Origin of the sequence: Kitasatospora sp. NPDC056184 (assembly GCF_042268405.1) — a bacterium.
GTDB lineage: Bacteria > Actinomycetota > Actinomycetes > Streptomycetales > Streptomycetaceae > Kitasatospora.
Genome location: NZ_JBHJUI010000003.1, coordinates 61,146 through 117,863, shown reverse-complemented (window position 1 = coordinate 117,863; position 56,718 = coordinate 61,146). Strand labels below are relative to the sequence as shown.

The 56,718-nt window shown below is 74.3% G+C and carries 46 protein-coding genes (1 of these 46 cut by a window edge); 18 read left to right on the top strand and 28 right to left on the bottom strand.

Annotated elements, in window-relative coordinates:
* The 7 genes from ACFC0B_RS08215 to ACFC0B_RS08185 all read right to left on the bottom strand — a co-directional run.
* Positions 1 to 885, bottom strand: the 5' portion of a protein-coding gene (locus tag ACFC0B_RS08215) for a sulfate adenylyltransferase subunit 1 (RefSeq protein ID WP_376083774.1). Its footprint begins 441 nt before the window's first position; 885 of the gene's 1,326 nt are visible here — the first part of the coding sequence; it begins with the start codon at positions 883 to 885; its stop codon lies beyond the left edge, outside the window.
* Positions 885 to 1,841: a sulfate adenylyltransferase subunit CysD gene (gene cysD, locus ACFC0B_RS08210; protein ID WP_376083772.1), complete on the bottom strand. Its 957-nt coding sequence runs from the start codon at positions 1,839 to 1,841 to the stop codon at positions 885 to 887. The genes ACFC0B_RS08215 and cysD overlap by 1 nt, the downstream gene beginning before the upstream one ends.
* On the bottom strand, positions 1,838 to 2,419 hold the full coding sequence (gene cysC / locus ACFC0B_RS08205) for an adenylyl-sulfate kinase (RefSeq protein ID WP_376084367.1): 582 nt from the start codon (positions 2,417 to 2,419) through the stop codon (positions 1,838 to 1,840). Before cysC ends, cysD begins: the two co-directional genes overlap by 4 nt.
* Positions 2,420 to 2,476: 57 nt before the next feature.
* On the bottom strand, positions 2,477 to 3,178 hold the full coding sequence (locus tag ACFC0B_RS08200) for a phosphoadenylyl-sulfate reductase (RefSeq protein WP_376083770.1): 702 nt from the start codon (positions 3,176 to 3,178) through the stop codon (positions 2,477 to 2,479).
* Positions 3,159 to 3,338, bottom strand: a complete 180-nt coding sequence (locus ACFC0B_RS08195) for a hypothetical protein (protein ID WP_350543785.1) — start codon at positions 3,336 to 3,338, stop codon at positions 3,159 to 3,161. Before ACFC0B_RS08195 ends, ACFC0B_RS08200 begins: the two co-directional genes overlap by 20 nt.
* A gap of 73 nt (positions 3,339 to 3,411) precedes the next feature.
* Complete coding sequence (locus ACFC0B_RS08190) at positions 3,412 to 5,136, bottom strand: nitrite/sulfite reductase (protein WP_376083767.1); 1,725 nt, start codon at positions 5,134 to 5,136, stop codon at positions 3,412 to 3,414.
* A 198-nt stretch (positions 5,137 to 5,334) separates the two neighbouring features.
* On the bottom strand, positions 5,335 to 5,418 hold the full coding sequence (locus ACFC0B_RS08185) for a putative leader peptide (RefSeq protein WP_310593185.1): 84 nt from the start codon (positions 5,416 to 5,418) through the stop codon (positions 5,335 to 5,337).
* A gap of 234 nt (positions 5,419 to 5,652) precedes the next feature.
* On the opposite strand from ACFC0B_RS08185, the gene ACFC0B_RS08180 reads away from it, so the two are divergent.
* Positions 5,653 to 6,954 carry a YihY/virulence factor BrkB family protein gene (locus ACFC0B_RS08180; protein ID WP_376083765.1) on the top strand — a complete coding sequence of 434 codons (1,302 nt, stop codon included), beginning with the start codon at positions 5,653 to 5,655 and terminating at the stop codon, positions 6,952 to 6,954.
* A gap of 122 nt (positions 6,955 to 7,076) precedes the next feature.
* On the opposite strand, the gene ACFC0B_RS08175 is transcribed toward ACFC0B_RS08180, so the two are convergent.
* Positions 7,077 to 8,147 (bottom strand): DUF6081 family protein, encoded by a 1,071-nt coding sequence (locus ACFC0B_RS08175; protein ID WP_376083763.1) that lies wholly within the window; start codon positions 8,145 to 8,147, stop codon positions 7,077 to 7,079.
* Between the two features lie 398 nt (positions 8,148 to 8,545).
* Between ACFC0B_RS08175 and ACFC0B_RS08170 the strand changes: the two genes are divergently transcribed.
* From ACFC0B_RS08170 to rsgA, 7 genes are all read left to right on the top strand, one after another.
* Entirely contained in the window at positions 8,546 to 9,466 is a 921-nt protein-coding gene (locus tag ACFC0B_RS08170; protein ID WP_376083761.1) for an LLM class flavin-dependent oxidoreductase, read from the top strand.
* Positions 9,467 to 9,488: 22 nt separating this feature from the next.
* Positions 9,489 to 10,910: an FAD-binding oxidoreductase gene (locus ACFC0B_RS08165; RefSeq protein WP_376083759.1), complete on the top strand. Its 1,422-nt coding sequence runs from the start codon at positions 9,489 to 9,491 to the stop codon at positions 10,908 to 10,910.
* Entirely contained in the window at positions 10,907 to 11,914 is a 1,008-nt protein-coding gene (locus ACFC0B_RS08160) for a glutathione S-transferase family protein (protein ID WP_376083757.1), read from the top strand. Before ACFC0B_RS08165 ends, ACFC0B_RS08160 begins: the two co-directional genes overlap by 4 nt.
* An 80-nt stretch (positions 11,915 to 11,994) precedes the next feature.
* Positions 11,995 to 13,494 (top strand): FAD-binding oxidoreductase, encoded by a 1,500-nt coding sequence (locus ACFC0B_RS08155; RefSeq protein ID WP_376083755.1) that lies wholly within the window; start codon positions 11,995 to 11,997, stop codon positions 13,492 to 13,494.
* Between the two features lie 62 nt (positions 13,495 to 13,556).
* Positions 13,557 to 14,594 (top strand): methyltransferase, encoded by a 1,038-nt coding sequence (locus ACFC0B_RS08150; RefSeq protein WP_376083753.1) that lies wholly within the window; start codon positions 13,557 to 13,559, stop codon positions 14,592 to 14,594.
* An 88-nt stretch (positions 14,595 to 14,682) separates the two neighbouring features.
* Complete coding sequence (locus ACFC0B_RS08145; RefSeq protein WP_376083751.1) at positions 14,683 to 15,453, top strand: helix-turn-helix domain-containing protein; 771 nt, start codon at positions 14,683 to 14,685, stop codon at positions 15,451 to 15,453.
* Positions 15,454 to 15,771: 318 nt separating this feature from the next.
* On the top strand, positions 15,772 to 16,908 hold the full coding sequence (gene rsgA, locus ACFC0B_RS08140) for a ribosome small subunit-dependent GTPase A (RefSeq protein ID WP_376083749.1): 1,137 nt from the start codon (positions 15,772 to 15,774) through the stop codon (positions 16,906 to 16,908).
* Positions 16,909 to 16,972: 64 nt separating this feature from the next.
* Here rsgA and ACFC0B_RS08135 read toward each other — a convergent pair whose 3' ends face one another.
* On the bottom strand, positions 16,973 to 17,428 hold the full coding sequence (locus ACFC0B_RS08135) for an ASCH domain-containing protein (protein WP_376083747.1): 456 nt from the start codon (positions 17,426 to 17,428) through the stop codon (positions 16,973 to 16,975).
* Positions 17,429 to 17,527: 99 nt separating this feature from the next.
* On the opposite strand from ACFC0B_RS08135, the gene ACFC0B_RS08130 reads away from it, so the two are divergent.
* Together ACFC0B_RS08130 and ACFC0B_RS08125 are read left to right on the top strand one after the other, a co-directional pair.
* Positions 17,528 to 19,099, top strand: coding sequence for a DNA-3-methyladenine glycosylase 2 family protein (locus tag ACFC0B_RS08130; protein WP_376083745.1), 1,572 nt, complete (start codon positions 17,528 to 17,530; stop codon positions 19,097 to 19,099).
* The gene (locus tag ACFC0B_RS08125) at positions 19,096 to 19,608 is read left to right on the top strand and encodes a methylated-DNA--[protein]-cysteine S-methyltransferase (protein ID WP_376083743.1); all 513 of its coding nucleotides are present in this window, start codon (positions 19,096 to 19,098) and stop codon (positions 19,606 to 19,608) included. The genes ACFC0B_RS08130 and ACFC0B_RS08125 overlap by 4 nt, the downstream gene beginning before the upstream one ends.
* 30 nt (positions 19,609 to 19,638) lie before the next feature.
* Here ACFC0B_RS08125 and ACFC0B_RS08120 read toward each other — a convergent pair whose 3' ends face one another.
* Both ACFC0B_RS08120 and ACFC0B_RS08115 read right to left on the bottom strand, forming a co-directional pair.
* Positions 19,639 to 20,160 (bottom strand): GNAT family N-acetyltransferase, encoded by a 522-nt coding sequence (locus ACFC0B_RS08120; protein ID WP_376083741.1) that lies wholly within the window; start codon positions 20,158 to 20,160, stop codon positions 19,639 to 19,641.
* Positions 20,161 to 20,232: 72 nt separating this feature from the next.
* Positions 20,233 to 20,736, bottom strand: coding sequence for a MarR family winged helix-turn-helix transcriptional regulator (locus tag ACFC0B_RS08115; RefSeq protein WP_376083739.1), 504 nt, complete (start codon positions 20,734 to 20,736; stop codon positions 20,233 to 20,235).
* A gap of 142 nt (positions 20,737 to 20,878) precedes the next feature.
* On the opposite strand from ACFC0B_RS08115, the gene ACFC0B_RS08110 reads away from it, so the two are divergent.
* Positions 20,879 to 22,369: an MFS transporter gene (locus tag ACFC0B_RS08110; protein WP_376083737.1), complete on the top strand. Its 1,491-nt coding sequence runs from the start codon at positions 20,879 to 20,881 to the stop codon at positions 22,367 to 22,369.
* Between the two features lie 103 nt (positions 22,370 to 22,472).
* On the opposite strand, the gene ACFC0B_RS08105 is transcribed toward ACFC0B_RS08110, so the two are convergent.
* The 3 genes from ACFC0B_RS08105 to ACFC0B_RS08095 form a co-directional block, all read right to left on the bottom strand.
* Complete coding sequence (locus ACFC0B_RS08105; RefSeq protein ID WP_376084365.1) at positions 22,473 to 23,120, bottom strand: DUF305 domain-containing protein; 648 nt, start codon at positions 23,118 to 23,120, stop codon at positions 22,473 to 22,475.
* Between the two features lie 86 nt (positions 23,121 to 23,206).
* Positions 23,207 to 23,893, bottom strand: a complete 687-nt coding sequence (locus ACFC0B_RS08100) for a DUF3105 domain-containing protein (protein WP_376083735.1) — start codon at positions 23,891 to 23,893, stop codon at positions 23,207 to 23,209.
* 134 nt (positions 23,894 to 24,027) lie between these two features.
* Complete coding sequence (locus tag ACFC0B_RS08095; protein ID WP_376083733.1) at positions 24,028 to 24,588, bottom strand: hypothetical protein; 561 nt, start codon at positions 24,586 to 24,588, stop codon at positions 24,028 to 24,030.
* A 253-nt stretch (positions 24,589 to 24,841) separates the two neighbouring features.
* On the opposite strand from ACFC0B_RS08095, the gene ACFC0B_RS08090 reads away from it, so the two are divergent.
* Positions 24,842 to 26,422: a hypothetical protein gene (locus ACFC0B_RS08090; RefSeq protein ID WP_376083731.1), complete on the top strand. Its 1,581-nt coding sequence runs from the start codon at positions 24,842 to 24,844 to the stop codon at positions 26,420 to 26,422.
* A gap of 120 nt (positions 26,423 to 26,542) precedes the next feature.
* Here the strand turns inward: ACFC0B_RS08090 and ACFC0B_RS08085 are convergent, their stop codons facing one another.
* The 4 genes from ACFC0B_RS08085 to ACFC0B_RS08070 all read right to left on the bottom strand — a co-directional run bounded on the left by ACFC0B_RS08085 (position 26,543) and on the right by ACFC0B_RS08070 (position 31,031).
* Positions 26,543 to 27,154 (bottom strand): TetR family transcriptional regulator C-terminal domain-containing protein, encoded by a 612-nt coding sequence (locus ACFC0B_RS08085; RefSeq protein ID WP_376083730.1) that lies wholly within the window; start codon positions 27,152 to 27,154, stop codon positions 26,543 to 26,545.
* A gap of 380 nt (positions 27,155 to 27,534) precedes the next feature.
* Complete coding sequence (locus ACFC0B_RS08080) at positions 27,535 to 28,578, bottom strand: agmatine/peptidylarginine deiminase (protein WP_376083728.1); 1,044 nt, start codon at positions 28,576 to 28,578, stop codon at positions 27,535 to 27,537.
* Positions 28,579 to 28,608: 30 nt separating this feature from the next.
* On the bottom strand, positions 28,609 to 30,324 hold the full coding sequence (locus ACFC0B_RS08075) for an urease subunit alpha (protein WP_376083726.1): 1,716 nt from the start codon (positions 30,322 to 30,324) through the stop codon (positions 28,609 to 28,611).
* Positions 30,321 to 31,031: an urease subunit gamma gene (locus ACFC0B_RS08070; RefSeq protein ID WP_376083724.1), complete on the bottom strand. Its 711-nt coding sequence runs from the start codon at positions 31,029 to 31,031 to the stop codon at positions 30,321 to 30,323. Before ACFC0B_RS08070 ends, ACFC0B_RS08075 begins: the two co-directional genes overlap by 4 nt.
* A gap of 426 nt (positions 31,032 to 31,457) precedes the next feature.
* On the opposite strand from ACFC0B_RS08070, the gene ACFC0B_RS08065 reads away from it, so the two are divergent.
* Both ACFC0B_RS08065 and ACFC0B_RS08060 read left to right on the top strand, forming a co-directional pair.
* The gene (locus ACFC0B_RS08065) at positions 31,458 to 31,955 is read left to right on the top strand and encodes an ATP-binding protein (RefSeq protein ID WP_376083722.1); all 498 of its coding nucleotides are present in this window, start codon (positions 31,458 to 31,460) and stop codon (positions 31,953 to 31,955) included.
* Positions 31,956 to 32,262: 307 nt separating this feature from the next.
* The gene (locus tag ACFC0B_RS08060) at positions 32,263 to 34,512 is read left to right on the top strand and encodes a SpoIIE family protein phosphatase (RefSeq protein WP_376083720.1); all 2,250 of its coding nucleotides are present in this window, start codon (positions 32,263 to 32,265) and stop codon (positions 34,510 to 34,512) included.
* 50 nt (positions 34,513 to 34,562) lie between these two features.
* Here the strand turns inward: ACFC0B_RS08060 and ACFC0B_RS08055 are convergent, their stop codons facing one another.
* The 5 genes from ACFC0B_RS08055 to ACFC0B_RS08035 all read right to left on the bottom strand — a co-directional run bounded on the left by ACFC0B_RS08055 (position 34,563) and on the right by ACFC0B_RS08035 (position 39,905).
* Positions 34,563 to 35,597, bottom strand: coding sequence for a DUF2637 domain-containing protein (locus ACFC0B_RS08055; RefSeq protein WP_376083718.1), 1,035 nt, complete (start codon positions 35,595 to 35,597; stop codon positions 34,563 to 34,565).
* A gap of 236 nt (positions 35,598 to 35,833) precedes the next feature.
* Positions 35,834 to 36,967 carry a (2Fe-2S)-binding protein gene (locus ACFC0B_RS08050; RefSeq protein WP_376083716.1) on the bottom strand — a complete coding sequence of 378 codons (1,134 nt, stop codon included), beginning with the start codon at positions 36,965 to 36,967 and terminating at the stop codon, positions 35,834 to 35,836.
* 209 nt (positions 36,968 to 37,176) lie between these two features.
* Positions 37,177 to 37,944: a hypothetical protein gene (locus ACFC0B_RS08045; protein WP_376083715.1), complete on the bottom strand. Its 768-nt coding sequence runs from the start codon at positions 37,942 to 37,944 to the stop codon at positions 37,177 to 37,179.
* A gap of 273 nt (positions 37,945 to 38,217) precedes the next feature.
* Entirely contained in the window at positions 38,218 to 39,087 is an 870-nt protein-coding gene (locus tag ACFC0B_RS08040) for a hypothetical protein (RefSeq protein WP_376083713.1), read from the bottom strand.
* A gap of 218 nt (positions 39,088 to 39,305) precedes the next feature.
* Positions 39,306 to 39,905 carry an NTP transferase domain-containing protein gene (locus ACFC0B_RS08035; protein ID WP_376083711.1) on the bottom strand — a complete coding sequence of 200 codons (600 nt, stop codon included), beginning with the start codon at positions 39,903 to 39,905 and terminating at the stop codon, positions 39,306 to 39,308.
* A 249-nt stretch (positions 39,906 to 40,154) separates the two neighbouring features.
* Between ACFC0B_RS08035 and ACFC0B_RS08030 the strand changes: the two genes are divergently transcribed.
* A complete protein-coding gene (locus tag ACFC0B_RS08030) occupies positions 40,155 to 40,925 on the top strand; it encodes an HNH endonuclease family protein (RefSeq protein ID WP_376083709.1) in 771 nt (256 codons plus the stop codon).
* 134 nt (positions 40,926 to 41,059) lie between these two features.
* Positions 41,060 to 42,682, top strand: a complete 1,623-nt coding sequence (locus ACFC0B_RS08025; protein WP_376083707.1) for an alpha/beta hydrolase — start codon at positions 41,060 to 41,062, stop codon at positions 42,680 to 42,682.
* A 74-nt stretch (positions 42,683 to 42,756) separates the two neighbouring features.
* Here the strand turns inward: ACFC0B_RS08025 and ACFC0B_RS08020 are convergent, their stop codons facing one another.
* Together ACFC0B_RS08020 and ACFC0B_RS08015 are read right to left on the bottom strand one after the other, a co-directional pair.
* Entirely contained in the window at positions 42,757 to 45,240 is a 2,484-nt protein-coding gene (locus tag ACFC0B_RS08020; protein ID WP_376083705.1) for an ArnT family glycosyltransferase, read from the bottom strand.
* Between the two features lie 102 nt (positions 45,241 to 45,342).
* A complete protein-coding gene (locus tag ACFC0B_RS08015) occupies positions 45,343 to 46,467 on the bottom strand; it encodes an alpha/beta hydrolase (protein ID WP_376083704.1) in 1,125 nt (374 codons plus the stop codon).
* Between the two features lie 149 nt (positions 46,468 to 46,616).
* Between ACFC0B_RS08015 and ACFC0B_RS08010 the strand changes: the two genes are divergently transcribed.
* Entirely contained in the window at positions 46,617 to 47,621 is a 1,005-nt protein-coding gene (locus ACFC0B_RS08010) for a hypothetical protein (protein WP_376083702.1), read from the top strand.
* Positions 47,622 to 47,673: 52 nt separating this feature from the next.
* Here the strand turns inward: ACFC0B_RS08010 and ACFC0B_RS08005 are convergent, their stop codons facing one another.
* From ACFC0B_RS08005 to ACFC0B_RS07995, 3 genes are all read right to left on the bottom strand, one after another.
* A complete protein-coding gene (locus ACFC0B_RS08005; protein ID WP_376083700.1) occupies positions 47,674 to 48,594 on the bottom strand; it encodes a hypothetical protein in 921 nt (306 codons plus the stop codon).
* Positions 48,595 to 48,720: 126 nt separating this feature from the next.
* Positions 48,721 to 53,829, bottom strand: a complete 5,109-nt coding sequence (locus ACFC0B_RS08000; RefSeq protein ID WP_376083698.1) for a tetratricopeptide repeat protein — start codon at positions 53,827 to 53,829, stop codon at positions 48,721 to 48,723.
* On the bottom strand, positions 53,826 to 55,280 hold the full coding sequence (locus tag ACFC0B_RS07995) for an esterase/lipase family protein (RefSeq protein WP_376083697.1): 1,455 nt from the start codon (positions 55,278 to 55,280) through the stop codon (positions 53,826 to 53,828). Before ACFC0B_RS07995 ends, ACFC0B_RS08000 begins: the two co-directional genes overlap by 4 nt.
* A gap of 280 nt (positions 55,281 to 55,560) precedes the next feature.
* On the opposite strand from ACFC0B_RS07995, the gene ACFC0B_RS07990 reads away from it, so the two are divergent.
* Positions 55,561 to 56,370: a hypothetical protein gene (locus ACFC0B_RS07990; protein ID WP_376083695.1), complete on the top strand. Its 810-nt coding sequence runs from the start codon at positions 55,561 to 55,563 to the stop codon at positions 56,368 to 56,370.
* Positions 56,371 to 56,718: the final 348 nt, after the last annotated feature.

The following is a 56,718-nucleotide window of genomic DNA, read 5'->3' as shown; positions in this document are numbered from 1 at the left end:
GGTGACCGACTGGGGGGCCCAGGCGATGTCGGTGCTCCGGCCGAGCGCGTCGATGGCGGTGACGGTGGTGGTGTGGCCCGACGGCAGCACGGTGACGGCGTCGCCGACCCGCAGCACGCCGGAGGCCAGCTGGCCCGCGTAGCCGCGGTAGTCCGGGTGCTCCTCGGTCTGCGGGCGGATCACGTACTGGACCGGGAACCGGGCCGGCTCGGCGCTCGGGTCGCTGCCGACCGGCACCGTCTCCAGGTGCTCCAGCAGGGTCGGGCCGCCGTACCAGTCCATGTGCGCGGACGGCTCGACGACGTTGTCCCCGGCGAGCGCGGAGATCGGGACGGCGACGACGTCCTTGACGCCGAGCGAGGCCGCGTAGGCGGTGAACTCGGCGGCGATGGCGGCGAAGGCGGGCTCGGCGTAGTCGACCAGGTCCATCTTGTTGACGGCCAGCACCACGTGCGGCACCCGCAGCAGGGCGGCGACGGCGGCGTGCCGGCGGGTCTGCTCGACCACGCCGTTGCGGGCGTCGACCAGCACGACGGCCAGCTCGGCGGTGGAGGCGCCGGTGACCATGTTCCGGGTGTACTGCACGTGCCCGGGGGTGTCGGCGAGGATGAACCGCCGCCGGGGGGTGGCGAAGTAGCGGTAGGCGACGTCGATGGTGATGCCCTGCTCGCGCTCGGCCCGCAGGCCGTCGGTGAGCAGCGCGAGGTCGGGCGCCTCCTGGCCGCGGTTGCGGGAGGCGTGCTCGACGGCCTCCAGCTGGTCCGCCAGCACCGACTTGGAGTCGTGCAGCAGGCGGCCGACCAGGGTGGACTTGCCGTCGTCGACGGAGCCGGCGGTGGCGAAGCGCAGCAGCGAGGTGGCGTTGGTGTCCTGGGTGGTGCTCATTAGAAGTATCCCTCGCGCTTGCGGTCTTCCATCGCGGCCTCGGAGAGCTTGTCGTCGGCGCGGGTGGCGCCGCGCTCGGTGAGGCGGCTGGCGGCGATCTCGGCGATGACGGCCTGGATGGTGGTGGCGTCGGAGTCGACGGCACCGGTGCAGGACATGTCACCGACGGTGCGGTAGCGGATCAGCCGCCGCTCGACGGGCTCGTTCTCCTTGGGGCCGCCCCATTCGCCGGCGGTCAGCCACATGCCGCTGCGGGCGAAGACGTCCCGCTCGTGGGCGTAGTAGATCTCCGGGAGCTCGATGCCCTCGCGCTCGATGTACTGCCAGACGTCCAGCTCGGTCCAGTTGGAGAGCGGGAAGACGCGCACGTGCTCGCCGACGGCGTGCCGGCCGTTGTAGAGCGACCACAGCTCGGGGCGCTGGCGGCGCGGGTCCCAGGCGCCGAACTCGTCGCGCAGCGAGAAGACGCGCTCCTTGGCGCGGGCCTTCTCCTCGTCGCGGCGGCCGCCGCCGAAGACCGCGTCGAAGCGGCCCTTCTCGATCGCGTCGAGCAGCGGGACGGTCTGCAGCGGGTTGCGGGTGCCGTCCGGGCGCTCGCGCAGCACGCCGCGGTCGATGAAGTCCTGGACCGAGGCGACGTGCAGGCGCAGGTTGTGCAGCTCCGCCACGCGGTCCCGGTAGGCGATGACCTCGGGGAAGTTGTGGCCGGTGTCGACGTGCAGCAGCGAGAACGGGATGGCGGCCGGCCGGAAGGCCTTGAGCGCCAGGTGCAGCATGACGATGGAGTCCTTGCCGCCGGAGAACAGGATCACCGGGCGTTCGAACTCCCCCGCGACCTCGCGGAAGATGTGCACCGACTCGGCCTCCAGCGCGTCCAGGTGGGACAGCGCGAAGGACCCCCCTGCGTTCTCGTTGGGGTCGTCGGCCTGGACCAGGCTCTGGGTCGCGGTGGTCATGCCAGGCCCCTCTCGGTCAGGAAGGCGTGCAGCTCGGCGGCGGACTCGGCGACCGCGCGCCCCTGGGTCTGCAGCCGCAGCTCCGGGTGCTCGGGCGCCTCGTAGGGGTCGTCGACGCCGGTGAGGCCGGAGAGCTCGCCGGCCGCCTGCTTCGCGTACAGCCCCTTGACGTCGCGCTCGGCGCACAGCTCCACCGGGGTGGCGACGTGGATCTCCAGGAACTCCGTGCCGTGCTCGGCGTGCCGCTCGCGCACGGCGGCGCGGGAGTCGGCGTAGGGCGCGATCACCGGGGCCAGCACCTTGACGCCGTTGGCGGCGAGCTTCTCGGCGACGAAGCCGATCCGGGTGACGTTGGTGTGCCGGTCCTCGCGGCCGAAGCCGAGGCCCTTGGAGAGGAACTCGCGGATCTCGTCGCCGTCCAGGACCTCGACCTTGTGGCCCTCGGCGCGCAGCCGCTCGGCCAGGGCGAAGGCGAGCGTGGTCTTGCCCGCGCTCGGCAGCCCGGTCAGCCACACGGTGGCGCCGCGCTCGCAGGGGCCGGCCGCGCGGGCCGCCCCTGCGGCTCCGGCGGCGGCCAGGGTGTCGGCTGTGGTCACGTTGCAGTCCTTAGAACGGGAGTCGACGGGTGTTCGGGTCTAGAGGTGGATGCCGCACTCGGTCTTGCCGGAGCCGGACCAGCGGCCGGCCCGGGCGTCCTCGCCCTCGCCCGGCTTGCGGGTGCAGGAGAGCGGGGAGCAGCCGACCGAGGTGTAGCCCTCCCACAGCAGCGGGTTGAGCAGCACGCCGTGGGCGTTGACGTAGGCGTCCACGTCCTCCTGCGTCCAGCGGGCGATCGGGGCGATCTTGACCTTGCGGCGCCGGGCGTCCCAGGCGACCACCGGGGTGTTCGCCCGGGTCGGGGACTCGTCGCGGCGCAGCCCGGTGGCCCAGGCGTCGTAGCCGCCGAGGCCGCGGTTGAGCGGCTCGACCTTCCGCAGCGAGCAGCACAGGTCCGGGTCGCGGTCGTGCAGGTGCGGCCCGTACCGGGCGTCCTGCTCGGCCACGGTCAGCGCCGGGGTGAGCGTGATGACGTTGACCGGCATGGTCGCCGCCACCGCGTCCCGGGTGCCGATGGTCTCCGGGAAGTGGTAGCCGGTGTCCAGGAAGACCACGTCCACGCCGGGGGACACCGAGGAGGCCAGGTGGGCGACGACCGCGTCCTCCATGGAGGACGTGACGCAGAAGCGCTTGCCGAAGGTGTCGGCGGCCCAGCGCAGGATCTCCTGCGCGGTGGCCTCCTCCAGCTCCCGGCCGGCCCGGGTGGCCAGCTCCTCGTGGTCAGTCGTCGTGCCGGTCACTCTGATTACCCCCGTTGGTCGGTGACAGCAGGCCGAGGAACTTCAGTTGGAAGGCCCGGCGGCAGCCGTGGCACTCCCAGGCGCCGTGTCCGGCCTCCGACGGCCGCAGGTCCTCGTCCCCGCAGTACGGGCAGAAGAACGGGGCCGCGCGCTCGCTCATGCGCCCACCTCGCTGCGCTCGGCGGCCGCTTCGCGAGACACGCACCGTTTGATGGCTCGCTCGCTCCGCTCACTCACGACAGCTGCTCCTCGTTCGCCCGGGCCGCCCACTGGGCGAAGCGCTCGCCCTCGGTGCGGTCCTCCCGGTACCGGGTCAGCACCCGCTCGACGTAGTCGGGCAGGCCCTCGCTGGTGACCTTGAGGCCGCGGACCTTGCGGCCGAAGCCGGCCTCCAGGCCGAGCGCGCCGCCCAGGTGCACCTGGTAGCCCTCCACCTGGTTGCCCTGCTCGTCCGTCACCAGCTGGCCCTTGAGACCGATGTCCGCCACCTGGATGCGGGCACAGGCGTTCGGGCAGCCGTTGATGTTGATGGTCAGCGGCTCGTCGAAGTCGGGCAGCCGCTTCTCCATCTCGTCGATGAGCGTGCGGCCGCGCTCCTTGGTCTCGACGATGGCGAGCTTGCAGTACTCGATGCCGGTGCAGGCCATGGTGCCGCGGCGGAACGGCGAGGGGGTGACCCGCAGGTCCAGCGCCTCCAGGCCGGCCACCAGCGACTCGATCCGGTCCTCGGGGACGTCGAGGACGATCATCTTCTGCTCGGCGGTGGTGCGCAGCCGGTCGCTGCCGTGGGCCTCGGCGAGGTCGGCGATCTGCCCGAGCAGGCGGCCGTCGACCCGGCCGACCCGCGGCGCGAAGCCGACGTAGTAGTTGCCGTCCCGCTGCCGGTGCACGCCGACGTGGTCGCGCCAGCGGCCGGCGGGCTGCTGCGGGGCGGGGCCGTCGATCAGCTTGTACTTCAGGTACTCGTCCTCCAGTACCTGGCGGAACTTCTCGGTGCCCCAGTCGGCGACCAGGAACTTCAGCCGGGCGCGGTTGCGCAGCCGGCGGTAGCCGTAGTCGCGGAAGATGCCGATGACGCCGCCGAAGACGTCGGCGACCTCGTCCAGCGGGACCCAGGCGCCGAGCCGGACGCCGAGGCGGGGGTTGGTGGACAGGCCGCCGCCGACCCAGAGGTCGAAGCCGGGGCCGTGCTCGGGGTGGACCACGCCGACGAAGGCGATGTCGTTGATCTCGTGGGCGACGTCCAGCAGCGGGGAGCCGGAGACGGCGGACTTGAACTTGCGCGGCAGGTTGGAGAAGTCCTTGTTGCCGATGAAGCGGCGGTGGATCTCGTCGATGGCGGGGGTGCCGTCGATGATCTCGTCCTCGGCGATGCCGGCCACCGGGGAGCCGAGGATGACGCGCGGGGTGTCGCCGCAGGCCTCGGTGGTGGACAGGCCGACGGCCTCCAGCTTCTGCCAGATCGCCGGGACGTCCTCGATCCGGATCCAGTGGTACTGGACGTTCTGGCGGTCGGTCAGGTCGGCGGTGTTGCGGCCGTACTGCTCGGAGACCTCGGCGATGGCGCGCAGCTGGGCGACCGTCAGCCGGCCGCCGTCGATCCGGACGCGGAGCATGAAGTACTCGGCGTCGAGCTCGTGCGGATCCAGGATCGCGGTCTTGCCGCCGTCGATGCCCTCCTTGCGCTGGGTGTACAGACCCCACCAGCGCATCCGGCCGCGCAGGTCGGCCGGGTCGATCGAGTCGAAGCCGCGGTGCGCGTAGATCGTCTCAATACGTGTCCGCACATTGAGACCGTCGTCGTCCTTCTTGAACTGCTCGTTGGCGTTCAAGGGGGTGAAGTGCCCCATGCCCCACTGGCCCTCGCCGCGGTGACGGGTCACCTTGCGAGCGGCGGCGGGGCGGCGCGCGGGGGCGCGGTCGGCCGGGGGCTCGGCGGTCTCGGGGGTGGTGGCCATGGTGAAGTCCTTCGGGGCAGGTGGCTCTGACGCCGGGTTGGTCGCTGGGCGTGCTCGGCGGTGCGGTGCTGCTGTGACCTGCGATTTTCTCGGGCCGGGAGAGCAGTCGCGATGGCCGGGCGGGCGCCTGCGCATCCGCTTCGGCGGGGATGGCGGGGGAGGTGGCGCCGGGTGCGGTGGGAGGCGGCGGAAAGGGGCTCAGGTCACCGGACAGATGGCGCTGGACACGCGAAGGAGATCGACGTGCAGTCGACCTACTAGGGTGGTTCCGGCGCTCGGCATGGCAAGAGATTCGCACGGCGCACGACTCGCGGTCCACTAACGTCCGCATTCTGGATGCCAGGGTTTCGGATCGTGAGATGAGGGAGCGTTCCCGCCGCTCCCGCCGACCGGGGCCCCGCGGACCGCCCCCCGGACCGCCTCCCGCCTGCCTCCGGACCGTTTCCCGAGCCGCCCGCGCGGCACCGGGACCCCGGGAGATCCGTCGACCGGTCCCGGCCCGATACCGTTACCCCTGTGCAAGCAGCAGGCGAAACGACCAGGCCGAACCCCGAGCGGCCCTCCCGGCGTCGGGGCAAGGGCTCCCGGCGCCGACGGGCGGCCAAGCAGGTCACCTGGCGGACCACCGCCTGGGCCCTGGTCAAGGACACCACCAACACCTGCGTCGAGTACCGGGTCACCGGACTCGCCGCGGAGGCGGCGTTCTTCACCCTCCTCTCCATCCCGCCGCTGCTGCTCTGCCTGGCCGGCACGCTCGGCTACCTGGACGACTTCCTCGGCGCCGGCACCATCGACAAGCTGAAGGCCGACATCGTCAAGGCGGCCGGCACGGTCCTCTCGGACTCCTCCATCACGCAGGTGGTGCAGCCGCTGCTGAAGCAGGTGTTCGACCAGACCCGGCCCGACCTCATCTCGATCGGCTTCCTGCTGTCGCTGTGGTCCGGATCCCGGGCGCTCTACATCTTCATCGACACCATCACCGTGATGTACGGGCTGGACGGCAGGCGGGGCATCGTCAAGACCCGGCTGATGTCGTTGGGCCTCTACCTCGGCGCGCTGGTGATCGGCTCGCTGGTGCTGCCGCTGCTGATGGCCGGGCCGGAACTGGTGACCAACGCGGTGCCGGAGAGCGCCGGACTGCTCAACGCCACCTACTGGCCGTTCGCGATCCTGCTGCTGATCGTCTCGCTGACCACCCTCTACCACCTGGCGGTGCCGGTCTCCACGCCCTGGCGCGAGGACATCCCCGGCGCCCTGGTCGCCCTGGTGGTGCTGGTCTTCTGCAGCGTGGCGCTGCGGCTGTACCTGGTCAGCTCGATCGAGGGGCACTCGGTGTACGGCTCGCTGGCCGCGCCGGTGGCCGTGCTGCTGTGGATCTTCGTGGTGGCGCTCGCGGTGCTCATCGGCGCCGCCATGAACGCGGCCATAGACCGCCGCTGGCCCACCCTGGAGACCGCCGACGCCCGCGCCGAGAACGAGCGCGCCCACGAGGAGGCGGCCGCCGCCGTGGTCCGCGAGGTGGCCGCCCGGCGCGCCGTCGAACGGGCCCGCCGGGCGCGTGAGCTGGGCCTCGCCGAGGGCGGCGAGGAGGAGTACTGGGAGGACGAGGGCGACGACGTCGACGTGCCCTCCGAGTACCCGGAGCGCTGGGCCGACGTGCTCGCCGCCGACAACGTCCGCGGCCGCATCACCGCCCGCGGCGGCGGCCCGCACCACCGCCCCGCCCCGCCCCCGCCGGACAGCGACCGCCCGACCGCCCCGCCGCCCGAGTACCCGCTGCCGACCCGGCCGCCGCGCCCGCCGTGGGACCAGCGCTGAGCGCGGCCGGGGCCGCGGCGGACGATCGCGAGCGCGAAGGGCGCTCCTGGCCGGTCCGGCCCCGGAGGGCAGCCGGCCGGTAGGCCGCCGAGCGTGACCCGGCGGCCCCGGGACCGCGCCGGTCAGCCCCTGCCGACAGGCCGGCTGGATATGACGTAACGATCCATCGCGAGCTCCGCGCCCTGTCCGAAGAGCCGGCTGCCCGCCAGGCTCGCGTCGTCCTGGAAGCGCTGCGCCGCGGGCGCCCCGGTCGCCGGGTCGTAGTAGAACGGCTCCGCGTTCGTGAGCCGCACGAGACCGGTGCCCGGGCGGCCGGGGGCGGAGCCGTCCAGCACGGAGAACATCCCCATCCCGCAGTTCAGCTGACGCGGGCGGACGTCCTTCTGCGTCCCGCCGTGGTCCAGGACCATGTAGTTCCGCGACACGTGGTGACCGAGCCGGCTCACCTCGTAGACCTTCCTGCCGTCGACGTACCAGCGCACGACGCCCGCGGCGCGGTCGTAGCCGATCCGGAGGTGGTTCTTCGTCCCCGCGGTCCGGTCCGCCACCGGTATCGCGAACGCGAACGAGGCGTAGTCGCCCAGCGTGTCGTGGTAGTACGGGCTGCGCTCGTAGAAGGCGTAGACCTTGTCGCCGGTGACGAAGAAGTCGAATATCAGGCCCGTCTCGGCGTCGACGGCGTTGACGGCGGCCGCGGCGAGCCGCAGGTCGTCGGCGGGGACGGACGGGCCGAAGGGGTGCCCGGCGGTTCCGTACGTGCGGGCCGTCAGCCAGGTCTCACAGCTCAGCTCGTATCCCGGAACCGCGTCGAACCCGGCGTAGCCCGTGGAGGCCTGATGGGACGTCAGGGTGACCCACTTGGCGTGGTCGAGCTCTCCGCCCATCGGGTAGTCCTGGGGGACGGTCTGCGAGAACGCAGGCTCTCCCGTACGGGGGTTGACCCCCTTCGACACCAGCCGGAGGCCGCGCGGCGAGGTGCTCACCACCGCGTCGTCCGGCGTGAAGGGACCGTAGCCCGCGTACACCCAGCGGGCGTCGGGTCCGGAGTCGCGGAAGCCTCTCCGGAAGTCGTCCCACACCAGCCGGTAGTGCCGTGAGCCGGTGTCCGCCGCGGCACTGGCGGGCGCGGACAGCAGCGCGGCGCACAGCGCGGCGATCAGGGACAGGAGTAACAGGCGCGTCCTGTGAAGCATCGAAGATCCTCTCGGTGGAGGCGGGTCCGGCTCGGAGCCCCTGTTCGGAGGTACGGCTTTTCGCCCACGCAAACGGCGGGAATCAACAGGAGTCGAGCAACGCTGATGACTGCCTCCGGCCTTCGGACCGGCCGGCCACCCGAGATCCCCCCGTGCGTGACAGAGCCCCGGGACAGCCCGTCACGTGATGCGGGCAATCTAAGGCAGCCGGACCGGTCTGGCCAAGGCTCCTTGAGGAGGAGATCAGACCCTCCGATGCGCTCCGGCACCGGTGTCCGATCCGTTCAAGACCCGGATGGATCTCTCTGTCTATCGTCCTCCTGCGCGTCCGACACCTGCGCGGAATCCCGCACTCGGGCGCGCTGGTCGCGTCATGCCCCAGGCCGGATGGAGTCATTGTGAAAATCGGAATTGGTCTGCCCAACGCCATCCCCGGGCGTCCTCCGCGTGAGATCAAGCGGTGGGCGGAGGAGAGCGAGCAGGTGGGCTTCCACTCCCTGGGCTCGATCGACCGGCTGCTCTACGACGTCCTCGACCCGCTGGTCTGCCTCGGCGTCGCCGCCGCCGCGACCGAGCGCGTCCAGCTGCTCACCAGCGTCCTGAACGTCGGCTGGCGCAACAACCCCATCCTGTTCGCCAAGCAGCTCGCCTCGATCGACCTGATCTCCGGCGGCCGGCTCACCGCGGGCCTCGGCATCGGCGGCTGGCCCGACGACTTCGCCATCAGCAACGCCCCGGCGAACGGCCACGGCCGGCTCTTCGACGACGCCCTCCAGGAGATGCGCCGGGTGTGGGAAGGCGAGATCACCGGCCTCTCCGGTCCCACCCCCCTGCCCGGGAAGGGGCGCCCCCGGCTGCTCATCGGCGGTCTCATCCAGGCCGGGTACGACCGGGCCGCGCGCTTCGGCGACGGCTGGGTCGCCCCGACGTTCAACGCGGACCTCCTGCGCAGCGGCGTTCAGGGGGTCAACGAGGCCTGGGCCAGGGCCGACCGCGCGGACCGCCCGCAGGTCATCACCGGCCGGTACTTCTGCTGCGGCCCCGAGGCCGTCGAACTCACCGACGACTACGTGGCCCACTACTACGGCTCCAAGGAGTCGCCGTACTACCCGGGGGTCCGCGGGGACTCCCTCGACAGCGACGAGCGGCTCCTCCGCGAGCTGGTCACCCTCAGCGAGGCGGGCGTCGACGACCTCATCCTCTACCCCGCCAACAGCTCGCTCGACCAGGTCCACCTGCTGGCCGAGACGCTGGAGCGGGTAGGCGCCCGGCGCACCCCCACCTTCGAGTTCACCGCCGCCGGCGCCCCGAGCAACTGATCCACGAGTCGAGGAACCACACGTGAGTGAGCAGACCCGTCCGGCGGACCTTCCTCCCGAGGCGGTCCGGGCCCTGGCCGAGACCGTCCGCGGCCCGGTCCTCCTGCCCGGTGACCCCGGCTACGACGACGAGGCCCTGGGCTTCGACCGCTCCGTCGTCCACCACCCGGCCCTCATCGTCGGAGCCGTCCACGCGGACGACGTCGTCGCCGCCGTCCGCTTCGCCCGTGACCACGGTCTGGGCGTCGCCGTCCAGGCCACCGGGCACGGTGCGGCCCTCGGCGCCGACGGCGGTGCCCTGCTCCTCTCCACCCGCAGGATGAACGGCTGCCACGTCGACCCCGACCGGCGCACCGTCCGCGTCGAGGCCGGCACGCTGTGGCAGGACGTGATCCCGGCCGCCGCCGGGCACGGCCTCGCGCCGCTGAACGGCTCCGCGCCGTTCGTCGGCGCCGTCTCGTACACGCTCGGCGGCGGCATCGGCCTGCTCTCCCGGCGCTACGGCTACGCGGCCGACCACGTCCGGCGCATCGAGGTCGTCACCGCCGACGGCGAGGCGCGCACCGCCACCGAGGACGAGAACCCCGAGCTGTTCTGGGCGCTGCGCGGCGGCAAGGGGAACTTCGGCGTCGTCACCGCGCTGGAGGCCGAACTCGTCCCGGTCCGGCGGCTCTACGGCGGCGGGCTGTTCTTCCCGGCCGAGTCCGTCCGCGAGGTGCTGCACTTCTACCGCACCTGGGTCGAGGAGCTGCCGGACGAGTTCAGCTCCTCCTTCTTCATGCTCGACTGGCCGGACGTCCCGGAGGTTCCCGAGGAGATCCGCGGCCGCTTCGCCCTCCACCTCCGGCTGTCCTACCTGGGCCCGGAGGAGGAGGGCGCCCGGCTCCTCGCGCCGCTGCGCGCGGTCGCCACCCCGCTCCTGGACACCGTCGCGGACATCCCGTACACCGACGTGGGCACGATCCACAACGACCCGCCCACGCCCGGCTCGTACCACATCAACACCTTCCAGCTGACCCGGCTCGACGACCACGCGGTCGAGGCGGTCCTCTCCCTGGTCGGCCCCGGCACGAAGAGCGCCATCGGCATCGAGATCCGCCACCTCGGCGGCGCCCTGTCCCGGCCGCCCCGGGTGCCCAACGCCGTCGCGCACACCTCCGCCGCCTTCCAGCTGTACTCGGCGGGCGTCCTCGGCATCGGCGAGGACCAGGCCGTCCTCGACGGACACGACCTGGTCGTCGAGACCTTCCGGCCGTGGAACAACGGCACCCGCACGCTCAACTTCATGGCGGGCGTGGCGCACACCGACCCCGAGGACGTCCGCCAGGCCTTCACGCCGGAGGCGTACGAACGGCTGGTCGCGGCCAAGACCGCGTACGACCCGGGGAACATGTTCCGCTACAACCACAACATCCCGCCGACGACGAAGGGTTCGCGCGCGTGAGTTCCGACTCCCCTCCCACCGAGGAACTGCGGCGGGCCCCCGCGGCCTTCACCGACCGGGTGACCGCGGACGGCCGCTTCGGCCGCGAGGCGGTGGCGGGCCGCTACCGCCTCGTCATCAACCGCGCCTGCCCGTGGGCGCACCGGGCCGTCATCGTCCGCCGGCTCATGGGCCTGGAGGACGCCATCTCGCTCGCCGTCACCGACCCCCTCCAGGAGGTCATCGCCGGCGAGGACCACTGGGTGTTCAGCGAGGGGACGGGCAGCCCGGGGGGCAAGGACCCGGTGCTCGGCATCCACGCGCTGCGGGAGGCCTACCTCGCCCGCGACCCGCACTACACCGGCGGGGTCAGCGTGCCCGCGCTCGTCGACGTCGAGACCGGCCACCTGGTCACCAACGACTTCGACCGGCTCACCCTCGACCTGGGCGCCGAATGGAGCACGCTGGCCCGGCCCGGCGCCCCCGAGCTCTACCCCGAGGCCCTGCGCGACGAGATCGACACGCTGTGCGAGGAGATCTACCAGGACCTCAACAACGCCGTGTACCGGGCCGGTTTCGCCCCGGACCAGCAGCACTACGACGCGGCGGTCGGCGCCGTCTTCGGCCGTCTCGACGCGCTGGAGGAGCGCCTCACCGACCGCCGCTACCTGCTGGGCGACGCTCTCACCGAGGCCGACATCCGGCTCTTCCCCACCCTCGTGCGCTTCGACGCCGTCTACCACGGCCACTTCAAGTGCAACATCCGCAAGCTGTCCGAGTACCCGGCGCTGTGGGCCTACGCCCGCGACCTCTTCCAGACCCCCGGCTTCGGCGACACGACGCACTTCGGCCACATCCGCACCCACTACTACTACGTGCACGCGGCCATCAACCCGACCCGGGTGATCGCCGCGGGGCCCGACGCGCGCGGCTGGCTGACCGCGCACCACCGCGAGAGCCTCGGCGGCGCCCCCTTCGGCGCGGGCACCGCCCCCGGCCCCGTTCCGGCCGGCGAACACCTCTGATCCGGAGGCCGACCCGACCGGACGGTAGACACCCTTCGACCCGGGCGGCCGCCCGCCGCCCGGCCCCGGAAAGGAACACCATGCTCCGTCGTAGGTCTGTCCTGCTGGCAGGTGCCGCTGCCGCCGCCCTCACCGCCGCCGGCCCGGCGGTCGCGAAGCCGCGCGGCAACTGGGACCGGTTACGCGCCTCGCTGCAGGGCGACGTCCTCGTCCCCGGCGACGCCGGGTACGACAAGGCGCGCCAGTCGCACTTCCTCCAGTTCGACTATCTGCGCCCGCAGGCCGTCGCCTTCTGCGAGACGCCGGCCGACGTCCGGAAGGCGCTGAGCTTCGCGCACTGGCACGACCTGCACACCGTGCCCCGCAGCGGCGGCCACAGCTACGCCGGCTACTCCACCAACGAGGGCCTGATCCTCGACGTGTCGCGGCTGAACCGGACCACCGTCGGCGCCTCCACCGTCACGCTCGGCCCCGGCGCCCAGCAGGTGGACGCCCTGGCCGCCGTCGACGCCCACGGCCTCGCCCTCCCCAGCGGTCTCTGCCCCACCGTCTGCCCCGGCGGCTTCCTCCAGGGCGGCGGCATCGGCTGGCTGACCCGCCGCGCGGGCATCGCCACCGACCGGCTGGTCTCCGCGGACGTCGTGCTCGCCGACGGCCGCTTCGTGCACTGTTCCGAGTACGAGCACCCCGACCTGTTCTGGGCGCTGCGTGGGGGTGGCGGCGGCAACTTCGGCGTCGTCACCCGCTTCGAGGTGCGGCCCATCAAGATCCCCACCATGGTGAACTACAACCTCACCTGGCCCTGGGAGCAGGCCGCCACGGTCATCGAGGCCTGGCAGGACTGGATGATCGGCGGTTCGCGCGACCTCGGCGGCGCCCTCGGCATCCAGTGGGTCGACGCCGGCACCGGCCACCCCGACGTCCTCGTCTACGGCGGCTTCGCCGGGAACCGGGCCGCCTTCGACCGGCAGCTCGCCGCCCTCGTCGCGGCCGTCGGCACCCAGCCCACCACCAGCGCCGTCGCCGAGAAGCCCTACCGGCAGGCGATGATGCAGTGGTACGGCTGCCAGGACCTCGACACCAACCAGTGCCACCGGATCGGCTACCTGCCGGAGAGCCAGCTCCCGCGCCAGACGTACTCCCTGGACCGCAACCGCATGGTCTCCCGCGCGATCCCGGCCGAGGGCATCCGCAAGATGCTCGACACCTTCACGTCCGCCCCGCGCGCCGGGCAGTTCCGCTACATCAGCATCTTCGCGCTCGGCGGCGCCGCCAACGACCTGCCCCGCGACGCGACGGCCTTCGTGCACCGCACGACCGAGCTGTACGTGGCCAACGTCGTCGGACTCAGCTCGCCCACCGCCACCGAGGACGACCGCACCGCCGCCCGGACCTGGGTCACCAGCGCGTTCGACGCCGTCGACCCGTACTCGAACGGCGAGGGGTACCAGAACTTCATCGACTCCCTGCTCGACGGCTGGCAGTCGGCCTACTACGCCGAGAACTACGCCAGGCTCTCCCAGGTCAAGCGCAGCTACGACCCCGAGAGGTTCTTCCGGTTCGCCCAGGCGATCCGGTGACACCGCCCGCTCCGCAGCACGGCCCCGTTCCGCACCCCGCCCTGACGACCGTGGAGACGCAGATGACGGAGCACGTTGGTCCTGTGGACAAGAGTGTCAACAAGGAGATGGTGGCGCTGCTCCAGGGCGCGTGGCGGTCCCGCGCCGTCCACGTCGCCACCGAGCTCGGCCTCCCCGACCTGCTCGCGGAGGGCGAGCGCACGGTCGACGAGCTCGCCGCCGCGACCGGCACCCACGCTCCCACCCTGGGGCGCCTGCTGCGCGCGCTGACCACCTTCGGCGTCTTCCGGCGGCTGCCCGACGGGCGGACGTACGCCCAGTCGCCGCTCTCCGCCGTGCTGGTCTCCACCCCCGGCAACGCCGAGTCCACCGACGCCCGGTTCATGGCCGCCGGCTGGCACTGGGCCGCCTGGGGCGAGCTGCTGCACTCCGTCCGCACCGGCACCTCCTCCTTCGAGGTCGCCAACGGCGGGGTGTCCTTCTGGGAGCTCACCAAGACCGACCCCGACGCCAAGCAGCGCTTCAACGCGGCGATGAGCGCCGTCTCCCTGGAGGAGAGCGCCGACATCGCCCGGGCCTACGACTTCTCGTCCGCGCGCCACGTCGTCGACGTCGCGGGCGGCCTCGGCAGCCTCCTCGCCGCGGTCCTGACCGCCCACCCCGCGGTGCGCGGCACGCTCCTGGAGCGCCCCGAGATCGTGCCCCTCGCCCGGGAACTGCTCGGGAAGGCGGATGTCGAGGGGCGGTACGAGACGGTCGAGGGCGACTTCTTCGAGCAGGTCCCCGCGGGCGCGGACGTCTACACGATCAAGCGGGCCCTGCACGACTGGGACGACGCCACCATCGTGCGCATCCTGCGGCGCATCCGGGAGGCCATGCGCCCCGACTCGGTCCTGCTGGTCATCGAGGGGGTCGTGGACGAGGACTCGGACCAGGAGGCGCTCTTCCGCGGGCTCCTGCTCACCGTGCTCGTCGGCGGGCAGGACCGGCCCGAGTCCGACTACCGCGCCCTCGCCGAGGAGGCGGGCTTCACGATCCGGCGGGGCATCCCGGTGGGCGACGGCGGCCTGCGGATCATCGAGGCCGTCCCGGTGGCCTGATATCGATCACCGAGCCGTGCCCGGGGGAGCCAGGACGTTACGCTGGACGATCGAGTACGTCCTGGCTCCCGACCTTGTGAAGTGACCCATGACTGCATCTCGATACCGTGAGCGGGCCGCCGTCCCGGAGCTCGCCGCCCACGTCCACAGCGTGTGGTGCCAGGAGGTGATGCCCGGCGGCCGGGCGCTCGCCCACCGGGTGCTGCCGGACGGCTGCACCGACCTCCTGTGGCGCGACGGCCGGCTCTGCGTGGCCGGCCCCGACACGGCCTGGCGGATGGAGTCCCTGCCCGCCGGCTCCTTCATCGTCGGCATCCGCTTCAACCCGGGCGAGGCCCGCCCGCTCTTCGGCGACCACCCCATGGGGGAGTGGCGGGACCAGGAGCTCGATCTGGCCGAACTGTGGGGCTCCCGGGAAGCCCGTGAGCTGGGCGAGCGCCTCGCCGAGGCCGGCCGCCCCCGGGAGATCGCCCAGATCATGGAGCGGACCGTCGTCCGCCGCCTCGCCGACTTCGCTCCCGCCGACGCCGTCGTTCGCGGCGCGGTCAGCGCGCTCGGTTCCCGCCGCGAGCGTCCGGTCGCCGCGCTCGCGGCGGACTTCGGCATCTCCGAGCGCCAGCTCCGCCGCCGCTTCGTGGGCGCCGTCGGCTACAGCCCCAAGACCCTCCAGGGCGTCTTCCGGCTGGCCAGGGCCCTGACCCTGCTGCGCGACACCCCGGCCCCGGCGAGCCCCGGCACCCCGTCCACGATGGTCGACATCGCCCTCACCGCCGGCTACGCCGACCAGCCCCACATGACGAGGGAACTGGGCCGCCTGACCGGCCTCACGCCGGCCCGGGTGCGCCAGTACGGCACCTGAGCGCGCACGCCTCGCCGGCGATGCCGTACGCCTCCACGGCGAGGTGGAGGGGTTCTGGACCCGGCGGGGGTTCCGGATTTAATCGATGGTGCCGGGCTCCGGGGTGGGGCTATGGTGTCGCGTATCCCGTTCCGAGGAACGGTGCCGGTTCGTCGAGAAGTAGCAGGAGGTGAGTCCCGTGGCCACGACTGTCATGACGGCTGCCCTGGGCAGCGCCCGCGTCCACCTCTCCCTGCCGGCCGCCGGCTGACGTAGCCCTTCGCGCACGCAGCCGCAGCAGCCCGGCGGGATCGCTTTCCTCCCGAAGGGCCCACTGCGTTGTTCAACGCTGCCTCCGTTCCGTCTTCCTCCCCCCTTTCCACCGACGGCTCCTCCGGCGCCGTCCCCCCGCTGGCCGGCTACGGCTGGACGGCCGAGCTCGACGAGCTGTTCGCGCCGCTCGCCGAGGCCGGGCTGGTCGCCGCCCGGATCGTCCGGGTCGACCGCGGTCAGTGCGACGCCGTGCTCGCCGATCCCGGGACCGGCGAGCTGCGCACCGTCCGGGCCGACACCCGGCAGGTCGGCGACGCCGACATGATCAACTGTCCGTGCACCGGGGACTGGGCCGCCGTCGACCTCTCGGCCGGCCTGCCCATGCCCGCGGTCGCGGCCCTGCTGCCGCGCTCCACCGCGATCATCCGCAAGGTCGCGGGCAAGCGCTCCGACGGCCAGGTGCTCGCCGCCAACGTCGACACCGTGGTGGTCGCCGCCTCGCTCGCCGCCGAGCCCGACCTCGGGCGGATCGAGCGCTTCCTCGCCCTCGCCTGGGAGTCCGGCGCCGAGCCGGTGGTCGTGCTCACCAAGGCCGACCTGGTCGACGACGCCGACTTCATCCGGGCCGACGTCGAGGCCGCCGCGCCCGGCGTCACCGTGCTGGTGGTCAGCGCCGAGACCGGCGAGGGGATCGACGTGCTGCGCGCCTGCACGCCCGGCACCACCGCCGTGCTCGGGCAGTCCGGCGTCGGCAAGTCCACCCTGACCAACGTCCTCGCCGGGGTCGATGTGATGGCCGTCCAGGAGGCCCGCTCCGGCGACCAGAAGGGCCGGCACACCACGACCACCCGCGAACTCGTCCTGCTGCCCGGCGGCGGGGTGCTGATCGACACCCCCGGCCTGCGCGAGGTCGGCCTCTACGGTGGCGAGGGCGTGGCGCTCGCCTTCGCCGACATCGAGGAGCTGGCCGAGCGGTGCCGGTTCCACGACTGCCGGCACGACAGCGAGCCCGGCTGCGCGGTGCGGGCGGCGCTCGCGGACGGTTCGCTGCCGGAGCGCCGGATGGAGAGCTACCGCAAGCTCCAGCGGGAGAACGACTGGATCGCCTCCCGCTCCGACGCCCGGCTCGCCTCGGAGCGGCTGAAGAAGTGGAAGACCATCACCAAGACGATGCGCGCGGCGGGAGGTCCCCTGAAGCGCTGACACCGGGCCGTCCGGCGGCGGCAGGGGGGCGACGCCCCCTCCCTGCCGCCGACCGGCCGGTGCGTCAGCGGAGGTCGGCCACCAGCCGGAACCGCTCCAGCACGACGGCGGTGGTGTCGTCGACGGTGAAGGCCGGGTCGCCGAGCGCGGCGCGCAGCTCCGCGCCGTGCCAGAACCGCTCGTGCCCGGCCCGCCACTCGGCGACCGAGGCGTACCCCTCGCCCTCGTCCAGGGCGTGCCGCAGGTCGACCTCGCCGAGCGGGACGACCCGGACCCCGGTGGTCTCGGTCACCGCGACGATCCGCCCCTCCGAGTCGACCACCGCCCCGCGGGTGCCGACCGTCGGCAGCGGTTCGCCCTCCCGCTCGTACTCGGCCAGCAGGCCGGTGGTGCTGGTCTTGGCGCCGGACAGCACGGCGCCCACCAGCCGGTCCCGCAGCGGTCCGGGGAAGGCGAACTCCTCGACCCGCAGCGCGGCGACCCGCGGGTCGCCCGCACCGGTGTAGGGCTGCTCGGACACGCGGACTCCTGGGGTCTCGGGGGCGGGGCCGTGCGCAGGCTATCCGGCGGGAGGCCGCCCGGGCGCGTGGTTTTCCGCCCGGCCCGGTCCGGGACGCCCATGTCCGATTCCCGCCAGTCGAGCACCGCCGGGTGCCGCAGACTGGACAGCGTGATCGACGACGACATCCGGTACCGCGCCGTGGACAGCCGGGACGCCCGCTTCGACGGCGTCTTCTTCACGGCCGTCACCTCGACCGGCATCTACTGCCGGCCGAGCTGCCCGGCCGTGACCCCGAAGCGCGTCAACTGCACCTTCTACCCCAGCGCCGCCGCCGCGCAGAGCGCCGGCTTCCGGGCCTGCCGCCGCTGCCGCCCGGACTCCGTCCCCGGCTCGCCCGAGTGGAACCACCGGGCCGACCTGGTCGGCCGGGCCATGCGGCTGATCGGCGACGGCGTGGTGGACCGCGAGGGCGTGGCCGGCCTGGCCGACCGCCTCGGCTACAGCTCCCGCCAGCTCCAGCGCCAGCTCACCGCCGAACTCGGCGCCGGCCCGATCGCGCTCGCCCGCGCCCGCCGCGCCCAGACCGCCCGGCTGCTGCTGCAGACCACCGAGCTGCCGGTCACCGACATCGCCTTCGCGGCCGGCTTCGCCTCGGTGCGGCAGTTCAACGACACCGTCCGCGAGGTCTACGACCGCACCCCCAGCGGGCTGCGCGCCGAGGTCGCCTCCGGCCGCCGCACCGCCACCCCGGCCGGCGGCCTCGCCCTGCGGCTCGCCTACCGGGGCGCCCTGGACAGCGACCACCTGATCGACTTCCTGGCCCTGCGCGCCGTCCCCGGCGTCGAGGAGGTCGTACCCGGGCCGCGCCCCGGCGTGCGCACCTACCGCCGCACCCTCGCCCTCCCGTACGGCCACGGCATCGCCGAGGTGGACGGCCTCGCCCCCGGGGACGCGGCCACCCGCGGCTGGCTGGACTGCCGGCTGCTGCTCACCGACCTGCGCGACCTGCCGACCTCCGTCCAGCGCCTGCGCGTCCTGTTCGACCTGGACGCCGACCCGGTCGCGGTCGACGAGCAGCTCGGCGCCGACCCGCTGCTCGGGCCGCTCGTCCGGGCCCGCCCCGGACTGCGCTCGCCGGGCCACGTCGACCCGCACGAACTCGCGGTGCGCGCCGTCCTCGGCCAGCAGATCACCGTCGGCGCGGCGCGCACCCTGGCCGGCCGGCTCGCCGAGAAGTACGGCACCGCACTGCCCGAGGCCAACGGCGGACTGCGGCTGCTCTTCCCGACCGCCGCCGCCCTGGCGACCGCCGACCCGGAGGACTTCGCGATGCCGGCCGCCCGGCGCCGCGCCCTGACCGGCCTGTGCGCGGCCCTCGCCGAGGGCGTCGTCCGGCTCGACGGCGGCGTCGACCGGGCGGAGGCGGCCGCCCAGCTGCTCGCCCTGCCCGGCATCGGCCCGTGGACCGTCGGCTACCTGCGGATGCGCGCCCTCGCCGACCCCGACGTCTTCCTCCCGAGCGACATCGGCGTCAAGCACGGACTGCTCCGGCTCGGCGCCCCGGGGGACCCGAAGTCCGCGGCCCGCGCGGCCGAGGCCTGGGCCCCCTGGCGCTCGTACGCCGTGCACCGCCTTTGGGCGGGCCCGGCCGCAGACCCCAGCACCGGAACGGAGAACACCGCAGCATGAGCACCACCGTCTTCACCTTCATGGAGAGCCCGTTCGGACGGCTGCTGCTCAGCGGCGTCGTCCCGGAGGGCGGCGGTCCGGCCGCGCTGGCCACCGTCACCGCCCCCGGCCAGCGGTACGCGCTCGCCGAGCCCGCCGACGACTGGGTGCACGACCCCGAGGCGCTCGCCGAGCCGGTCACCCAGCTCACCGAGTACTTCGCCGGCGAGCGCACCGCCTTCGACCTGCCGCTCGCCCCGGTCGGCACCGAGTTCCGCCGCCGGATCTGGGACGTCCTCGACAAGATCCCCTATGGCGAGACCGTCACCTACGGGCAGCTCGCCGACCTGGCCGGCGAGTCCCCGCGCGCGGTGCGCGCGGTCGGCGGGGCGGTCGGCGCCAACCCGCTGCTGATCGTCCGCCCCTGCCACCGCGTCCTCGGCGCCAACGGCGCCCTCACCGGCTTCGCCGCCGGGGTGGACCGCAAGCGCTGGCTGCTCGACCTGGAGCGCGGCACCTCGCTGTTCTGAGCGGCGGCGCGGGCCCGCGGGCGCTCCCGGTCAGACGGCCGGGAGCGTCCGCAGGTCCACCCGCCAGTCGTGGCTGCGCATCCAGCGGCCGGGCGGGAACTCGAAGTCGGTCTCGCCGAGGAGGATGAAGCCGGCCCGGCGGCAGACGGCGTTGGAGGCCGGGTTGCCGACCGAGGGGAAGGCGTGCAGGTACCGGTGGCGGCCGGTGCGGGCGGCGGCCCCGACGGCGGCCCGCGCCGCGACCGCGGCGATGCCCCGGCCCTGGTACGGCGGCAGGACGTTCCAGCCCATCTCGTAGACGGTGCCGCCCCGCCAGCCGCGCTCGGCGTAGCCGACGGTGCCGACGGCCACGCCCTCCGGCTCCAGGACGACGCGGTACATGCAGCCGAGGCCGGAGGGGACGAAGTCCAGATAGCGCCGGTGCCGGACGAGCGTCCGCGCTTCGTCCTCCGGGCCGCCGACGTGCGCGCGCATCTCCGGGGTGTTGACCAGGCGCAGCAGGGCGAGGTCGGCGTCGGTCCAGGGTTCGAGGCGGAGCAGCGCGGGGTCCATGGCGGGACGGTAGCCGGGCGGGGGCCGGTGCGGTACCGGGTTTCCGGGCCGGACGGACACGCCTCGGCCCGGTCAGCCGCCCGCGGGCTCGGCGAGCGCGCGGGCCAGGTTCTCCAGGGCCGGCAGCGCGTGCATCACGGCGTCGCGGTCGGCGGGGGAGAGGGTGTCGAGCGCCGAGGCGATCCGCCGTTCATGGGCCCGCTGCCAGTCGTCGAGCTGGCTCCGCCCGGCCGGGGTGAGCGCGATCCGCGCGGTGCGGCGGTCCCCGGGGTCGGTCTGGCGGTCGACGAACCCGGCGTCCAGCAGCTTGCCGACCAGGCCGCTGACGGTGTTGGGGGCGAGCCGCTGGCGGGCGGCCAGCTCGCCGACCCGCAGCGGGGCGGCGGCCAGCGTCTGGAGGAGTTCGACCTGCGCCATCGGCAGGGACTCCCACGGGTAGTCGGTGCGGATGCTGCTGCGCAGCGCCCGGCGGAGCCGGGTGACCGCGTCGGTGAGCCGCCGGGCACGCTCGATCCCCGCCGGCTCCACGGCCTGCGGCTCGGCAGCGGGTTCGGGAACAGGCGGTGACGGCGGCATGGCCGACAGCGTAGCGCCTGGTTCGGACACCGCCCGAACGCCGGGGACGGGTCGGGGACGACCGGCCCCGGTGCGTCACGGTCCGATCGCATGCCGATCAGATCGTAGAGAGAACATATCTGTATCCGATATATTTCGCCGTATGAACGCGGCGTCAACCCTCACCGCCCGGCTCACCACCGGGCTGCTCACCGAACGCCCCCGTCCGCGCGGCATAGCCGGCTGGCGCCACGCCCACTGGCTCGCCGTCGGCACCGTCTGCCTGGGGGCCTTCCTCGGCCAGCTGACCGCCGGCATCACCGCCCTCGTCTACCCGGCGCTCCAGCGCCACTTCGACACCGGCTTCGCCGCCGTCGAGTGGGTCGCCCTCGCCTACCTGCTGGTCCTGGTGGCGCTGCTGGCGCCGATCGGCCGGCTCTCCGACCTGGTCGGACGCAAGACCATGTACATCGGCGGGTTCGCCGTCTTCGGCCTCGCCTCGCTCGGCGCCGGGTTCGCCGACGGCCTCGGCACCCTGATCGCCCTGCGCGCCGTCCAGGCCGTCGGCGGCGCGATGATGCAGGCCAACAGCGTGGCCCTGGTCGCCCGCGGGGTGCCCGAGCACGCGATGCGCCGGGCGCTCGGCATCCAGGCCGCGGCCCAGGGCCTCGGCCTGGCACTCGGGCCCAGCCTCGGCGGACTGCTGGTCGAGCAGGCCTCCTGGCGCTGGGTGTTCTGGATCAACGTGCCGGTCGCCCTGGTGGGCATCCTGGCCGGCTGGTTCCTGCTGCCCCGGACCCGCCGCCCGGACGCCGGCCCGGTGCCGCGCGAGCTGCCCCGCCCCGTTCCCCGGCCGCGCGGCGCCGTCCGGCCCGCCCCGGACGGCGGGCACTTCGACCTGGCCGGCCTGCTGCTGCTCGCCGGCTCCACCACCGCGCTGCTGCTCGCCCTCTCCGCCGCCTCCGGCCTGCCGCTGCCCGGCTGGGCCGTCGCCGCCCTGCTGCTCGCCGCGGTGCTGTCCGGGCTCGGCCTGGTCCGCCAGGAGCGCCGCGCCACCCGGCCGATCCTCGCTCCCGGCCTGGTCAACACCCCGGGGGTGCGCCCCGGCCTGGCCGTCTCGCTGATCGGCTACCTGCTGCTGTTCTGCCCGCTGGTGCTCGGGCCGGTGCTGCTCGCCGAGGCGGGCCTGCCGACCGCGCGGGCCGGCCTGGTGATCACCCTGCTCCCGGCCGCGTTCGCGGTGGCCGCCACGGTCGGCGGCGCGCTGCTGCCGCGCGGCTGGTCGGACGTCGCCCGCTGCCGCTTCGGCGCGGCCCTCGCCGGGGCCGGGCTGCTGGGCTGCGTGCCGCTGCCCGCCGCGGGCGCCCCCGCGCTGTGGCTCGCGCTCCCGCTGCTGGTGGCCGGCGGCGGGCTGGGCCTGCTGCTGCCGGCCAACAACGCCCTGGTGATGCGGGCGGTACCGGCCGAGTGCTCGGCGGTCGGCGGCGGCATGGTCAACATGGCCCGCAGCCTCGGGACGGCGCTCGGCACCGCGCTGCCGGTGCTCGGCGTCCACCTGGCCGGACCGGTGCTGGGCGGGCGCGCGGTGCTGCTGGCGCTGGCCGCCGTCGCGGCCCTGGCCGTGGCGCTCACCCGGCCGGTGCGGCGGCGCTGAGGGCGCGGAACGGGGACGCCGGGGACGCGGAACGGAGAACGGCCGGGGCGGTGGACGGAGTTCCGTCCACCGCCCCGGCCGTCGGGTGCGTCGGGTGCTCGGGTCAGGAGGCGGGCACGCCGGGGGCGGCGCCGCGGTCCTTGAGCATGTCGGTGATCAGGCCGATCTCCGAGGTCTGCCCGGCCACCATCGACTGCGCGAGGCGCTTCTCCACCTCGTTGCGCGCCATGTCGACATAACCCTGGGCCATCTCCACGCCGCCCTTGTGGTGCTCCAGCATCAGCTGCAGGTAGAACACCTCGGCGTCCCGCCCGCTCAGCGAGCGGAGCTTGGCGAGCTGCGTGTTGGTCGCCATGCCGGGCATCAACGAACCGTCGTGCGCCTGATAGTCGGCGCCGTGGCCGTGGCCGCCCATGGCCATCCAGGCCATCGGCTTGGCCGTGGAGTGCTGGGTCAGCCCCCACTGGTCGAGCCAGCCCATCATCATGCCGCGCTGGTTGGCCTGGGTGTTGATGATGTCGAAGGCCAGCGTCCGGGTCGGCTCGTCCGACGTCCGGTCGCGGACGATGAACGACAGGTCCACCGCCTGCTGGTGGTGGGTCGCCATGTCGCGGGCGAACCCGGCCTCGGGGGAGTCGTCCGCCGGCGCGCTGAGCGAGGAGGTCCCGGAGGCGGACGTCCCGCCCGCCACCAGGGCCGGCACGCCGAGCGCGAGGGCGAGGGCGGCGGCCAGCGCGGCCGGCCACCAGATCCGCCGGCGCGCGGCCGCGCGGTCCGTCGCCTCCGCGGCGTCCTCCTCGACGGAGCCGTCGGCGGCGGAGTCCTCCCCGGCGGCGGTCACATCGACCCCATGCTGCAGGAGGCGCCCGGCTCCTGGGTCTGCTTGCCCTGGACGTACTTGGTGAAGAACTGGTTCACCCGGGGGTCACTGGCGCTGTCCACGGTGAGCTGGGTCGACCAGGCGCTCAGGGTGATGGTGCCCTGCTCGTCCGGGTACGGGCTCATCAGCGAGTACGGGGTGGCCTTGACCTTCTCGGAGAGGGTCTTGATGTCCTCCGGGGTGGCCTTGCCGTTGTAGGTCACCCAGACCGCGCCGTGCTCCAGCGAGTGCACGGCGCGCTCGTTCTCGACCGGCTGGTCGTAGACGGTGCCCATGCAGTCCAGCCAGATCGCGTTGTGGTCGCCGCCGACCGGCGGGGTCTGCGGGTAGCTGACCTTCTCCTTGACGTGGTTGCGGCTCAGGTCGCCGAAGGTCTGCACGCCGTCGACCGGGGCCGCGGCGGCGGCCTCCTTGGCCTTCTTGTCCTTGTTGGCGTCGACCACGATCCAGGTGCCGGTGGCTATCGCCGCGATCACCAGCACACCGGCGACCGAGCCGGCGATGATCTTGTTGCGGCGGTCGCGGCGCTGCTCGGCGGCGCGCAGCTCGGCGATCCGGGCGCGGCGGTCGTTGCTCGCCTGCTTGCCGCTCGGCTTGTTGCCCTGCGCCTTGTTCGGCTGAGTCTGCTTGGAGGCGGAACCCATGTGGTGTCCTTGTCCCCACCGCGCATCGGGCGCGGCGGTCTGAAGAGATGGCGGGATGGGGCGGATCCGTCGGTCCCGCCCGCCCGGCGACGCGGTGGTCGCGGGGGAGGGCCGGGTCCGGCGGCGGGTTCCACTCAGGACCGGTGTACTTGGAGTTCGTGCAGGTCGGGCGCGGGGTGCGGGCCGACCAGCAGCCCGGCGGGCACCACCCGGGGCAGCGCCTCGGGGGTCTCCGTCAGGGGCGCCGCGGCGGGTTGCGGGTGCGGCGGCGGGTTGGGGAGCTGGGCGTCCTGGGCGCAGTACGGGTGGCTGGAGCAGCCGTTGTTGCGGTGCGGCGGGTCGCCGTCGACCGAGCACCAGGTCCAGTGCCGGTGGCTCTCCGCGCGGATCCGGTCGGCGAGGGTCTGCGGACCGGTGGCCGGACCGGTGGCGGCGGTGCCGTCGGCGTGGACCGGGGCGCCGGTCGCGAAGCCGTTCGCGGCGTCGGTGGCGAGTCCGGTCGGGGGACCCACCGGGGGATCCGCCGGGACCGTCACCGGGAAGCCCGGCCGCTCGGCCGTGGCCGCCTTGGCGTGCGCCGCGCACGGCAGCGCCATCAGCAGCCCGACCAGCAGCAGGATCCACAGCGTGCCCACCGGGCGGACCGCGAGTGCGGCGCTCCCCGGTCGGGGGTTGCTGGGAGCCGACGCGGTCATGCGCACATTTAATCAGCCGAACGAGTGAAGCGAGTCCCCTCCTCGGATCTCAATTTCACCGGCGGAGCCGTCGGAATACCCCGGAAACACCATGGTCGGGGCGGTTCGGTCGACTGCGGGAGAAACAGAAACGAAACGGGCAGCGAACCCGGTGATCGATATCGGCCGATGTGCGCGCGGTTGTGGTCGAAACCCGGACAGCGTCCTGGTGCTTGGGGACAATGACGTCGAGCCAGCGACCAGGAGCCGCCAGATGACCAAGCAGGGTGCACCCGCTCAGCAGCAGCACCGGCCGGACGACGGCTGGTGGGACACGGTCTACGCGGGCCCGGCCGGCACCCTCCCCGACACCCCGGGGGCCTCGTCGGCGGAGGGCAGCGTCGACGACTGGTTCGAGACGGCGGCCGGACTCATCGGGCAGCAGCGGAGCGCGCCCGAGGAGGAGACGGCGGCGGCCGACGTGGTGGCCGAGGCCTTACCGCCGGAGGAGCCCGGGCGGGACAGCATCGACGACTGGTTCGACACCGCCGTCGGCGTGATCGCCCCGCGGCCCGCGGCCGCCGAGGAGGCGCCGGCGCCCGAGGTCCAGGCGCCGGAGGTCCAGGCGCCGGAGGTCCAGGCGCCGGAGGCCCCGGCGGCCGATGAGACGCACCGCTTCCCCGCCCCCTCCTGGGCGGCGGACGCCCGGGTGCCCGAGCCGCGGCCCAAGCCCGGGCCCGAGGCCGCGGCGGCTCCGGAGCCGGAGCCGGAGCCGGAGCCGGAGCCCGAGCCCGCTCCGGAGCCCGAGCCCGAACCAGAGCCCGAGCCCGAGCCGGTGGTCGCCGAGGAGATCGCGCCCGAGCCGACCGCCGTCGAGCCGCCCGCGCCGCGTCCGGCCCCGGCCCCCCGGCCCGGACGGCCCGAGGCCGCGCCCGCCGTGCCGCACATCGGCGAGCGGCCGCCCGCCTACGGCCCCGAGCCGACCGCCGTCCCCGAGGCCGACCCCGGCGCGCTGGGCGGCGTCGTCGCCGACACCGTGCTGGAGGGCGCCCAGTACGGCGTCACCACCCTGCGGGCGGCCTCCGTCCGCGGTGACTCCGCCCGCCACCGGGGCGAGCCCCGCCGGGACTCGCTGCTGGTCACCCGGTTCGGCGAGGGAACGGACGGCCTGCTGCTCGCGGTGCTCGGCGCCTTCGACCACGCGGGGCCGGCCGCCGACGCGGTCGCCACGGCGGCGGCCGAGGCCTGCCGTCAGCTCGCCGGCGCGGTCGGCCGCAGCCGCGAGGGCCTGGCCGCCGACCTGCGCGACGGCGCCCGTGACCGGCTCCGCTACGGCCTCCAGCGGCTCGCGCTGAGCGCCGTCGCCCCGCTCCGCGCCCTGGAGCCGGGGAGCTCCGCGGACGGCGCCGACGGCGCGGACACCGCGGACGGCGAGCCGTCCCCGGCCTCGCTGCACTGCCTGCTGGTCCCGCTCGACCCGGCGGCCGGCTACCGGGCGGCGTTCGGGGTCGGCCCGGGCGGGCTGTTCCTGCTGCGCTCCGGCCACTGGATCGACGCCTACGCGGCCCGGCTGCTGCACCACCCCGACGGCCAGCCGCCGGTGCCGGAGACCGCGGCGGCGGACCCGCGGCCGTTCCGCTTCCGGATGGTCCCGGCGACCCCGGGCGACATCCTGCTGCTCGGCACCCCCGGTCTGGCCCGCCCGGTCGCCGACGAGCCGGCCGTCGCCCACTTCCTGGCCTCCCACTGGGCCCACCCGCTCCCGCCGGGCACCGTCGACTTCCTCCGGCAGGTGCAGGTCCGGGCGAAGGGCTACGCGGACGACCGCACCGCCGCCGCCGTCTGGACCGAGTAGCCCCCCGGCCCGGGTGTCCCCAGCGTCCTGCGGCCCCGGGCGCTGGGAGCTGCCCGGCGATCCCGCGTAGTCCCGGCCCCTCCCGGTCCGCCGGCTCCCCGCCCGGGTCAGGCGGTCGGGTCAGGCGGTCGGGGCGTGCCCGAGGAGGGTGGCGCAGGCGGTGGTGGCGAGGTGGCGGGCGCGGGGGAGGCCGGCGCCGGGCAGGCCCAGGGCGAGGGGGACGGCGAGGCCGTCGAGGAGGGCGCGGATCTGGATGGCCCGCTCGGTGGCGTCGCCGGGGCCGAAGCGGGCGGCGGCGGTGCCCTCCTCGATCAGCGCGACCAGGTCGGCCTGCCAGGGCGCCTCGATCTCCAGCTGGCCCCGCCGCAGCTCCTCGCTGGCGGGGGAGCGCCCCCACACCTCGACCCAGAGGATCCAGCGCGGGTCCCCCGGTCCCTCCGGCAGGTAGAGCGCGGTGTACTCCTCCAGCCGCTGCCGCACGTCGCGGCCGTCGTCGGCGAGCATCGCCCGGCGGCGGGTGCCCAGTTGCTCCTCGCTCCACCGCAGGGTCTCCAGCAGCAGCTGGTCCTTGCTGCCGAAGTAGTACAGCAGGTGGCCGGCGCTCATCTGCAGCTGCTTGCCGAGGCCGGCCATGGTGAGCTTGGCGAGCCCGTGCTCGGCGATCGCGGCGCGTGCGGTGGCGAAGACCTCCTCGCGGGGGCGGGCCGGTCGGCGCGGGCGGGCGTCGGCCATCGGTGCTTGCTCCTCCGGGCTCAAGGGGCCCTTACGATACCGGCCGTGGCCGGACGGCCACGGAGCGGGACGTCGACCGTTTCGACGCCCCGGTCCTGCGGGTACGTACCGATCGGGACGCTCCGACCCGAGGGGGTGGCCATGGCCACGATGATCGCCCTGTTCGCCGGCCTCGCCGTCCTGGTGACCGGCCTGACGGTGTACCTGCACCGGCGCCGCAACGGCCCGACCGAGAACCTCGACGGGGTGCTGGCCGAGCAGGAGCGGCTGGCCCGAGTACGCGGGCCCTCCGCTCCTCCTGCAGCTCGGTCGCGATGCACAGCTCGCACGGGCTCACCACCGACGACCTGGGGAGGTACCACCGGTAGCGGCGGCCGGGATCAGGCCTTCGGCTGCTGCTGCGTGATGCAGTGGATGCCGCCGCCGTTGGCGAAGATCTCGCGGGCGTCGACCAGCTCGACCGTGCGGCCGGGGTAGGCCTCGGCGAGGACGGCGGCCGCCTCCTGGTCGCGCGGGTCGTCGAAGGCGCACAGCACCACGGCGCCGTTGGCGACGTAGTGGTTGATGTACGAGTAGTCGACCGGCTCGCCCTCCTCGTCCAGCAGGACGGTGGGGGCGGGCAGCTCGATGACCTCCAGCGGGCGGCCCTGGGCGTCGGTGGAGGCCCGCAGGATCGCCACCAGCTCCCGGCAGACCTCGTGGTCGGGGTGCGCCGGGTCCGGCTGGACGTGGGCGACGACGACGCCGGGGCGGACGAAGGAGGCCACGATGTCGATGTGGCCGCGGGTGCCGAACTCGTCGTAGTCGCGGGTGAGACCGCGCGGCAGCCAGATCGCCTTGGTGGTGCCGAGGAAGGCGTGCAGCTCCGCCTCGACCTGCTCCTTGGTCCAGTCGGCGTTGCGGCCCTCGCCGAGCTGGACGGTCTCGGTGACGAGCACGGTGCCCTCGCCGTCGACGTGGATGCCGCCGCCCTCGTTGATCAGCTTCGAGGCGAACCGCTGGACCCCGGTCAGCTCGCTGACGTGCTCGGCGACGTGCTGGTCCTTGTCCCAGCGGGCCCAGGACTGCGCGCCCCAGCCGTTGAAGATCCAGTCGGCGGCGGCCAGGCCGCCCTTGCCGTCGATCAGGAAGCTCGGGCCGATGTCGCGCATCCAGGCGTCGTTCAGCGGGCGCTCGACGATCTCGACCGCGTCGGCGACGTACGTGCGGGCCTCCGCGCTCTCACCGGTGTTCACCACCAGGGTGACCGGCTCGTACCGGACGACGGTGTTGGCGACGTTCGCCCAGGCCTCGCGCGCCGCGTGCAGCTGCTCGGGGGTGTCGAAGGTCGGGTTGTCGGTCGGGAAGGCCATCCAGGTCCGGTCGTGCGGGTGCCACTCGGCGGGCATCCGGTAGCCGAGCGAGGCGGGGGCGGGGGTGGTCATCGCGGCGTCCTTCGGTGGGGCGGGGGAGGGTCAGAGGAAGTAGAGGCGGCTGAGCGAGACGCTGTCGGCGGGCTCGGAGCGCAGCGGGTCGCCGTCGAGCGAGACCAGGCCGGTCTCGGTGACCTCGACGCGGCCGATCCGGGCGTTGCGCACCATGTCGCGCGGGCCGATGCCGCGGGTGTTCCGGACGCCGACGCGCCGGCGCCGGGTGGGCAGGCCGTCGGCGGGGCGGTCGAGGTAGGCGCCGTCGGCGGCGGCCTGGGCGACGAAGGCGACCGAGATGTCGGCGGCGGTGGCGCCGTGCGCGCCGAACTGCGGGCCGAGCACGAGCGGCTCGCAGCGGTCGGTGGAGGCGTTGGGGTCGCCGACCACGCCGTAGGCGGGGAAGCCGGCCTTGAGGACCAGCTGCGGCTTGGCGCCGAAGTGGTCCGGGCGCCACAGCACGATGTCGGCGAGCTTGCCGACCTCGATCGAGCCGACCTCGTGGGCCAGGCCGTGGGCGATGGCGGGGTTGATGGTGAGCTTGGCGATGTAGCGCAGCACGCGCTCGTTGTCGTCGCCGGCCTCGGTGGTCCCGTAGCCGCCGCCGAGCGGGCCGAGTTCGGCCTTCATCTTGCCGGCCATCGCGAAGGTGCGGCGCACGGTCTCGCCCGCCCGGCCCATGCCCTGGGCGTCGGAGGAGGTGATGCCGATGACGCCCAGGTCGTGCAGGACGTCCTCGGCGCCCATGGTGCCGGCCCGGATGCGGTCGCGGGCCATCGCGGCGTCGCCGGGCAGGTCGACCTTGAGGTCGTGCGCGGAGACGATCATGCCGAAGTGCTCGCCCAGCGCGTCCCGGCCGAACGGCAGGGTGGGGTTGGTGGAGGAGCCGATGACGTTCGGCACGCCCGCCATCTTGAGCACGTTGGGCACGTGGCCGCCGCCGCAGCCCTCGATGTGGAAGGCGTGGATGGTCCGGCCCTCCAGCACCTTGAGGGTGTCCTCGACGGACAGGCACTCGTTGAGGCCGTCGGTGTGCAGGGCGACCTGCACGTCGTACTCCTCGGCGACCCGCAGCGCGGTGTCCAGGGCGCGGGTGTGCGCGCCCATGTCCTCGTGCACCTTGAAGCCGGAGGCGCCGCCCTCCGCCAGGGCCTCGATCAGCGGGGCCTCGTCGGAGGAGGAGCCGCGGCCGAGGAAGCCGATGTTGACCGGCCAGGCGTCGAAGGCGTTGAAGGCGTGCCGCAGCGCCCACGGCGAGTTGACGCCGACGCCCCAGACCGGGCCGAACTCCTGGCCGATGATCGTGGTGACGCCGGAGGCGAGCGAGGCCTCCATGATCCGCGGTGACAGCAGGTGGACGTGGGTGTCGATGGCGCCGGCGGTGGCGATCATGCCCTCGCCGGAGACGATCGTCGTCCCGGTGCCGACGACGACGTCCACGCCGTCCAGGGTGTCCGGGTTGCCGGCCCGGCCGATCGAGGCGATCCGGCCGCCGACGAGGCCGATCGAGGTCTTGCGGATGCCCTGGACCGCGTCGATCACCAGGACGTTGCTGATCACCACGTCGCAGGTGTCGCGGACGGCGGCGGGCTTGAGGTGCAGGCCGTCGCGGGCGGTCTTGCCGAAGCCGGCCAGGAACTCGTCGCCCGGCGCCTGCGAGTCGGACTCGACGCGAACGATCAGCCCGGAGTCGCCGAGCCGGATCCGGTCGCCGGCGCGCGGGCCGTGCACGGAGATGTAGTCGTGGGGGGTGATGGACGTCACGACTCGACCTCCGCGTCGTCGAAGTTGGTGAGGTAGCCGGTGGCGCGGGCCTTGGTCAGCGCGGCCTCCTTGGCGCCGGGGGCGTCCAGCGGGCCGTCCACCAGGCCGGCGAAGCCGATGGCGACGCGCTCGCCGCCGATCGGCACCAGGCCGACCTCGACGGTGGCGCCCGGGTCGAAGCGGACCGAGGAGCCGGCCGGGATCGCCAGGTGGGTGCCGTAGGCGGCGGCGCGGTCGAAGGCCAGACGGGGGTTGGCCTCGAAGAAGTGGAAGTGCGAGGTGACCGAGATCGGCACGCCGGAGGTGTTGTGGACGGGCAGCACGACGGTCTCCTCGACCGGGTCGTAGCCGTCGCCGTCGCCGAGCAGCGCGCCGCCGGGGGCCTCGTCGCCGAGCGAGCCGGCCCCCTTGAACGGGTCGTTGACCACGGCCAGCCGGGTGCCGTCGTCGAAGACCGCCTCGACCTGGACCACGGTGACCACGTCGGGGACGCCGGGCAGCACGTCCTCGGCGGTGAGCACGGAGCGGCCGGCCTCGATGGCCTCGGCGAGGCGTCGGCCGTCCCGGGCGGCCTCGCAGACGGCGTCGGCGATCAGCGCGGTCGCCTCGGGGATGTTGAGGCGGACGCCTCGGGCGCGGCGGGCGCGGGCCAGCTCGGCTGCTGTGAAGATCAGCAGCCGGTCCCGCTCGGTGGGGGTCAGTCGCACGGTTCCTCGCTCGCGGTCGCCGGGAGAGGGGGGTGAGGGTTGTTAGAACGGCGTTCAAACATCTCCGGTCATTGAACCCGGAGCCGCCCGCCCTGTCCAGCCTTGCCGCTCCCGCGGCGATCGGCTCGCCGACCGACCGGCGCGGCGGCGCCGGAGGCCGAAAACCGCCCGTACGCTTCGCAAACCTGCGCGGCGCGGGCAGTTGGATCACGCGGACCGCCCCGTGCCCCTTTCACCCCAGGTGATCGCCGGGGTGCAGTTCCAAATGCCGAAAGCTGGGCATGAGGATGGTTGGTCAGTACCAAGGGGGCCGACCGGCCGGCGGGGGAACCGGACCGGCGGCCCGGAACGAGGGCGGGGGCAGGGGTGATGGACGGTCAGTCGCGATTCCCGCGGCAGCGGACAAGTTCGGGTGGAGCCTTCCGGGTGACCGGAACCGGCCAGGGCGCCCCGGCCGGCACGGCGGACCCCGCGAACCCGCCGGCCCCGGCGGGCGCCGCCCGGCCGGGCGTACCGGCACCCGGGTGCGCGCTCAACCGCCGGCTCCACCTGGCGCTGGAGGCCGCCGACCTGGTCGGCGTCGGCGCGGTCCGCCGCCGGCTGCGCGCCGCGCTCGGCCTGTGGGGCGTGCCCGAGCTGGCCGACACCGCCGAGCTGCTCACCTCCGAACTCGTCACCAACGCGCTGCAGCACACCGGCCAGGGCGCGGTCTTCGACGCGGTGCTCACCGGCGACCAGCGGCTGCGCATCGAGGTCCACGACGGCACGGCCCGGCTGCCCGGCCGCCGCCGCGACCCCGACCCGGAGTACGCCACCTCCGGCCGCGGGCTGCTGCTGGTCGAGGCGCTCGCCGACTCCTGGGGCGTCCAGTTGCGGGGCGACGGCAAGGTCACCTGGTTCGAGCTGGGCATCGTCGGCGCCTGAAGCCGCCCGGCGTGCCCGAAACCGCCCGGCACGGTCGGCCGCCGTTTGCCGTACGAGCACTGTTCGCTGCCGAACGATGCCCGGAAGTGAAGGCGGAAGGCAAGATTCCCGGCCCGTTGCCATTGCCGCTCGGCCGAACATTGGCCAGGATGGTGGGAATGTGTGCCCACGTGCGAGAAGCGGCGGGGAAAGACCACCTCGACCGTTGACAGCCCGTCGGTGCGCGACCGTCGAGCACCACCCATCACCCGCCACGCGGCCCGTCCGGACGGTCGGCGCGGTCCGCCACGGCAGCGGCAGGAGCAGCATGCCCACTGAGCCCGAGTCACCGGGGCCGGCCCTCCCTTCCGGTCCGCCCACGACCGGCTCCGGGCGGGCCAGGCCCCCCGCGCAGGCGGCCCGGCGGAACGTGCTGCGCACCGCCCCCGGCCTGGCGGCCGGCCGGCTCGCGCCGATGCTCTCCGGAGGCCTGCCGCTCTCCCCGGGCGACTCCACGCCGGACTGGCTGGAGCCCGCGATGGCCGCCAACGGCATCGGCTCGTTCGACTGGGACATCCGCCGCGACATCCTGGAGGGCGACCAGCGCGCCTGCATCATCGTCGGCCTCGACGGCGCCGAGAAGGGCCGCTTCGACCGCTCCTCCGCCTCCTTCCTGGCCCTGCTCCACCCCGAGGACGCCCCCGTGGTGCGCCGCCGGGTCGAGCGCGCCGTCGCCGAGCTCGGCCAGTGCGGCGCCTACTACCGCACGGTCGGCCCGGGCGGCGCCACCCGGGCCGTCCGGTTCCGCGGCCGGGTCCTCGCCGACGCCTTCGGCCGCGCCTCCCGGATGGTCGGCTTCGTCTGGGACGCCACGGTCGAGCTGCACAAGCGCGACCGCGCCGACCGGCTCGCCCTGCTGCGCGAGGAGCGCTCCCGCTTCATCAAGGAGGCCGCCCGCGCGCTCTCCGAGGCGGTCACGGTGCGGGACGTCGCCCGGGTCTTCACCGAGCTGCCGCTGCCCGGCCTGCCGCCGGACGGCCTGGTGCTGGCCTCCTTCGAGGCCGGCCGGGTGCAGATCCTCGGCGCCTCCGGATACCACACCGAGGAACTGGCCGCCTACGACCGCTCGCTGCTGCCGCCGGCCCACCCCGCCGCCGAGGCGCTGCGCGGCCGCGCCCCGGTCTTCTGCGCCAGCCGGGACGAGTACCGCGAGCGCTACCCGGACGTCTGGGAGCGGGCCCGCCGCACCACCCGCAGCTCCTGGGCCTTCCTGCCGCTGGTCGCCAGCGGCCGGGCGATCGGCGTCTGCGTGGTCAGCTTCGACGACGACCGCCAGCTCGACGCCGACGAGCGCACCCTGCTCTCCACCCTCGGCGGCCTGGTCGCGCAGTCACTGGCCCGGGCCCGGCTGCACGACGCCGAGCACGAGTTGGCGGCCGGCCTCCAGCGCGTCATGCTGCCGCGCACCGTGCCCTCCGTCCCGGGCGTCACCACCGCCGTCCGCTACCTGGCGGCCGGCTCGGGGCTCCAGATCGGCGGCGACTGGTACGACGTGGTGCCGCTGCCCGGCGGACACGTCGGCCTGGTGATCGGCGACGTCCAGGGCCACGACGTGCACGCGGCCGGCATCATGGGCCAGCTGCGGATCGCCCTGCGCGCCTACGCCGCCGAGGGCCACCCGCCCGCCGCGGTGATGGCCCGGGCCTCCCGCTTCCTCGCCGACCTCGACACCGACCACTTCGCCACCTGCACCTACGCCGAGGTCAACGTCGACTACGGCGTGGTCTACGCCGTCCGGGCCGGCCACCTCGACCCGGTGGTCCGGCGCGGCGACGGCACCGCCACCACCGTCCCGGTGGCCGGCGGACTGCCGCTCGGCATCGCCCCGGACGAGGAGTACCGGGTCACCCGGTTCAGCCTCGACCCGGGCGAGACCGTGCTGCTCTGCACCGACGGCCTGGTCGAGGCGCGCAGCATGGACCTCGACGAGGGCATCGCCCGGCTCACCGCGGTGCTCTCCGAACCGCTCGCGGACCCCGCCGAGACCGGCCGCGACCCGCTGGACGACCTCGCCGACCGGATCGCCTCCCAGGCCGCCGACTCCAGCGAGCGCGAGGACGACATAGCGTTGCTCCTGCTGCGCTGGGACGGCCCCGAGGGCGGTCTGGCCGCCCAGCAGCTGCGCCGCCGGATCGGCCAGGCGGACCTCGCCCGGATCTCCGAGGTCCGCGCCGAACTGCGCGACGCGCTGCGCCGCTGGGGGGTGGCCGAGCTGATCGACACCGCCGAGCTGCTCTCCTCCGAGCTGGTCACCAACGCCATCCGGCACACCGACCGGGACGCGATGTTCACCGCCCGCCTCTACCGGGAGCCGGCCGCGGACGGCGGGCGGGCGCGGCTGCGGGTCGAGGTGGAGGACGAGTCGGACCTCTGGCCGACCCGCCGCACACCGGGGGAGCAGGCCTCCTCCGGGCGCGGGCTGATGCTGGTCGAGGCGCTGGCCGACGGCTGGGGCGTGGAGCCCCGGGGGACGGGCAAGCGGATGTGGTTCGAACTCAGCGTGACGCCCGCGGAGTGACGTCTGCCCGGTGACGCCCCCGGGCGCCTTCGGGGTGACGTCCCGGGGCGTCAGCCGAACTGCTGCTCCAGGTCCTTGAGCTTCTGCTCCAGCTCCTCCAGCCGGGGCAGGGGCACGGTGTCGTCCTCCGTCGTGAGGTCGATGGTGCGCCGCCCGGGCCTGGCCGGCAGACCGGGCTGCGCGACCGTGCCCTCGACGGCGGCCCGCTCCGCTCCGGGCCCGCCGTCGGCGGTTATGGCGGACTCCTGGCCGGACTCCAGCTGACGGGCCGCCGGGGGTGCGCCGCCGCCGCGCTGGCGCCAGGTGTTGGCGCGGTTGATCGCCCGGATCTCGGCCCGCTCGCGGCGCCCCGCCAGCTTGCGGCGCTCCTTCTCGCGGACCCGCTCGCGCTTGTCGTCGCGGACCTCGTCGACCGCCTCGTCCAGGCTGCGGACGTTCTCCAGCAGCATCAGCGACCAGGCGGCGTAGGTCTCGCGGGGGGCGCGCAGCCAGCGGACGATCCGGATCCGCGGCAGCGGGCGGGGGACGAGTCCCTGCTCGCGCAGCGCGGCCCGGCGGGTCTGCTTGAGCGCCCGGTCGAACAGCACGGCGGCCGAGAGCGACATCCCCGCGAAGAACTGCGGCGCGCCCGCGTGGCCGAAGCCGCGCGGGGCGTGCACCCAGTTGAACCACGCCGAGGCCCCGGCGAACAGCCAGACCAGCAGCCGGGAGCCGAGCGCCGCGTCGCCGTGGCTGGCCTCGCGCACGGCCAGCACGGAGCAGAACATCGCCGCCCCGTCGAGGCCAAACGGCACCAGGTACTCCCAGCCGCCGGACAGGTTGAGGTTCTGCACCCCGAAGCCGACCAGGCCGTGGAAGGAGAGCGCGGCGGCCACCGCCGCGCAGCAGAACAGCAGCGTGTACGAGGCCCCGCCGTACAGGGACTCCTTGCGGCGGCGGCGTTCCTCGGACCGCTCCCAGGAATCCGCGGCGCTCCCGCCGCCCGTGGATCCCCGGCTCCGGGACAGGGCCACCAGGAGCGCGCTGACCAGCAGCACCGCAACGCCGGTGACGGCCCAAACCAGCGGTATGTCGGACAATTTCATCGCCTGGACCCGCCTCGTTCTCCTGCGTCGCGATTTCCTGCGCCGTGTCGGCGGGGACCATCATGACGGATGCCCGGGCGGGGAATGGCTGATTTCCTGTCAATGCACCGAGGAGGGGGATATCGGGCGAGGGGGTATTGGCATTGTCATATTTATTGCGGAGAAAGGGAGTCCGGAATTCCGGAAGCCGGGGCGGGCCGGGCGGCGGCGGGCGGCCGGACCGCCTCCGACCTCCGTCAACTCCGTGTGACGCGGGGACAGCCGGCGCACATCGCCTCGACCCGCGCGGTGTAGACGAGGCAGCAGCTGGCCCGGCACCGCTCGGAGCGTTCGGTGCGGGCCGGAGCTCCGGGCGCCGGGGTGGTGAATCCGGCGCCCGGCGTGAAGGGCGCGCACTCCGGCGCGCCGGGACCGTGCGGGGGGAACAGCGCGGTGAGTTCCGTCCGGACGCGCTCCTCCTCGCCGAGCCGCCCGCCGACGTACCAGAGGCCTTCCACCACCGCGTCCGTGGCCATCGCCCAGAGTGTGCGCGGCCCGCGCCGCACCTCCGGGCGGAAGACGGCCAGCACCGGGGCCAGGAAGTCCGCCAGTGCCGCGCGGAGCCCCTCGGCCAGCGCCGCCTCGTCGGTCGCGGGCCGGGCCGTCGGCGTCGATCGGGCCGCCGGGTCGTCGGGCAGGCAGGCGAACGCGCCCGGACGGACCGTCAGTTCGCCGCAGCGGCGGTGGATCGACACGTCGGCGGGTGCGAGCAGCGGTACCCGGCGCTCCAGGAACCACGGCAGGGTGAACAGCAGCGAGACCGGCCAGACGAACCGGTGCAGACCGATGGAGGCCGCCACGTCCGGCCGCAGTGCCCGGCCGTAGCGGACCAGCCCCTGCCGGGCGTCGTGCGCCACCAGCTCGCGCAGCGCCGCCGGGTCCGCCAGCAGCTCCGCCCCCGCGATCCACCCCCGCCCGCTCCGCGGCGGCGCACAGAGCACCCGGGGCTCGGGCGCCGCCTCCCCGAGCCGCCGGTAGGCGCCCGCCCAGGGGGCGAGGGGCGGGGCGGACGCGCCCGGCCCGCACCCCGCCCCGGCTCCGCCGGGCACCGCGGGGGAGGGGGCGCCGGGAACGGGCGCCGGCGCGGTGGTGCGGGTCCGGGGCGTGGGCGGGGTGTCGGGGTGGTGGGGGTGCGGGGTGCCGGCGGGTCGGGCGGCGGGGTCGTGGAAGGGCGTGGCGCCGTGGGCCCGGTCGGGGGGCGTCGGTAGCGGGGCGGCGGTCATGGCGCGGGCCGAGGGCGCGTCGGGGGCGGCGGGGCCGTGGCGGCGGCCGAGGGCGGACGGCCCCGGGGCGGGAGGCTCGGCGGCGGGCCGGGTGCTGCTCACGGTCATGGTCGCGCCCATCGGGTCGACCGGGCGGGCCGGACCGTCCGGTCCGTGCCCGGGCCGGAGCCCGTTCGCCGCCGGCCTGCCCGGAGGGGGGGGCCGTGGCGCCGTGGCGCCGTACGTCCGGGCCCGGCCGGCCGGGGCCTGGCGGAGCCCGGGAACGGCAAGGCCGACCTGGCCGGGGCACTGCTCGACCCGGCCAGGTTAGCCTCACCTTAGCTGATCGGCCCCCGGGTCTGCCTCTCGACGCGTCCGTCCGGAGGAGCGCCGGGCGCGCGCCCGGCGCCCAGCTGGCGGGCGAGCCAGACCGGCACGCCCCCGAGCGCCTGCACCAGCCGGGTCGCCTCCGCCCGCAGCCGGGCGGCCTCGGCCGGTTCGGACACCTCGGCCAACGCCGCCAGCGCCGGTGCCACCCCCACCGTGAAGCCCAGCTGCTCGCGCAGCCGCAGCGAGGCCTCGAACCCCTCCCGCGCCCGCTCGCGGTCCCCCGCCGCGAGCGCCAGCGCGGCCAGGTGCCGCCAGGTCGAGGAGCGGAGCAGCTCGTCGCCGCGCTCTTCCGCGCCGTCGTGCGCCCGACGGTAGGCGATCCAGGCCGCCGTCGGGTCGCGCAGCAGGTTCTCGGCGACCAGTCCCCGGCGGAAGTCCAGCAGCGGCCGGCCCGGCGCGTCCGGCGGCAGCAGCGCCGAGGTGCGGCCGAGCGCGGCCTGGGCCTCGTCCAGCCGGTCGCGGGCGCCGAGCACACTGGCCACGTACGCGAGGAAGCCCCGGGCGCAGGCCGCCGCAGCGCGCTGTTCGGTGGTCGCGGCGACGGCCTCGGCCAGTCGCAGCGCCTGCTCGGCCTGGCTCCAGTGGGCGGCGGTGAACAGGCACTGTTCGATCAGCAGTTCGGCTCTGACGAGGGCGGCCGCCGGGTCGCGTTCGGCGGCCGGGCGTAACAGGTCGGCGGCTTCCCGCCAGCACGCCCGGGACCGTAGCCGCCACACGGTGTCCCCCGGCTCCGGAGGCGCCGCCGCCCCTCGTGCGTCCCGGCCGCTAGGGCCCCATCCGTGCTCCGACAACGCCACCTCCTTGTGTGCGCCATCCAGCAGGAAACGGGCCCCTCCCCTTGCGTGGCACGACGTGCCACGGGCCCGCGCTGTGGCGGCAATTCAACACGGGGGCGAGCTTGTGCACCAGATCACGAGCGAAGGTTGTTGCGTCCGGGCGGCTTTTCGTCTAAACGATCAGCGGGCGGCCGGCCGGGGCCGCACGGGGCCTCAGGACGTCCAGCCGGTCTCCATCAGGGCCTCCGCGGCACCGTTCGCGGGCTGCGGCACACCCGCCAGGTCCAGGCTGAACAGGGCCACCAGCAACTGTTCCCCGCGCACCGTGGCCTGGTGCGAATAGCCCGCAAGAGTGAACATCGCGGCGGCCATCTCCTCCGCGTGCAAGGTCTGCAGCCACAGGCACTCGACCGACTTCACATCGGCCGGCTCCGTCCAGGTGTCCACCTGCGCGACCATCCGGCTGCCCAGCAGGGTCACCCCGTCGCGCTCCTGGGCCTCCGTCAGTTCCAGATCGTCGAAGCCGAGCCACTCCAGGTAGCGGGCGGCGGTGAAGACGGCGTCCTGCGAGGTCCGCACCGGGTGCGGACGGAACGGCGCACGCCGCCGCCACGGCGCGGCCGGGGTGCCCGCCCCCGCGGCCGGCGGGGCCGCGGCGGGCGCGTCCAGCGAGTGCGCGGGGCGCGCCGGGTGCGGGTGGGAGGCCCGCGGGCCGGCGGCGGCGCCCAGCGGACCGGCCGCGGAGCCGCCGCCCAGCCGGGTCGTGCGGTCCACCGGGAGCCGCACGGTGGCCCCGCAGTTGCAGGTGAACTCGGGCTGCGGCCACTGGTCGGAGCGCCCGCAGTGCGGACAGCGCATGCTCAGCCAGGAGTCCTCCCACGACCGGAAGCGCACCTGCACCGGCACGCCGCCGCGCAGCAGCGGCACCTTGAGCGAGGCGCCGCACGGGCAGGGCAGCGACGGCGGTTCGTACAGATGCTCCCGCCGGCAGGCGGGGCAGCGGATCGCCCGGGCGCCACCCGCCGCCCCCGGGCCGCGCCCGGCCGGGTCGTATCCGGTGAAGTCGTCGGGCAGTCCGGGCATCGCGGGCACCGTCCGTTCGAATCGGGGGTGGGTGACGTCTCCCATGCTCCCCGAAACCCGGGGGGTGCGGCGCGGAATGCGGCAATCCTCAGGGAGGAATCAGGGGTGTGCGCTCGATTGATCGGCGGTGAGGAGGAGACGCCTCCCCCTCACGCGGGAGCCGGGCCCTCGGTCGCCGGAACGGGGGTGCACGCCTGTGGTCCGGTGCGGCCCGTGCGTCACTCCGCGCCCCAGCGGGCGAGGTCGCCCGGGGTGTCCAGGTCGTCCGGGGCGGCGACGTCGGCGCACTCGACCAGGATGAGGTCGTCCGGGTGCGCCGCCAGCAGGGCACGCGCCCCCGCGTCGCCGCGCGCGCCCTCGGCGGCCTCGGCGAAGTGCCGGGCCCCGATCAGCACCGGGTGTCCGCGCCGCCCCCCGTACGCGGCGGCGGCCAGCTGCGCCCCGGCCCGGTGCGCGGCCAGCAGCCGGGCCACCGCGGCGGGGCTCACCCCCGGGGTGTCGACCAGCACCACCAGCGCCGCCGGGGCGCGGGCGGGCAGGGCGGCCAGGCCGGCGCGCAGGGAGGAGCCCATGCCGCCCTCCCAGTCCGGATTGGCCACCAGCCGGCAGCCCGGCAGATGGGCCGTGGAGCGCACCCGCTCCCGGTCCGCGCCCAGCACCACCGTGACCTCCCGGCAGCCGCCCGCCCGGACCACCGCCACCGCGTGCTCCACCAGCGGCCGGCCGCGGTAGCGGAGCAGCGCCTTCGCCCGCCCGCCCAACCGCCGCCCGCCCCCGGCGGCGAGCACCAGGGCGGCCACCGTCTCGCTCTGTTCCATGCGCCCAGCCTGCCCGCCCCGGCCGCCGCCGTCAGCCGCCCGCGCGGGCCGGCGGCCGGGCGAAGCGCGCGCGGTGGGCGCGGGGCGTCGTGCCGATCCGCCGGAGACGGTGGTCGAGGAGGTCGTCCGGGGCCCGCGGGTGTGAGCTTCGCCATGATCGAAATGCTCCGTGTTGTGGTGGCTTGACCGCCTGCGGGGCGGCTGGTCTGCTGGTGCGCCGTCAGCCGCCCGCCCATCTGGGGAGTCCCCGTGCCCGCCCGTCGCACCACTCTGTCCGCCGCCGCCGTCCTCCTGATATCCGCCCTGGTGCTGAGCAGCTGCTCGGACGACAAGAAGCCGGCGGACGGCGGCGCCTCCGCCGGGGCCGGGGCGGCGGGCGCCGCGAACCCGGGCACCAGCCCGCTGGAGAACCCCGACGGCACCAAGCCCGGCCTGGCGCCGCTGACTTCGGCCGAGGACCAGAAGGCGGGCCGTGCGCTGATCGCCAAGGTCGCCACCGCCGCGGCCGGTCCCAAGGACGGCTACGACCGCAACGAGTTCGGACCGGCCTGGACCGACAACGTGGACGGCATACCCGGCGGCCACAACAACTGCGACACCCGCAACGACCTGCTGGCCCGGGACGGTTCGGCGGTCGAGCGCAAGGACGGCTCGAAGTGCACGATCACCTCGATGACCATCCACGACCCCTACACCGGCAAGACGGTGGAGTGGAACAAGCAGCAGGCCTCGAAGATCCAGATCGACCACGTGATGCCGCTGTCCTACGACTGGCAGATGGGCGCGAGCAAGTGGGAGAAGCTGAAGCGCGTGCAGATCGCCAACGACCCGCTCAACCTCATCCCGGCCGACGGCTCGCAGAACGCCTCCAAGGGCGACTCCGGCCCGTCCGCCTGGCTGCCCGCCAACCCGGAGATCCGCTGTGCCTACGCGGTGCGCTTCGCGCAGGTGTCGCTGAAGTACCAGCTGCCGGTGACGGAGGCGGACAAGAAGGCGATGCTGCAGCAGTGCGGCGGCTGACCGGCAACTGAGGAATCGTTTCCTCGGAGGGTTCGTCTCCCTTTGTCCGGAAGCGTGCCCGGCGGGCGGGTCGCGGCGGGTGGGGCACCGTCAATCGTCCGATCGTCAGGTGGTATTCGTGTGCGGTGCATTCGATGATCACCCGGCTCTCGCGACGCGCCCTGCCCGCCGTCGCCGCGGCCGCCCTGCTGGCCTCCTGCACCAGCTCGGGCGGCACCACCGACGCGTCCTCCGGCGCGCCGTCCACCGCCGCGGCCACCACGCCGTCGCCCACCCCGACCGGCACGCCGACGCCCACGCCGACCGTGAAGCCCACCGGCCAGGCGGACCCGGCGCTCCAGGCCTTCTACGGCCAGCAGCTCACCTGGGCGGCCTGCAAGGACGACCCGAAGACCGCGACGATCGACGAGTCGGCGGTGCAGTGCACCACCCTCAAGGTCCCGCTGGACTACGCCGCCCCGGGCGCCGACACGATCGACGTCGCGGTGGTCCGCAAGCCCGCCACCAAGCCCGACCAGCGGGTCGGCGCCGTCGTCGTCAACCCCGGGGGTCCCGGCGGCACCGGGGTCGGATTCGTCCAGCGCAACCCCGACTACTTCCAGCAGGGCGTCCGGGAGCGCTTCGACACCGTCGGCTTCGACCCGCGCGGCGTCGGCGGCACCTCCCCGGTGAACTGCCTCGACGACCGGACCCGTGACACCTGGGCCGCCGCCGACGACCTCGGCCCCGAGCACGGCAAGGTCCTCGCGGACGCCTGCCAGGCCAAGTACGGCAAGCTGCTGCCGTTCATCGGCACCCGCAACTCCGTGCGCGACATGGACGTGCTGCGCGCCGCCCTCGGCGAGCAGAGGCTCACCTACTTCGGCCTCTCCTACGGCACCTACATCGGCAGCGTCTACGCCGAGGAGTTCCCGGACCGCGTCGGCCGGCTCGTCCTGGACGGCGCGGTCGACCCGTCCCTGCCGCTCGCCCAGCACAACATCGAGCAGTACGCCGGGTTCGAGCGCTCGCTCAACGCCTTCGCCGCCGACTGCGCCAAGAAGGCCCAGTGCCCGCTCGGCAAGGACCCCGACCGGGCCGCCGGCAAGCTCGCCGACTTCCTCGACGGGCTCAAGCAGAAGCCGCTCACCACGAGCACCGGCCGCGTCGTCACCGCCACCACGGCGTGGACCGGCGTGATCGAGGGCCTCTACGGGGACGAGAGCGCCTGGGGGCAGCTGCGGACCGTGCTGACCCAGGCCATGGTCAACGGCAAGGGCGACCACCTGCTCGGCTACGCCGACTCCTACAACCGGCGCGACAAGGACGGCCGGTACAGCGTCTCCGCCGACGCCTACACCGCCATCCACTGCGCCGACGGGGCGACCGACGTCCCGGCCGGCGAGGCGCTCCAGGCCGCCTACGCAGACCTGGCCGCCAAGGCCCCGCTGATCAGCCGGCACGAGCCGAGCGCGGCCGTCTTCGACCCGGACTGCCGGAGCTGGCCGTTCCGTTCGCCCGAGAAGGCGCACGCCATCACCTCCAAGGCGCAGGCGCCGATCGTCGTGGTCGGCTCCACCGGCGACGCGGCCACGCCGTACGCCAACGCCGAGAAGCTCGCCGCCCAGCTCGGCAACGCCGTGCTGCTCACCCGCGAGGGCGAGGGCCACACCGGATACGGCTGGAGCACCTGCATCCGGGCCGCCGTGGACACCTTCCTGCTGGAGGGCACCGCCCCGGCCGCCGGGACGCGCTGCAAGAGCGAAGCCGCGCAGTGACGTGACGGTGCGACGGCGGGGCGCGGCACGGTGAACCACCGTGCCGCGCCCCGCCGTTCGGGACCGGCCGACCGTCAGGAGGAGGGCGGCGCGCTGAGGTCGTAGAAGGTCGAGCCGCCGACCGTGCGGGCGGTGTAGTGGCTCGTCACCCACTGCTCGATCTGGGCGGTCTGCGACGTCGCCGACTCGCCGTCCCGGCCGTTCCCGGCACCCGGACCGGTCATGCCGGTCGCACCGGTGATGCCGGTCACGCCGTCGGAGCCGTTCGACTCGATGACGGCGCCGCGCAGGCCACCGCCGGCGATGAACCAGTGCACCTTGCCCTCCCACACGTACTGCTGGAAGGCGCTCAGGCTGAGCGAGGGGTCGCTGCTGTTGAAGCCGCCGAGGGCCATCACCGGGACGCCGGAGGCGAGTTGGTAGCCGGCGGCGTTCTGCGAACCGCTGGTCGCGGCGGCCCAGCGGTAGCCGTCGGCGCCCTCCTTCAGCAGGGCGGCCGCCTCCTCGCTCACCTTGGTGCCGTTCAGCAGCCCGCCCATGCCGCCGGGGCCGCCCGTGCCACCCTCCGCACCGCCCGGGAAGCCGCCGCGGGTGCGGGTGCCGTCCTGCTGGGGGAAGCCGGGCACACCGCCCTGGGCGCCGTTCTGGCCGCCCTCCTGCTGCGGGGCGCCGGCACCGGCACCGGGGAAGGCGGGGAAGCCGCCCGTGCCCCCCGGACCGCCCGTCCCGCGCCGACCGGGGCCACCCGGACCGAAGCCGCCCTCCACGGCCGGCCCGGCCAGCACGATCGAACCCTGGTGCGGGGTGGCGACCGTCTCCACCGCGTACGCCGCCGGACCGCCCAGCGCCGCCGCCGCGCCGACCAGACCCGCCACCGCGGTCAGCCGCCCGGCGAGCCGCGAACGCCCGCCCGCGCCGCCGCCGGCCCCCGCCCCGGGCGCGTCCGCGCGGGGCGCGAGCCGCGCCGTCAGCGGTCCGGCCGCGGCCAGCGCCACCGCCGCGAGCAGTCCGACGGCCAGCACGGTCGGCCGCAGCCACGGCAGGAAGTCCGCGCTGCGCCCGAGCAGCACGTGGGCCCACACCGCCGTCACCGCGAGCGTGCCGGCCAGCACCGCCGCGTACGGCAGCCGGTGCCGGGCCCGCCACAGCCCGTCCACGCCCATGCCGACCAGCGCGGCGACCGCCGGGGCGAGTGCCACCGTGTAGTACTGGTGGAAGATCCCGGACATGAAGCTGAAGGTCAGCGCCGTGCAGAGCAGCCAGCCGCCCCAGACCAGGAAGGCCGCGCGCGCGGTGTCCGTCCGGACGTGGCGCCGGGTGGCCCACAGGCCGAACACCAACAGGATCAGCGCGGCCGGCAGCAGCCAGGCGATCTGACCGCCGATGTCGCCGTCGAACAGCCGGGTGATGCCGGTCCGGCCCCAGCCGCCCCCGCCCCGCATCCCGCCGGGCGGGCCGCCGGCCGGCACGCCGCCGGCCGCGTTGCCGAACGCCCCCTCCATCCCGCCCGGGAACCGGCCCGGTCCGCCGCCGACGCTGCCGGTCTCGTTGCCGTTCAGCCGACCGAGGCCGTTGTAGCCGAAGGTGAGCGAGAGGAAGCTGTTGTCCTGCGAGCCGCCGACGTACGGCCGGGCCGAGGCCGGGACCAGCTCGACCACCGCGACCCACCAGCCGCCCGCGACCACCATCGCCAGCCCGCCGGCCAGCAGCTGGCGCACCCGGCGCCACAGCCCGGTCGGCGCCGCCACCAGGTAGACCAGCGCGAAGGCGGGCAGGACGAGGAAGGCCTGCAGCGTCTTGGTGAGGAAGGCCAGTCCGAACATCACCCCGGTGAACACCAGCCACCGGGTGCCCGCCACCTCGACGGCCCGGACCAGTCCGTAGGCGGCCAGCGTGAGCAGCAGCACCAGCAGCGCGTCCGGGTTGTTGAAGCGGAACATCAGCGCCGCCACCGGCGTCAGCGCGAAGGCCAGGCCCGCCAGCAGACCGGCGAGCGGCGAGAACCGCCGGCGCACCGTCGCGTACAGCGCGGCCACCGTGGCCACCGCCATCAGCGCCTGCGGGGCGAGCACCGACCAGGAGGAGAGCCCGAACACGCGCGCCGAGAGCGCCATCGGCCAGAGCGCCAGCGGCGGCTTGTCGACGGTGATGAAGTTCCCGGCGTCCGAGGAGCCGTAGAAGAAGGCCTTCCAGCTCTCGCTGCCCGCCTGGGCGGCGGCCGAGTAGAAGGCGTTGGCCCACCCGGAGGCGGACAGGCCCCAGAGGTAGAGGACGGCGGTGGCGGCCAGCAGCGCGAGCAGCGCGGGCCGCACCCAGCCCGGGTCGTCGGCGCGCCCGCGCCAGGTCCGGGCCGGCAGGGTGCGCAGCCGCTCCGCCCAGGACGCCGGCCCCTTGGGGCCGACGGGCGGCAGCGGGAACTCCGGGAACAGCGGCGGCCGGGCGGGCCGCGCGGGCGCCGCCCCCTCCGGCGCGGGGGCGGGCGGCAGGACCGGGGGCGGGTAGTCCTCGGCCTCCGGCCAGGGCTCGCCGGCCGGTGGGGTGTGGCTGGTCGTCGTCATGGCGCTACGTTCGGGCGCCCGTCTGAGAGGACGGTGAGAGACGTGTATGAGCGGCCTGTGATCCGGGCCCGGGCGCGCTTTGTCACCCGGCCTTCGTCGCCGTCACGCGGCCTGCGGCATCGCCAGGTGCTTGCCGAGCCACTCCAGGGCCGGCGGGATCTCCCTGGTCCAGGTGTGGAAGTTGTGGCCGCCGGTGTCGAGGGTGATGGTGGACAGCTTGGTCGGCGCCTTGAAGGCGTTGACCATGGCCTGGGTGCCCTCGTAGTTGTTCTCGTCGTAGCTGGTGGCGAGCAGCAGCGAGACCGGCGCGGCGGGCTTGTTCCTCAGCCGCCAGACCAGGTCGTTCTCCTGCTTCAGCTGGGCGTTGCCCGCGAACAGGTCGCCGGTGGTCTCGTCGATCGGCGCGGTGTAGTAGCCGGAGAGCGAGATCGCGGCGCGGTAGGCGTCCGGCTTGCGTAGCGCGAACTTGAGGGCGCAGTAGCCGCCGGTCGAGTTGCCGATCACCGCGCGGTTGGCCGGGTCGGTGCCGATCCGGTAGGTGGCGGCCAGCGCCGCCGGCAGGTCGCTGGTGAAGAAGGTCTCCACCTGGGGCCCGCCGGGGATGTCCATGCACTCGGTGTCGCGGTTGCCGGACAGGGTCGGGCGCATCAGCACCAGGACGGTCGGCGGCAGCTTGTTCTGCTCGATCGCGGTCAGCGCGGACGCCGGGTACTGCATCAGCGTGATCAGCTTCTCCGCCGAGCCCGGGTAGCCGGCCAGCACCAGGGCCATCGGGAACTTGCGCTGCGCGTACTCCGGCTGGAAGTACTGCGGCGGCAGGTAGACGAAGGCGTCGCTGCTCAGACCGCTCGCCGGGCCCCGGAGCGAGACCTCCTGGATCACCCCGGAGCGGTCGCGGGCCGAGCCCTGCGCCGAGTACATGCTCTTCTCGCCGGTGACGGCCAGGGACGCGGCCGCGTTCGGCTGGTGGTCGACCACCGTGCCGGGCTTGCCGTTCGTGCCGAGCAGGTCGCTCCAGGAGCTGTAGAAGCCGAAGTAGCCGTTGGCGATCAGCCCCATGGCGACGAGCACCGCGATCTGGGTGCCGAGGAAGGCGCCGATCCGTCCGGTCCAGGCCTTCCAGCCGCCGCCGCCGAATCTCGGCCAGAGCCACATCGTCGCGGCGAACACACCGATCGCGATGACGGAGGCGATGATCTGGAGGGGGAGACCCGTGAGGCTGAGCACGTCCTGATCGTAGTTGACGCCGAGGACCGCTCCGTGCGCCCTGTCGTACGCTCCCGCTACGCTTCGGTGCGCTGCAAGTGCGCTCTGTTGACCGAGTCTTGTCGGATCGGAATCATGTCGGCGGGGACAGCAGACAGCACGGAGTGTGCATGGATCAGTACCGAGAGAGCACCCGGGGGAGCGGCATGAAGTCCTTCACCAAGGCCGGCGTTGCGGTGGGCACCGCGTTGTTGCTGGCCGCCTGTTCGAGCGGCGGTTCGGGGGGGTCGGGAGGGTCGGGCGACACGGCCGCGTCCAGTCCGTCGGACCGCTTCAGCACCGCCCTGCCCGCACCGACACGGACCCCGACGCCCACGCCGACCCCGACGCCGTACGGGCCCGTGCTCGCCGGCTTCGTCAACCCGGTCGGCACCGCGCTCGGCAAGATCAACCCGGCCACCGACCTGCCCACCTTCACGGCCGCCCTCCAGGAAGCGGCCACCACCGCCAACTCCGCGAGCAGCGGACTCGGCCTGAGCGAGACACCGGTCACCGTCGGCACCACCAAGCGCCAGCTGGTGACGGCCCTGTCGCAGCTCGCGACGGACCTGACCAAGCTCCGCAGCGACATCAAGTCCAAGGCCTACTGCACCACCGGCTCCGCCTTCGCCCAGCTCGGCCTCTCCGAGGGCCTCAAGGCGATCCCGCCCGCGCTGGCCGAGATGACCGCGGCCGGGTACACCACCGTCTTCACCGCCCCGCAGCCGCCGGCGCAGCAGACCCGCTCGCAGGAGAACGACACCTTCGTCACGAAGGGCCGGCTGCGCGGCAAGGGCGAGCTGAACGTCGACAACACGGGCGGCACCACCGACTCCGTCGTCTCGCTCTCCCAGAACGGGAAGGCGGTCCACTCGCTGTACGTCGGCAAGGGGAAGAAGGCGTCGATCGAGGGGGTCGAGGACGGCACCTACGACATCTTCTTCTCCGACGGCGTCGACTGGGACCCCACGCTGAAGATGTTCACCCAGGGCTGCAGCTACACGAAGTTCGACGAGAGCATGGCCTTCGAGACCGACCGGACCACCTACTCGGTCTGGTCGATCACGCTGACCGCGAAGGTCGGCGGCAACGCGAAGACCAGCGACGTGGACGAGGAGAACTTCCCGCAGCCGTAGGCCGTGGGCCGTGGGGCACCGCCGGTGGTGCCCCACGACCCGTTGGACGGCGCTAGGGCTGGCGGCCGGCCGGCGAGCCCGTCGCGACGAGCTGGCCGGTGGCGGTCAGCGCCAGGCGGGAGAACAGCGTGCCGGAGAACCCGAACAGCAGGGCGATGGCGAGCGCGAGGGGCCGGTCCGGGGCGTCCCAGGAGTTGTCGAGGAAGACGTGCCCGAGGAGGTTGAGCTCCGGGTCCGCGAGCATCCGCACCAGCAGCATCCCGCCGATCGCGGCGAGCGCCCCGCCGACCGGCGCGAGCACCAGCACGCCCCAGGAGGTGGGCCGTTGGGCGCGCATCACGCTGATCACCGGGGACAGGAAGCCGCCCAGCGCGCCGAGCATCATGGTCGGCTGGTGCGACAGCGTGACGCCGATGAGGTAGACGGCGCCGAGCCCGATCGTCGCCAGCCACAGGGCGGCGCGCTGCTGCTCGTACTCGCGCTCCGCCTCGCCGTCCTCGCGCTCGTGGAGGAGCTCGCTCGTGGCGGCGAGCGAGGTGGCGGCGTCCTGGCCGATCAGCGCACCGGCGAGCTCGGCGTCACCCGGCTGCCCGGACGCCTCCAGCCGGAGCCACAGCGCCCGGAGTTGGGCGTCCGCCTCGGCGTCCGGCAGCAGTCGCATCAGGTCGCGCTCGCAGCTGTGCGCCAGCCGCCAGGCGGAGGCCAGCTTGGACAGCGGGATGGACATCACCCAGGAGGACCTGGGCAGCCGCCACACGACCATGTTCGTGTGCTCCAGCACGTCCAACCGCGCCGTCACCGAGGCGAGTACGGCCGCCCGCGCCGCGTCGTCCGGCGCGGCGGCCGCGAGCACGGTCACCCGGGCCCGCGCCTCGCCGATGCGCCCCTGCATCCGGCGGTAGCGCGGGGCGGCGATGAACCCCCGGCTGGTGAGGAAGACGATCGCCAGGTAGCTGAGGCAGACCGCTGCCAACGTCCAACGGTCGTTCCCCGCCTGCCACATGGTGCCCCCTTCGGCGTTGCCCGGGACCATCGTGCCGCACGGGGCGCCGGTTGGGGGAGGGGTTGGGGATCAGCCGGTGGTGCCGTCGCGGATCGGTCACGGTGCGGGTGCCTGCGGCGGTGGGGCGAGGACGGCCTGGAGGAGCTCGCCGAGTGCGGCGGCGCGGGCGGGGTGGGCGGTCATCAGGGCCGCGATCTCGGCGACGGCGCGGTTGCGCTCGTCCGTGTCGGGTTCGGTCCCGGGTGCTGCGGCTCGGAGGATCTCGGCCGGGGCGGGGTCGGTGGGGACGTCGTCGGCGAGGGCGCGGGCCGCCAGCCGGTGGACGGTGGCGCTCCAGGCAGCCTTGTGCACGGCCTCCTCGATCACGGCGAGCCAGTTGAGCGAAGGAGCGTCCGCGGCTTCGAGGGCTTGACGGACACGGGTGATCAGAAGGGCGCGGTCCGCCACGAGTGCGTAGGCGGCCTCGATGCCGTCGACGGCGCTCATGGCCAGGATCGCCCGGTGGAGGGAGATGACGGGCCTCGTCTCCGGGTGTCCGCCGTCCAGGGCGACGAGCGCCGCGTCCGTGTCGGGGGCGAGCAGATCGGGCGCGTGCTCGGTGAGGTAGTCCGCCGAGGCGGCCCAGGTGCCGCTTCTGACGACCGTCCCGATCCACGCGGTCAGGATCTCCGGAAGCACGACGGGACGGTAGACCGTGTCCAGCGGTACGCCGGCCTGCAACCGGTCCAGGAGCGTGAGGTGGAATTCGGCGGGGCCGTCCAGTAGTGCCCACTCCTGGAGCGCGGTGCGGGCCGAGGCGCCGAGGAGGGCGGGGTGGGCCGCGATGAAGTCGCGCGATTCGGTCCAGCTTCCGGTGTTGACCCAGTCGGCGGTGAGACGGAGATCTGCGTCGGTGATGCCGAGCCAGGGCAGGGTCGCGGGGTCCGTGCGATGGTTCGCGCAGAGCCGGGCGATCGCTTCGCGTCCCTCGGGCCCGGCGTCGGCGGCTTCGCGGAGGCCCTGGTGCACGCGGAACACCGTTTCGCCGCTGACGGGGTCGTCCGCGGAGAGGAGCTCGAACAGCGCCCCGATGCCGCTGGCCGTGTCGCCGGCCTTCAGAAGGAACAGGGCTCGCTGGAGGGCAAGCTCGGTCGAGGCCCAGGACGGACCGGGCCACGTGGCGATGACGTCCTCGTAGTGCCGAAGTGCTTCTTGGCGTCGTCCGACGGCTGCCAGCTGGTCGGCGAGGTTGTTGAGGCTGCCGGCGAGGCCGGCGAGGTGGGCGTCGGGGTCGGTGCGGGCGAGTTCGCGGCGCAGTTGGACGGCTTCCTGGGCCGGGGCAAGGGCTTCCTGGTGTCGTCCGACATCCGCCAGGCGGTTGGCGAGGGTGTTGAGGGCGCCCGCGAGGTCGGGGAGGTGGGCGGCGGGGTTGGTGCGGGCGAGTTCGCGGCGCAGTTGGACGGCTTCCTGGGCCGGGGCAAGGGCTTCCTGGTGTCGTCCGACATCCGCCAGACGCATGGCGAGGGTGCTGAGGGCGCCCGCGAGGTCGGGGAGGTGGGCGGCGGGGTTGGTGCGGGCGAGTTCGCGGCGCAGTTGGAGCGCTTCCTGGGCCGGGGCGAGCGCTTCCTGGTGCCGTCCGACGTCCGCCAGGCGGTTGGCGAGGGTGTTGGAGCTGTTGGCGAGGTTGAGGAGGTGGGCGACGGGGTCGGTGCGGGCGAGTTCGCGGTAGGTGGCGGCGGCTTCCTGGGCCGGGGCGAGGGCTTCCTGGTGGAGTCCGACGTTGGCCAGGCGAATGGCGAGGTTGTTGAGGTTGTTGGCGAGGTTGGGGAGGTGGGCGGCGGGGTTGGTGCGGGCGAGCTCGCGGCACAGTCGGACCGCGTCCCGGGCCGGGGCGAGCGCTTCCTGGTGTCGTCCGACGTCCGCCAGACGCATGGCGAGGGTGCTGAGGCTGTTCGCGAGGTTGGGGAGGTGGGCGTCGGGGTTGGTGCGGGCGAGTTGGCGGTAGGTGGTGGCGGCCTCCTGAGCCGAGGCGAGGGCTTCCTGGTGTCGTCCGACGTCCGCGAGCCGAATGGCGAGGTTGTTGAGGCTGTTGGCGAGGTTGGGGAGGTAGGCGTCGGGGTTGGTGCGGGCGAGTTCGCGGCGCAGTCGGACCGCGTCCTGGGCCGGGGCGAGCGCTTCCTGGTGCTGTCCCAGGTCTGCCAACTGGTTGGAGAGGGTGTTGAGGGCCATGGCGAGGTTGGGGAGGTGGGCGTCCGGGTTGGTGCGGGCGAGTTCGCGGCGCAGTTGGACCGCCTCCTGGGCCGGGGCGAGCGCTTCCTGGTGCCGTCCGACCTCCGCCAAATGGTTGGAGAGGTTGTTGAGGGCGCCCGCGAGGTTGGGGAGGTAGGCGTCGGGGTTGGTGCGGGCGAGTTCGCGGCGCAGTTGGACCGCTCCCTGGGCCTGAACGAGGGCTTCCTGGTGTCGTCCCATGTCCGACAGGCGGTTGGAGAGGGTGTTGAGGGCCATGGCGAGGCTGGGGAGGTGGGCGTCGGGGTTGGTGCGGGCGAGTCGGTGGTAGGTGGTGGCGGCCTCCTGGGCCGGGGCGAGGGCTTCCTGGCGCCGTCCGACGTCCGCCAGGCGAACGGCGAGGTTGTTGAGGGCCATGGCGAGGTTGGGGAGGTAGGCGTCGGGGTTGGTGCGGGCGAGTCGGTGGTAGGTGGTGGCGGCCTCCTGGGCCGGGGCGAGGGCTTCCTGGCGCCGTCCGACATCCGCCAGCTGGACGGCCAGGGTGTTGAGGGCGCCCGCGAGGTCGGGGAGGTAGGCGTCGGGGTCGGTGCGGGCGAGTTCGCGGCGCAGTTGGAGCGCTTCCTGGGCCGAGGTGAGGGCTTCCTGGTGACGCCCCACGTCCGCCAGGCGAACGGCGAGGTTGTTGAGGGCGATGGCGAGGTTGGGGAGGTGGGCGTCGGGGTTGGTGCGGGCGAGTTGGCGGTAGGTGGTGGCGGCTTCCTGGGCCGAGGCGAGGGATTCCTGGCGCCGTCCGACCTCCGCCAGGCGAACGGCGAGGTTGTTGAGGCTGCTGGCGAGGTCGGGGAGGTAGGCGTCGGGGTTCGTCTCGGCGAGCGCACGGAGAGCGTCGACGCCGGGTTCGGCGGCCGCGACAGCGTGCTCGGGCAGGTGCCGCTGCAGGTAGGCATTGGCATGGTGGGGAACGGTGCCGCGCGCCGTCTGGTCGAGGGTCAGCTCGACGAGGCCGTGGGCGATGGCGAGGGCCGCCGGGGCCGCGTTCGGACGCGGCGGTGCGGAGCGCAGGTGGGTGACGAGCTCGCGGTGGTAGAGGCGGTAGACGGCCTGCTGACCGTCGCTGTCCTCGACGATGTAGCGCCCGTACTGCTGGAGGAGCCAGTCGACGTCCTCCGGTCCGTAGACGGTCCCGCGACCGCCGACGGCCCGGGCCGCCGCCTGCCAGACGCCGTGGGCGGGCATGCCGTTGCCGGCTGCCCACGCCAGGGCCGTCAGCAGGTCGCCGGCGGCACCCGGGAGGTCGTGGCCGTCGCGGGTGCGGAGCGGCGCGGCGGCGAGGTCGAGGTCGAGGGCGCCCGTGATGCCGACCGGGATCTGGTCCTGCCAGGGCCGTTCGGGGGCGCCGGCGAGCACGCGCGCCAGGTGGGAGGCGACGATCCGGGCGAAGAGGAACCCGCCGCTTCCGGCTCCGGCCCGGTCCGCCAGGGCCGAGGCGATCTCGGCGGCGGTCTCGTCGACGACGCCGTCCGACCGGAGCCGATGGCCGACGTAGTCGGCGATGTCCGTCGTGGTGTCGTGCTCCTCGTCGAGATCGAGGATCCGGACGGAGGCGCCGATCGTCCGGGTGAGGGCCGAATCCAAGGTCTCGCCCGGAGCCCGGTGCGGCTGGAACGGGCGGTCGCGGGAGGCCAGCAGCACGGCGCACAGCCGGCTGAGCGGGACGAGCAGCTGCTCCGCGATCGCGGAGGACTGACCCGGCGACGCCTCGTCGAGGCCGTCGAGGACCAGTACGTGGCGGCGTCCTCGGCCGCTCTCGGTGCGTTCGAGCTGGGCGATCAGGTCGGCGGGGGTCTTCGGCACCGGCAGGCCGAGCTGCTCGGCCAGGGCCTCGGCGAGCGCCTGGACGTCCATGCCGCGCAGGTGCACGGCGGCGTCCACGCTGTCCTGCCCGGGATCGGGATCGTCCTCCCCGAGGGGGGCGTGCGCCATGAGCGCGGCGCGCTCATCGGGGTCGGACAGGGCCGCGATGCGCCCGGCGACGGCGGACTTGCCGACGCCCGCGCTGCCGGTCACCAGCAGCATCCCGGCGGTGTCGGTGGCGAGCCAGTCGGTGATCTGCCGCAGGGCCCGGCGCCGTCCGGTGAAGAACCAGCCCTCCTCGGTGGGGTCGATGCCCCGGGCGGCCAGCACCAGGTGCTCGACGAGTGCCTCGCCGGACTTCCGCCGCCACAGGGGGTTCCGGAACATCGGCTGCGGGTGGCCGGCGGAGGCCCGGACAGGGCGCTGGCCGCCGTCGGACCAGTCCTCCGCCAGCGCGGCGAGGGCGAGGGTCTCCCCGGTGATGCCGACGTTGCGCACGCTCCACTCGTGCCGGTAGGTGCTGCCCCGCGGGCCGCTCTCCAGCAGCCGCAGCACGGTCTCCAGGAGCAGTCCCCGCGCCCCGGCGGCCTGCTCCTGCGCCTGGCAGGCGGCGAGGACGCCGAGCCAGGCGGTGCGCGGTTCGGGCAGGGTGCGGTCCTCCCAGGCGGCGAGCGCCTGGTCGAGGGCGGGGACGGCGCCGGCGCCGGAGTGGCAGGTGTCGAGGAGGATCAGGATCTGGTCGGCGCGGCTGGTCAGGGCCTGGCTGGTGAGGCGTTCGGGGGAGTAGAACCGGTCCTGGTTGCCCAGGCCCCTGGGGGTGGCGTGGGTGATGAGCTGGAGGTCGCCGCGGTTGCCGACCTCGGCGTGCCCGGACCACGCGATCACCGCCGGACCGTTGCCGCCGCCCGTGGACCAGCCGTCCGACCACGCGTCGAGGCCGTCGATCAGCGCGCCCTGCCCGGGGTTGGGAACGACGGTCGGCCGGAAGCCGAACCTGCCCAGGACATCGGCGAGTTCGCGGACCTGTTCGACCGCGCCCGGCAGCGGACGGTAGGCCGTGTCCTGGTACCGGTCGAAGACGACCGCCAGGAACGTGCCGCGCGGCTCGGCCGCCGACGCGGGGTCGGTGTTCAGGTCGTCGGTCATGCGTCACCTTCGAGGACGAGGGTCAGCGCCGTCACCGCAGTGTCGGCGTTGTCCAGCGTCGCGTGGACGGAAACGGCATAGGCGCCCGGGCCGAGACCGGCGAACGCGCCCTCGTAGCGGCCGCCACCGGCGTTGCGCAGGGTGCGGCTCGCGACGGTGCCGCCGTGTTCGTCCCGGACGGTGGCGCGGACGGCGAGCGTGTCCGCCCCCTCCCCCTCGGCGCCGGCCGCGGCCTCGACGCGCAGCGGTTCGCCGGCCGCCCCGTACTCGGCGACGCGGACGCCCAGCGGGTGGGCGGGCAGCGCGCCCCGGTACACGGCCGGGGTCGGGGAGAGCCAGCCGTACAGATCCTCGCGGACCCCGGCGTGGCCCTTGATCGCCCCGTGGTTGGCGAAGGAGGCCCGGACGACCGGGTCGTCGAGGGCGATCTCGGCGGGGTAGGCGGCGAACCGCGGCACCCGGCCGTCGCCGCCCTCGTCCACGCCCCCGATGGTCTCGATCAGCCGCAGCCGGCCGTCGCCCGTCACGGCGGCCGTGGTGGGCGTGGGCTGGCGGACGCCCACCACGGGCAGGCAGAGCCGCTCCGCCCCGCCCTGCCGCACCCGCCGCAGGGCGGCCTGGCGGATCTCGGCGTGGAAGCACCCGGCGTCCGCGAGCAGGCGGGGGTCGACGCCGTCCAGCGCGGTGGCCAGTTCGCGGGGGTGGCGCAGGCCGTCGGGGGTCTCGACGCAGGCGTAGTCGGGGGTGAGCTGGTGGAGGGAGGGCAGGCTGCGACTGAAGGCGGTGAGATCGGCGGCCACCGGGCCCAGGCCGATCCGGTGGCCGTTGACCAGCGACTCCAACGCGCCGATCGAACCGCGGTGCGGGGTGCCGAGGGTGATGAGCTGCCGGGTGACCTCCGCGCCGCCCAGCCGCTCCACCCAGTACCGGGCCACCAGTCCGCCCATCGAGTGGCAGATCAGGCGGACCTTCGCCCCGGCCCGCTGCGGGGCGGTGGCCCGCCAGCGGCCGAGCGCCTCGTCGACGCGGGTGGCCAGCAGGCGGGCGTTGTAGCGGCAGGAGAGGCGCCAGTCGTAGGCGAACTCGACCAGGTTCACCGGGACTTCGGGCACGCCGGGGCGGTCCGGCCGGCCGGTGGGCAGGGCGCGGCGCAGGGTGAAGCCGCGCTCCAGCCAGCCGACCAGGTCGCTGTAGCCGTCGACCACCGGCCGGACGCCGGGGACGGCGTGCAGGGAGGGGACGAGGCCGGTGGGGACGACGCCGTCGCCGGGGTGGTCGTCGCCGAGGTCGGCCGGGAGGCGCAGGGCCTTGACGGAGCCGAGGAAGCTCGCGATGCCCCGGACCAGCGCCCCGGGGGAGGGGCCCCACACCTCCTTGCCGTCCACGGCCAGCCGGCTACCGGTGATGCCGGGGACGACGACCACCAGGTCCTCGATCGGTTGCTGCCGCATTGCGCCCACCCTGAAAGCCCCCATGCTTCGGTCGGTTCCGCTCCGTGCCCCGCACGGTCCTGCCGCCTTGCTGCCTTGCTGCCTTGCTGCCTTGCCGTCCCGCCGTCCCGCCGCCGTGGGCCCGGGCGGCGGTCGGGCCCCGGCCCTGCCTACCAGAGCGGCGGGTCCAGCGTCCCCCCGATCGGCCAAATCGCCTCCGGCGGAGGGACTTCGACGGCGCACCGGACTGTCGTGCGCCTCCTGCCGGGCACTTGTCGGTGGCCCGTGCCAGACTCCCGGCATGGCTCCTGAACCGCTCGCCACCCTCACCTTCGCCGCCTGGCGCCGCCTCGACCGCACCGCCGCCAGCCGTCTCGCCGCCCAGGTCGCGGGCAGCGTGGGCGGGCGGCTGGACCGCGTCGAGGAGATCGAGCACCTGGGGGCGCCGCTGCACCGCGTCCTGGTCGAGCGGGGCGGCCGGATGTTCGCGTTGGTCACGGGTGGCCGGGTCACCGTCGGCTTCGACACGGCGAGTTGGCAGCCGTCCGCCGATCTCCTGACCAGCTACCGGGAGGAGAGCGTCAGCCAGGGCTTCGGTGACGGGGACCTGCGCGCCCACCTCGCCCGGGTCCTCAGCCCGCGCCGGACCGTCACCGTGCCGACCGTGCTGATGGCCGTCGAGGACGAGCCGCTGGAGGAGGAGCCCGCCGACATGCCGGCCCTCCTCGCCCGCGAAGGCCTGCGCCTGCCCACCCCCGACGAGTGGGAGCACGCGTGCGGGGCCGGAGCCACCACCCTGTTCCGCTGGGGCGACGAGTGCCCGCTCGACCGCATCCCGTACGGCGACACCACCGGCCCGCACGCCGGTCCCAACGCCTTCGGCCTGCGCATCGCCCACGACACCTACCGCTCGGAGATCACCAGCGAGCCCGGGGCCGTCTACGGCGGCGACGGCGGCGAGTCGGTCTGCGGCGGGTACGGCACCGTCCTCGCCTGGCTGCCGCTCGCCACGGCCAACCGGCACCCGGACCTCGCCGCCATGGTCTTCGACGAGGACGGCGACTACTGCGCCGAGGACCTCTCCGCCCGCCCCGTCCTCGCCCTCCGCTGAGAAGGGCTACCCCTCCTCGTCCCACTCCTCCTCGCCCCGACCCCACCTGCCCGGGCAGGTGGGGTCGGGGCTTCGGCGTGCGTCACCACCCGCTGACCAGCGGGTCCACTTCGGCCAGTGACCGCTTGGTGCAGCGTGTCGAGAGCCGGACGTATCGGGCTTTCGGGGCGGTGGATCGATCGTTGACGCGCTCAAGCGGTGTCCGAGTGGCGCTGAAGGCGCGGGAGTCGGGGGGGGGGCGGGGGGGGCGGGCCCCCCCCCCCCCGGGGGGGGGGGCCGGGGGGGTGGAAACAAACGAAGCGGGCCCCCGCCAAGGAAGAGTATTATAAGGTGGGGGGGGGGGGGGTT

What these genes read in the sequence shown, in the direction of transcription:
- cysD (WP_376083772.1), bottom strand. Translation starts at nt 1,841, where the DNA reads ATGACCACCGCGACCCAGAGCCTGGTCCAGGCCGACGACCCCAACGAG.
- ACFC0B_RS08195 (WP_350543785.1), bottom strand. Translation starts at nt 3,338, where the DNA reads ATGAGCGAGCGCGCGGCCCCGTTCTTCTGCCCGTACTGCGGGGACGAG.
- ACFC0B_RS08190 (WP_376083767.1), bottom strand. Translation starts at nt 5,136, where the DNA reads ATGGCCACCACCCCCGAGACCGCCGAGCCCCCGGCCGACCGCGCCCCC.
- ACFC0B_RS08185 (WP_310593185.1), bottom strand. Translation starts at nt 5,418, where the DNA reads ATGCCGAGCGCCGGAACCACCCTAGTAGGTCGACTGCACGTCGATCTC.
- ACFC0B_RS08175 (WP_376083763.1), bottom strand. Translation starts at nt 8,147, where the DNA reads ATGCTTCACAGGACGCGCCTGTTACTCCTGTCCCTGATCGCCGCGCTG.
- ACFC0B_RS08155 (WP_376083755.1), top strand. Translation starts at nt 11,995, where the DNA reads ATGCTCCGTCGTAGGTCTGTCCTGCTGGCAGGTGCCGCTGCCGCCGCC.
- ACFC0B_RS08150 (WP_376083753.1), top strand. Translation starts at nt 13,557, where the DNA reads ATGACGGAGCACGTTGGTCCTGTGGACAAGAGTGTCAACAAGGAGATG.
- ACFC0B_RS08145 (WP_376083751.1), top strand. Translation starts at nt 14,683, where the DNA reads ATGACTGCATCTCGATACCGTGAGCGGGCCGCCGTCCCGGAGCTCGCC.
- ACFC0B_RS08130 (WP_376083745.1), top strand. Translation starts at nt 17,528, where the DNA reads ATGTCCGATTCCCGCCAGTCGAGCACCGCCGGGTGCCGCAGACTGGAC.
- ACFC0B_RS08125 (WP_376083743.1), top strand. Translation starts at nt 19,096, where the DNA reads ATGAGCACCACCGTCTTCACCTTCATGGAGAGCCCGTTCGGACGGCTG.
- ACFC0B_RS08120 (WP_376083741.1), bottom strand. Translation starts at nt 20,160, where the DNA reads ATGGACCCCGCGCTGCTCCGCCTCGAACCCTGGACCGACGCCGACCTC.
- ACFC0B_RS08115 (WP_376083739.1), bottom strand. Translation starts at nt 20,736, where the DNA reads ATGCCGCCGTCACCGCCTGTTCCCGAACCCGCTGCCGAGCCGCAGGCC.
- ACFC0B_RS08110 (WP_376083737.1), top strand. Translation starts at nt 20,879, where the DNA reads ATGAACGCGGCGTCAACCCTCACCGCCCGGCTCACCACCGGGCTGCTC.
- ACFC0B_RS08100 (WP_376083735.1), bottom strand. Translation starts at nt 23,893, where the DNA reads ATGGGTTCCGCCTCCAAGCAGACTCAGCCGAACAAGGCGCAGGGCAAC.
- ACFC0B_RS08095 (WP_376083733.1), bottom strand. Translation starts at nt 24,588, where the DNA reads ATGACCGCGTCGGCTCCCAGCAACCCCCGACCGGGGAGCGCCGCACTC.
- ACFC0B_RS08090 (WP_376083731.1), top strand. Translation starts at nt 24,842, where the DNA reads ATGACCAAGCAGGGTGCACCCGCTCAGCAGCAGCACCGGCCGGACGAC.
- ACFC0B_RS08085 (WP_376083730.1), bottom strand. Translation starts at nt 27,154, where the DNA reads ATGGCCGACGCCCGCCCGCGCCGACCGGCCCGCCCCCGCGAGGAGGTC.
- ACFC0B_RS08080 (WP_376083728.1), bottom strand. Translation starts at nt 28,578, where the DNA reads ATGACCACCCCCGCCCCCGCCTCGCTCGGCTACCGGATGCCCGCCGAG.
- ACFC0B_RS08060 (WP_376083720.1), top strand. Translation starts at nt 32,263, where the DNA reads ATGCCCACTGAGCCCGAGTCACCGGGGCCGGCCCTCCCTTCCGGTCCG.
- ACFC0B_RS08055 (WP_376083718.1), bottom strand. Translation starts at nt 35,597, where the DNA reads ATGAAATTGTCCGACATACCGCTGGTTTGGGCCGTCACCGGCGTTGCG.
- ACFC0B_RS08050 (WP_376083716.1), bottom strand. Translation starts at nt 36,967, where the DNA reads ATGACCGTGAGCAGCACCCGGCCCGCCGCCGAGCCTCCCGCCCCGGGG.
- ACFC0B_RS08040 (WP_376083713.1), bottom strand. Translation starts at nt 39,087, where the DNA reads ATGCCCGGACTGCCCGACGACTTCACCGGATACGACCCGGCCGGGCGC.
- ACFC0B_RS08035 (WP_376083711.1), bottom strand. Translation starts at nt 39,905, where the DNA reads ATGGAACAGAGCGAGACGGTGGCCGCCCTGGTGCTCGCCGCCGGGGGC.
- ACFC0B_RS08025 (WP_376083707.1), top strand. Translation starts at nt 41,060, where the DNA reads ATGATCACCCGGCTCTCGCGACGCGCCCTGCCCGCCGTCGCCGCGGCC.
- ACFC0B_RS08020 (WP_376083705.1), bottom strand. Translation starts at nt 45,240, where the DNA reads ATGACGACGACCAGCCACACCCCACCGGCCGGCGAGCCCTGGCCGGAG.
- ACFC0B_RS08010 (WP_376083702.1), top strand. Translation starts at nt 46,617, where the DNA reads ATGGATCAGTACCGAGAGAGCACCCGGGGGAGCGGCATGAAGTCCTTC.
- ACFC0B_RS08000 (WP_376083698.1), bottom strand. Translation starts at nt 53,829, where the DNA reads ATGACCGACGACCTGAACACCGACCCCGCGTCGGCGGCCGAGCCGCGC.
- ACFC0B_RS07995 (WP_376083697.1), bottom strand. Translation starts at nt 55,280, where the DNA reads ATGCGGCAGCAACCGATCGAGGACCTGGTGGTCGTCGTCCCCGGCATC.
- ACFC0B_RS07990 (WP_376083695.1), top strand. Translation starts at nt 55,561, where the DNA reads ATGGCTCCTGAACCGCTCGCCACCCTCACCTTCGCCGCCTGGCGCCGC.